Below are 57,671 nucleotides of genomic sequence, written 5' to 3' on the forward strand. Positions count from 1 at the left end.
TACCGCCATTCTATGGTAGGTATGCCTTACTCCGCGGATGGCTACTGAATATGCCATAATATTTTCCGGCACAGCCATTCCCGGATATCCGGCATCTCCGATATGATGAATATCCGTTCCCGTCATCTTGCACATCAGAGCAATCTGCTTAATCGTCTCTACATCTGCTCCTTCTTGTGACGTTCCTATCGCAGTAATAGTCAGCACTCCTTTGCTATGAGCGAAGGAAACCAATTCTCTAATATATTCCGTCGTAATTCCGGGAACAGTCGCCGGTGCAGGAAGTAGGATGATATCCGCTCCTGCTTCTACAAACTCTGCAATATCTTCCTTCGTAATGATATTCTCCCCGCCTTCTCCGATAATACCGGAAGCATGCATTTTACCAGCCGCCAAGATCAACTTATCGCCTAACTCTTTCGACATCGCTTTCAAGGAATCACTTATCGCCTTATTACTTACACCATTGCCTGGATTTCCTGTGAGAAGAACCATATCTACACCCATTTCGCTTGCTTTTCTCGCATTATCCACCGTCGCCCTGCGTCCTTCGGACATCTCCCACAAGGAACCTTTATTTCCCTCCGCGATCGAGTCTTCCACCGGCTCCAAATTAATCCCTATCATCCTCCCTGTAAGGCGCTTCAACTCCCTCACCGTTTCCTCCGGATCTACCTTGGGAAGCCCTTGTATAACAGGCTTTACTACATCGAACATATTAAGAAGCAACACATCTGCCCCCATAGATGCCGCAAACTCCGCATTAGTCACATCAGAAAGAATCGGCATCGTGATTCCGATGCATTCACACGCTACTACCCGTCCTTCACTTCCTGCGATAGAACTCAAATAATCTTCCTTCGTAAATCCCGCAAAATCCGAAGAAACACAATCCAACATCCTCTTAGCCATAACCTTCTCCTTTTCCTCTCTTAAAAAGTTAATAATTGAATCCTTCGATAAAAAACTTCTACCATTTCTAAAACTTCCATTACTTCCTATATCTTACAGTCTTTCACTATTCCTATATACAATTACAACTTTTCCTTAACTTCGATACTCCTTGGACTTCACTCAAATTTACATATTCTAGAACTTCATTATCTTATATATTCATTCATACCACTATTATCCCAGCCTATCATTTCGCAACCTTCCGCAGGATTTTACTTGGCGGTTTGATTTTACTTCCTGCAACATGCAATTAGGATTTTCTTAATGGAATAACAAATAACCCAGGGCAAATGTTGCAAGGATGCAACATTTAGGAATCACGGTACAAGGATGTACCTTGATTCCGACCCGTCCGCCTTCGAAACTTATCCATTCCATTTAGAAAATACAACTGCATGTGCCGGAAGATAAATCAAAGCCGCCGAGCAAAATCCCTTCGTAAACCAAGCAAATAATATACAAAACATATAAAACCCCACACAGAAAAACATATGAAGCTTTTACAACTTATCTATATTATAACAAAGGAGACTGCCAAAGCAATCTCCTTTTATCATTTATTCCTATGAACTTATACTAATTCGAGAACAACTTCCATAGCTGCATCGCCCTTACGTTGTCCAATCTTAATGATTCTCGTGTAACCACCGTTACGGCTTGCATATTTCGGACCATACTCATCGAAAAGCTTTCCAACAAGGTCAGCTTCCTTTGTTGCTTTCTTTTTGCCTGCGTTAGTAGAAGGAACTTCTGTTACAGGATATAATACCTTTAACATCTGTCTTCTTGCATGCAATCTGGAAGGAAGATCTTTTTTGATTTCTTTTTCTACTTCATCGTAAACAGTTACTGTCACACCATTTTCGATTCTTAAGATTTTGCCGTCTTTATCGCGGTGTGTCTCAGAAAGAACCTTTTTGGTATCTTTGTCAACGATTTGTTTTACTCTATTACCGTCTTTATCCTTACGAGCTACTTTCGCTGTAACTTTTACGGTTTCGAAGTTGTCTTTTTCTTTAGCAGCAAGTGCAATAAGACCTTCAGCAATTTTCTGAACTTCTTTTGCTTTTGCCTGTGTGGTAATAATTTTACCATGGTACAATAAATTAGTTACCTGATTTCTAAGTAATGCTTTTCTTTGGTCAGATGTTCTGCCAAGTTTTCTGTATTTTGCCATTTTTACGGCTCCTTTCTCTCAAACAGGGAATTCCCCTTATGGTACATCCGGCCATGCTCTTTGGACTTATTTACCGAATGCTGATTCCATATCATGAGCCCGCACGCATACGCTCTTTGGACTTATTACACATGCGTTTTCACGAATCTATAAACACAGTTTACTTTTATTCCTCGCTGGGATTAAGCTGTAAACCGAGTTCCTTTAATTTAGCCAAAACTTCCTCCAAGGACTTGCGTCCTAAGTTACGAACCTTCATCATATCTTCAGGCGTTTTGTTTGTTAATTCTTCCACCGTATTGATTCCGGCTCTCTTCAAACAGTTATAGGAACGAACAGAGAGTTCAAGCTCATCAATGCTCATTTCTAATACCTTTTCTTTTTCATCATCCTCTTTTTCTACCATAACTTCTGCCGTTTTGGCATTTTCAGATAGATCGATGAAAAGACTTAAATGTTCGCTGAGTACTTTTGCAGCCAAACTAACCGCTTCGTCGGGAACTAAAGTTCCGTTCGTATACACATCGAGTGTCAGTTTGTCATAGTCCGTAATCTGACCTACACGAGTGTTCTCAATCGTCACATTTACTCTTTCAACAGGTGTATAAATGGAATCGATTGCAATCACACCGATTGGCAAATCTTCCAATTTGTTCTTATCGGCGCCTACATAACCTCTGCCTTTTGAAATGGTAAGCTCCATATACAATTTTGTATCTTTTCCGCTTAAGGTAGCGATTACTAAATCGGGATTTAAGATTTCAATATCCTGATCCACCTGAATATCGGATGCCTTTACAACACCTTCGCCGTCAAATTCAACATATGCCGTCTTAGGTTCATTTGTATCGCTGTTATTTCTAATAGCGAGACCTTTAATATTCATAATGATTTCGGTAACATCTTCCTTTACGCCCGGAATGGAACTGAATTCGTGTAAAACTCCTTCAATCTTCACCTGACTTACCGCAGCACCAGGTAAAGAAGAAAGCATAATTCTTCTTAATGAGTTGCCCAGCGTAATGCCATAGCCTCTTTCTAAAGGTTCTACTACAAATTTGCCATACTTTTTATCTTCAGAGATTTCTGCAACCTCAATATTGGGTCTTTCAAAATCAAACACTGCAAATACCCTCCTTTACGAACAATTATATCTAAGTCGTTAAGCAGATAAGAAGAATTCTCCTTATCTGCCTAATTTTTCTGTTATAATGAAATCTTATCTTACTTAGAATATAACTCGACTATAAGCATTTCATTAACGGGAACATCGATCATCTCTCTTGTAGGGAGCTGCTTAATTGTTCCTTTCATAGCTTCCTGGTCAACATCCATCCATTCAGGAGTAAGTCTTCCACCGGTAACCTCGAGGATTTCTTTATATCTCTGTAAGGATTTGGATTTTTCTCTTACTTCAACTACATCTCCAGCTTTTACCAAGTAAGAAGGAATATTTACAGCCTTGCCATTTACAAGGAAGTGCTTATGTCCAACTACCTGTCTTGCTTCTCTTCTTGTTCTCGCAAGTCCCATTCTAAACACTACATTATCAAGTCTGCTCTCGAGCATAGTCATAAGGTTTTCACCTGTAAGACCTGCCATCATTCTATCAGCTCTTTCATAGTAGTTTCTAAAGGGTTTCTCAAGAACACCGTAGATAAATTTTGCTTTCTGTTTTTCTCTTAATTGAAGACCATACTCGCTTATTTTCTTGCCTGATCTTACCGCTCTGTTTGATTTCTTATCATATCCTAAAAAAGAAGGCTCAAGTCCTAAAGCTCTGCATCTTTTTAAAACTGGTACTCTGTTTACTGCCATTTCGGGCTCCTTTCTGAATAAAGGCCTATAAGCCTTTCACTATTGTTTACAACGTAAGTTCTTAAGAACATTACGCATTCTTCCAACATGCTGCATATCCGCCTGGTAGACGGAATGTTTGTTACTATTCAGCCTACGGCTTCCTAGCAACAATTCATGCACAGAAATACTGCTATGCAGTATTGCGCGCTTGCCACACTCAGGTTTTCTGTGACCTTCGTTCACAAAAAACGCCTCGCGGTGTTGATGACGGAACTGTAACGAATATTTCGCAATTATACGCGGCGGCGTTTGGGAGGACGGCATCCATTGTGAGGAACGGGTGTTACGTCTCTGATACTCGTTACTTCAACTCCACAAGCCTGAAGTGCACGGATTGCTGCCTCACGTCCTGAACCTGGTCCTTTAACCATAACATCAACTGTTTTCAAACCATGTACAAGTGCAGCTTTTGTAGCAGTTTCTGCCGCCATCTGTGCTGCGTACGGAGTAGATTTCCTTGAACCTCTAAAACCAAGACCACCAGCACTTGCCCAGCTGAGAGCATTTCCTTCGTTGTCTGTCAATGTAACAATTGTATTGTTAAAAGAAGACTGGATATGTGCCTGTCCGTGTTCAACGTTTTTCTTGACACGTTTCTTTGTTACTTTTTTTGCAACTTTCTTTGCCATTTTAAACTAACCTACTTTCTCGACTTTTCATTTCCTGTTACATTTATTGTAACTGTTACTTTCGTTCTTAATTATTTCTTCTTATTAGCCACTGTACGTTTCGGGCCTTTTCTTGTTCTTGCATTCGTCTTAGTCTTCTGACCACGAACAGGAAGACCTTTTCTGTGACGAATACCTCTGTAGCATCCGATTTCCTGAAGTCTCTTGATGTTCATAGCGATTTCTCTACGAAGATCACCCTCTACCGTGAAATCGGTATCGATTACTTCGCTGAGTCTCTTTACTTCTTCATCTGTTAATTCTCTTACGCGTGTATCAGGATTAACCTGTGCCGCCTCAAGAATCTTGTTTGAACTTACTCTTCCTATACCATAGATATATGTGAGTCCTATCTCTACACGTTTTTCTCTAGGTAAGTCAACACCTGCAATACGAGCCATTTACATTTCCTCCATTTTTTGTTTCATGAAAAATTCATGATGTTACTAAGTTGATTGAGATGGCCTCCGGCACACCCAACCGGAATCAAATCCGACCTTTCCAAAGCACTACATTGGACTATCGTTCTTGTCTTTTATCGATAGTTCCTTTGCCCGCCCTGGTATCAACAAGTAATCTCCATAGGCTCCTGTGTCGTTATAATCTATATTTATCAGTGCAGTCTTCCATATGGGGCTGCACAGCAATCTTACACTATAACCGGACAAGGATCCTTTGCTGTTTATCACTAATCAGCGTAGGGATTATCCTTGTCTTTGTTTGTGCTTCGGATTCTCACAGATTACTCTGATTCTTCCTTTTCTTTTAATGATTTTGCATTTTTCGCAAATCGGTTTTACTGATGATCTAACCTTCATGTTAAACCCTCCTTTCAAAAAGACCGTCTTACATTATATCATGGGAAATTGTCAAATGCAAGAGCATTTTATGTGATTCGTCAAGTAACTGTTCGTATCCTTACAATTACTTATCTCTCCAGATAATACGACCCTTCGACAAATCATATGGTGACAACTCCAGAGTTACTCTATCTCCCGGTAAGATACGAATAAAATTCTGGCGCAGCTTACCGCTTATGTGAGCAAGCACCTTGTGTCCATTTTCAAGTTCTACCTGGAACATGGTGTTTGGTAACTTTTCAATTACTGTTCCTTCAATTTCAATTACATCTGCTTTAGACATATGATACCTCCTATGGCTTTCCTTATTTCTTCATTATATATCGGTTGCTTCTTTATCAGTTTCTCTTTTAGAATATCATCGGATTTTTTCTTGATAATCTGAATATGCCTTTTGTTTTTCTTCTTCGGATTTTCCCTTGTTTTATATTTACCATCCGCTAAATATACATATTCATTATCTTCTTCTACTATGATATATATCGTGTCCTTATCGTGGCCTGCTTTCGATATCGCAAACATTCCAAGACGAGTGTCTTCTACTCGTTCCATATCACTAACCTAGCCTTTCTTCTTCCAACCCTCTGCCCTAAAGCAACGTTAGAATCTCCGGCTCACCATCATCGGTGATGAGAATGGTATTCTCATAGTGAGCTGATAACGAACCATCTGCCGTGACCACCGTCCAATCGTCATCCAGCCAATCCACTTCCCAATCCCCCATATTAATCATAGGTTCTATCGCCAAGGTCATACCTGCACGAAGCTTAATTCCCTTGCGGCGCTGTGTGAAGTTCGGAATCTGCGGCTCCTCGTGAAGCTTCGTCCCAATACCATGGCCCACCAAATCCTTAACGATGCCATAGCCAAAGGAAGATACATATTGGTCTATCGCACTTGATATATCATATAGATGATTGCCTGATTTTGCCATTTTAATTCCTTCGAAAAAGCTTTGCTTCGTTACTTCAATCAACTTCTTCGCTTCTTCGCTGATCGTACCGACGGCATGTGTCCTTGCCGCGTCCGAATGATATCCTTTATATATCAAACCTGCATCCAGGCTTACAATATCTCCGTCCTGCAATATGTGTTCGGCATGTGGAATGCCGTGTACTACTTCATCATTGACGGATACGCATATGGATGCAGGGTAACCGTTATAATTTAAGAAATTAGGAACACAACCGTAGCTTCGAATCAGCTTTTCCCCCAGTTTGTCAATATCCAGTGTTGACATTCCCGGTCTAATTGCTTCTCCGAGGCGGGCATGCACTTCTGCAAGCATTTTACCCGCTTTACGCATCAGTTCTATCTCTCTCTCAGATTTAATCGATACTGCCATATTTTAAGCTCCTAAAATCTTTACGATGGACCTGAATACATCCTCCATAGGCTGCGTTCCGTCCACTGTTCTAAGTACGCCTTTTTCACTATAGAAGTCGATCAAAGGCTGTGTCTGATCATGATAAACCTTAAGGCGGTTCAAAACGGTCTCCGGCTTGTCGTCATCGCGAAGAACCAATTCTTTTCCGCATCTATCACAAGTTCCTTCCATTTTCGGAGGAACATGTTCCATATGATATGTAGCTCCGCATGCGAGACATGCACGTCTACCGGACATTCTTTTTACAATATTTTCATCGGGTACATCCACATCGATCGCATAATCGATCGTTTCATTCAACTGAGCGAGTGCCTTATCGAGCACCTGCGCCTGAGGAATCGTTCTTGGAAAACCATCCAGCACGTAACCATCTTTACAGTCTTGATCCGCTACTCTGTCAAGAAGAATCTTCACCGTAAGTTCATCAGGTACAAGAAGACCCTGATCCATATATTTCTTAGCTTCCGTGCCAAGTTCTGTACCATTCTTAATATTCGCTCTAAAAATATCACCTGTAGAAATATGAGGAACACCATATTTATCAGCTATCATTTTAGCCTGTGTTCCCTTTCCGGCTCCCGGAGCACCTAACATAATAATTTTCATCGTTATATCGTCCTTTCACAGCAAATGTCCCTATTGCAACAAACGGACACACGCTGTAAGGCGGGTGCCCATCATAAAATCGGCTACTTGGTGCGCGTAGCTGCGCACCCTGCCCGGAGGGCTTTTCTATCATAGGAACAAAGTTCCTATTTGGAACAAGGTTTCCTATGATAGAAACAAAGGGGACTCTCAGCCACTCCTTCGTCCTCCTAATATAATGCCGAAAGAATTTTCCCATAGTCGAACTGACTAATCATTTAAAAATCCTTTATAATTACGAACTAACATCTTCGATTCAATCTGCTTCATCGTCTCAAGCACAACGCTTACGATAATGATTAAGCTTGTTCCTCCGAATGATACACTGGCATTGAAAAGACCATTGAATACAAAAGGAAGAATGCCTACGATTGTCAGCCCAAGGGCGCCTATAAAAATGATATAGTTAAGTATCCTTGTCAGATAATCGCTGGTAGGCTTACCTGGTCTGATACCAGGAATAAATCCACCTTGTTTTTTCATCCTGTCCGCTATCTCCAAAGGATTAAATGTAATTGATGTATAGAAATATGCGAAGAAGATAACGAGCAATACATAGATAAGTAATCCTATCGAATAAATAGGTTCACTCGGCTTACACCAATATGCGGAGTTAAGCCCTTTTAATATTTCTCCCCATATGCCGGTTCCCTGATAGCTGAAGAAAGAAGCTAATACAACCGGTAACTGCATAAGCGAAGAAGCGAAGATAATCGGGATAACGCCCGATGTATTCACTTTCAAGGGAATGCTTGACGTTTGACCGCCGACCATTTTTCTTCCCTGTACTTTTTTGGCATATTGCACAGGAATCTTGCGCATACCGCCATTTAAAAGAACTACTAAAACTACCATGCCTACGATAACGCCGACAATAATAAGCGCCGCCACCACTGCAAGGGCTGTAGATTTGCCGAACACGAACTGTTCGAACAACTGGTTAATATCCTGAGGCAAACGTGAAATGATATTGATAACGAGTACAATAGAAATACCATTGCCGATACCATTCTCTGTAATTCTCTCACCAATCCACATAAGGAATGCACTACCTGCAGTAAGAGCTGCTACTACGGTAACTATATTTATCGCATTATATGTTTCCAGCAATCCCTGTCTTCCGAAACCAATTGCCATTGCGGCGGACTCGAACAGTGCAAGACCTACTGTTACATAACGTGTAATCGATGCTATTTTCTTTCTTCCATCTTCTCCATCACGTTGCATTTCTTCCAATTTAGGGATTGCAATTGTTAAAAGCTGCATAATAATGGAAGATGTAATATATGGAGTAATGTTTAATGCCAAGATGGACATATTAAGGAATGAACCACCTGTAAAGGCATCCAAGAAATTAAATGCATCTCCTGTCTGTGCTGCAAACCAATTGGAAAAATAATGTCTGTTTACCCCTGGTGCGGGAAGCTGTGATCCAAGACGGATCACAACCAGCATCAGTAAGGTGAAAAATACTCTATCTCTAATTTCCTTGATTTTAAATGCATTCTTTAAGGTTGTAAACATTACATCACCTCTGCTGTTCCACCAAGAGCCTCAATCTTTTCTTTTGCTGACGCGCTGAAAGCATTAGCTTTTACCGTGAGCTTCTTGGTAAATTCTCCGTTTCCGAGGATCTTAACGCCATCTTTAGGGTTTTTAATAATTCCTCTTTCGATTAACGTTTCCACATCCACCGTTGCACCGTTATCAAATACTTCCAAAGCACTCAAGTTAATACCTACGATATCCTTAGAGTTGATATTAGTGAAACCTCTCTTAGGGATACGTCTATATAACGGCATCTGACCACCTTCAAAACCCGTTCTCGGAGCTCCTGAACGAGCTTTTTGACCTTTATGTCCTTTTCCGGCTGTCTTTCCGTTACCTGAACCGTGTCCGCGGCCTCTTCTAAAATTATCACTGTGTTTAGAACCTTCTGCTGGTCTTAAATTTGATAATTCCATTCCTGTGACACCTCCTTATCTTTTTATACTTCTTCTACCTTTACCAAATGTGCTATCTGTCTGATCTGCCCTCTCGTAGCACCATTATCGGGCAATATAATCGATTTATTCAGCTTGCGAAGTCCCATTGCCTCAACCGTTGCCTTATGCTTAGGCACCGCTCCGATAGGAGATTTCACCAATGTTACTTTCAAAGACTTTTCTGCCATTTCCTAATTCTCCTTTCCATACTACATAAAGCGCAAATGCGTTTTATGCTGCGGTTACGCCATAATCTCTTCCACAGACTTACCACGTTTTCTAGCAACCTCTTCAGGAGTTTTCAACTGGCTCAAACCTGCGATTGTAGCAAGAACAACGTTTTGTTTGTTATTCGAGCCAAGTGATTTCGTACGGATATTTTTAAGGCCTGCAAGTTCGCATACGTTACGTACCGGACCTCCTGCAATAACACCGGTACCATCCGGAGCCTTCTTTAAAAGAACGGTCGCGGAACCGAATTTTCCGAGGAAATCGTGTGTAATACTGTTATTTTCATCCATTGCAACTGAAACTAAATTCTTCGTTGCATCTTCTTTTCCTTTACGAATAGCGTCAGGAATTTCTGTTGCTTTCCCAAGTCCTGCGCCAACGTGTCCGTTGCCGTCACCAACAACAACCAAAGCTGTGAATCGGAAGTTACGACCACCTTTTACAACCTTAGTTACTCTCTTGATGGAAACTACTTTTTCAGTTAATTCTAACTGACTAGCATCAATGATTGTACGTCTCATGTGATTTTCTCTCCCTTCCTAGAATTCTAAGCCAGCTTCTCTGGCTGCATCAGCTAATGCTGCTACTTTTCCCTGGTATATAAAGCCGCCTCTATCAAAGACTACTGTAGTGATACCTTTTTCCAGTGCTCTTTTAGCAATTATGGTTCCTAAATATGCTGCTGCATCAACGTTATTGGTCTTCTCGAGTTCAGTCTTCACTTCTTTCTCAAGAGTGGAAGCCGCTACTAAAGTGTTTCCAACCGTATCGTCGATAATTTGAGCATACATATGATTATTACTTCTGAAAACAGCCAACCGCGGTCTCTGAGCTGTACCGCTGAAACGGTTACGAATTTTCATGTGTTTTTTAACACGAACTTTTTGTCTTGATTCTTTACTAACCATTATCATACTCTCCTTATCTATTTCTTACCAGTCTTACCAACTTTACGTCTGATAACTTCATCAGCATACTTAATACCCTTGCCCTTGTAAGGCTCCGGTCTTCTCTTATCTCTGATTTCAGCTGCGAATTGGCCAACTTTTTCTTTATCAATTCCTTTTACGATAATGACGTTCTGTCCTTCCACCACTGCTTCAATGCCTTCAGGATCTTCCATCTCTACCGGATGAGAATATCCTAAGGACAGAGTTAATTTATTACCGTTTTTCGCTACCTTATAACCAACACCGTTTACTTCCAGCTTCTTTGCATAGCCATCAGTAACACCTACTACCATATTGTTGATTAAAGTTCTTGTAAGGCCGTGAAGAGATTTCATCTTCTTCAAATCATTGGGTCTTGTTACAACGATTTCAGCGCCTTCCATCTTGATTTTCATTTCTGCAGGAAGCACTCTTTCAAGTGTTCCCTTAGGACCTTTTACAGTCACTTTGTTATTTTCTGCGATATCCACAGTTACACCTGCCGGAACCGCGATTGGCATTCTTCCTATACGTGACATGCCCGTACCTCCTATTGTTTTGTTATTTCAACGTCTTTGGAAGAACGCTTGCGTTCTTCCCGTGTGAAACATAGAAATTCTTAATCAGCGTTCTATGCTGATTTAGCATTTCTTTTCACACTATTACCAAACGAAAGCTAAAACTTCTCCGCCTACTTTAAGCTCTCTTGCTTTTTTATCAGTAATAACGCCTTGGTTTGTGGAAATGATAGCGATACCAAGTCCTCCAAGAACTCTGGGAAGTTCCTGTGCATTCGCATACACACGCAGGCCCGGCTTAGAGATTCTCTTAAGGCCATCGATGATTTTTTCACTCTTATCTGCGCCGTATTTTAAAGTAATACGAATTGTTTTGAAACTTCCATCTTCAATTATATCAAATTTCTTAATGTATCCTTCTTCTAAAAGAATCTGCGCAATCGCTAATTTCATCTTAGAAGACGGAACATCTACTGTATCATGTTTTGCAGTATTCGCATTACGAATTCTTGTAAGCATATCTGCAATCGGATCACTCATCGTCATTTCGTTTGCCTCCTTTTTACCAGCTTGCTTTTTTCACGCCCGGGATTTGTCCCTTGTATGCTAATTCACGGAAGCAAATTCTGCAAATTCCGTATTTTCTCAAATAAGCATGTGGACGACCACAAATTTTGCAGCGATTGTATTCTCTTGTAGAGAATTTCGGCTTGCGCTGCTGTTTAATCTTCATTGCTGTCTTAGCCATGAATTTACCTCCTCTATTTTGCGAATGGCATGTTGAATAATGTTAACAATTCACGAGCTTCTTCGTCTGTCTTTGCTGTTGTAACAAAGATAACATCCATACCTCTTACTTTATCAACTTTATCATATTCGATTTCAGGGAAAATAAGCTGTTCCTTAATACCGAGTGAATAGTTGCCTCTTCCATCAAATGCGTTAGGATTAACGCCTCTGAAGTCACGAACACGAGGTAATGCAAGATTTACTAAACGATCGAGGAATTCATACATTTTCTCGCCGCGAAGTGTCACTTTACATCCGATAGGCATGCCTTCTCTGAGTTTAAAGTTAGCAATAGAATTCTTTGCTTTTGTAAGCACTGCTTTCTGGCCTGTGATTGTCTCCATATCTTTTACTGCAGATTCGAGAACTTTTGCATTTTCTTTTGCTTCACCAACGCCCATGTTGATAACGATCTTATCGAGCTTCGGCACTTCCATAACGTTTTTATATCCAAACTTTTTGACCATAGAATCTACGATCTCATTTTTATACATTTCTTTAAGTCTGCTCACGCGCCTAGACCTCCTTCCTTAGAATTAATCAATAACTTCGCCTGTGGACTTTGCCACACGAAGAGCTTTGGTTTTACCCGGACGCTTGTCATCTGCTACTCTCTGGAAACCGATTCTTGTAGGTTTGCCTTTGTGAACATACATTACGTTGGATAAATCAATTGCCGCTTCCTTCTGAACAATTCCGCCATTCTGGTTAGCTGCTGAAGGTTTCATATGCTTTGTGATCATATTCACTCCCTCAATCAACACCTTGCCATTTTTCACGTCTACGGAAACAACTTTTCCTTCTTTACCATTATCTTTACCGGCGATTACTTTTACTGTATCGCCCTTTTTAATTTTCATTGTTGACATACCGGCACCTCCTTATAATACTTCCGGAGCCAGGGAAACAATTTTCATAAAATGTTTCTCACGAAGCTCTCTTGCCACTGGTCCAAAAATACGGGTTCCTCTCGGAGTCTTGTCATCTTTGATAATAACAGCGGCATTCTCGTCAAATTTGATATAAGATCCGTCTCTACGACGAGCGCCCTTTACAGTACGAACAACTACTGCTTTCACTACATCGCCTTTTTTAACAACGCCGCCTGGTGTTGCATCTTTAACGGTAGCAACGATGATATCGCCGATGTTCGCATATCTTCTTGTAGAGCCACCCATAACTCTGATGCAGAGAAGTTCTTTTGCACCGGTATTATCAGCAACCCTAAGTCTGCTTTCTTGCTGAATCATGCTAATTCTCCTTCCAAAACTATTACCACACTTCGCCGCAGCGAAATTTTATTATTTTGCTCTTTCGGTAATCTCCACAAGTCTCCATCTTTTGTCTTTTGACAACGGTCTTGTTTCCATTACTTTCACTGTATCGCCGATGTTGCATTCGTTATTCTCATCGTGCGCCTTTAATTTATAGGTTCTCTTCACAATCTTGTTGTAAAGAGGATGTTTTACATGATCTTCAATGGCAACAACAATTGTTTTGTCCATTTTATTACTGGTAACTTTACCTGTACGCGTTTTTCTTAAATTTCTTTCCACGAGCGATTCTCCTTTCTAATCCGTTAGTCAATCTGATTTATTGCGCTGCTTTTTCCTTCTGTGTAATCACAGTCTGGATTCTTGCAATATTCTTTCTTACATCTTTAATTCTAGCTGTATTGTCTAACTGATTTGTTGCGTTCTGGAATCTCAAATTGAAAAGTTCTTTTTTAGCAGCTACTAATTCCTGTGCTAATTCTGCAGCTGATTTTGTCTTTAAATCGTCCACATACTTATTGGTTTTCATTTGATACACCGCCTTCCAAGTCTGCTTTAGAAACAATTTTACATCTACATGGAAGCTTATGTGTTGCAAGACGTAATGCTTCTTTCGCGATTTCTTCGGAAACTCCGGAGATTTCAAACATTACACGTCCAGGCTTAACAACTGCTACCCAGTATTCCAAGGAACCTTTACCGGAACCCATTCGTGTTTCTGCTGGTTTTGCTGTTACTGGTTTATCGGGGAAAATCTTAATCCAAACTTTACCGCCACGTTTGATATAACGAGTCATAGCGATACGGGCTGCTTCGATCTGGTTAGATTTAATCCAACATGGCTCTAATGCTACGATACCGTATTCACCGTAAGTAATCGTATTACCACGGGTTGCTTTTCCTGCCATCGAACCACGGAATTGCTTACGACGTTTTACTCTTTTAGGCATTAACATTATTTATCGCTCCCTTCCTCCGAAGATACCTTTTCTTCGTTTTTGTTCTTAGTAGGAAGTACTTCACCTTTGTAAATCCATACTTTAACACCAACTTTACCGTAAGTTGTATCTGCTTCTGCGAAGCCATAATCAATATCTGCTCTCAGTGTCTGAAGCGGAATCGTTCCTTCGCTATAGAATTCTGTACGAGCCATATCTGCGCCGCCAAGACGTCCCGAGCAGGATGTTTTGATTCCGAGCGCTCCTGATTTCATGGTTCTGCCCATGCAGGATTTCATAGCACGTCTAAAGGATACACGGCCTTCCAACTGCTGTGCGATATTCTCAGCAACGAGCTGCGCATCTTTGTCAGGTCTTTTGATTTCCTTAATATCTACTAAAACTTTCTTATTCGTTAACTTGGAAAGTTCTTTCTTTGTTACTTCGATTTCTGAACCACCCTTACCGATAACAACACCCGGTTTTGCAGTATAGATAATAACCTTTATTCTCTCGGATGCTCTCTCGATTTCAATCTTAGAGATTCCGGCACTGTATAATTTCTTTTTAAGGAATTTTCTGATATTGTAATCTTCCACAAGAAAATCGGAAAATTCAGCATCAGCATACCATCTGGAATCCCATTCTTTTATAATGCCGACTCTTAAGCCGTGAGGATTAACTTTCTGTCCCATGTTTACTCCTTTCTACTTTGCATCAAGCACAACAGTGAGGTGGCTCATTCTCTTCTCGATTCTATAAGCCCTTCCCTGCGCTCTTGGTTTTACTCTTTTCATTGTAGGTCCTTTATTAGCAAAGCATTCCGCTACATAAAGATTCTCCGGATTCGGGTATTTAGTCGGATCCTGACTGTACTTATATTCAGCATTTGCAATTGCTGATTCCAATAATTTCTTAATTACGCTCGATGCATATCTGGGGTTATATTCCAGAACAGCAAGCGCTGTATTCACATCTTTGCCTCTGATGGCATCGAGTACGAAGCATGCTTTCTGTACAGAAATTCTAGCATAAGATAACTTAGCCGAAGGTCTGATATCTTTCTGCGCATTTCGCTCTCTTTTTATTTGGGATCTATGTCCTTTTGCCATGGATATTACCTCCTTCTTATCTTACTCTTGATTTCTTATCGTCCTTGCCGTGTCCTCTATAGGTTCTGGTAGCTACAAACTCGCCGAGCTTGTGTCCAACCATATCTTCCGTTACATATACGGGAACATGTTTTCTTCCATCATGAACTGCAATTGTATGTCCCACAAATGAAGGGAAAATTGTAGAACGACGAGACCAAGTTTTAACAACTTGTTTCTGTCCTGCAGCATTCATAGCATCTACTTTTTTCAGTAAGCTGTCATCTGCAAATGGTCCCTTTTTCAGTGATCTAGCCATTATTCTTCCTCCTTATTCTAAAGCTTTACTTTATGCTTCTGCCGTCTCTTCTTCTTACAATCAGCTTATTGGATGCTTTTTTCTTCTTACGCGTCTTTAAGCCGAGTGCAGGTTTGCCCCAAGGTGTAGACGGGCCTGGACGTCCGATACCAGTCTTACCTTCACCACCACCGTGAGGATGGTCGTTAGGGTTCATAACAGAACCACGAACTGTAGGGCGGATACCCATGTTACGCTTACGTCCTGCTTTACCGATATTAATAAGGCTGTGATCAACATTTCCTACTGTACCGATTGTCGCTCTGCAGTTAATCGGCACCATTCTCATTTCGCCTGAAGGAAGACGCAGTGTTGCATACTTACCTTCTTTTGCCATTAACTGTGCGCTGTTTCCGGCTGAACGAACGAGCTGTCCGCCTTTGCCCGGATATAATTCAATGTTATGAATCTCTGTACCTACAGGAATCTCAGATAAGGGCAGGCAGTTACCAACTCTGATTTCAGCCTGTGCTCCGTTCATTACGGTCATGCCGTCTGTTAATCCCTGAGGAGCAAGGATATATGCCTTTTCTCCATCCGCATAGCAAATGAGTGCAATATTTGCTGTTCTGTTAGGATCGTATTCGATACCTATAACTGTTGCCGGAATACCATCTTTTCTTCTTTTAAAATCGATAAGTCTATATTTTCTTCTGGAACCACCGCCGTGATGTCTTACTGTGATTTTACCCTGATTGTTACGACCTGCGTTCTTCTTGAGAGAAACACAAAGAGACTTTTCAGGAGTTGTCTTTGTAATCTCAGCAAAATCGGAGCTGGTCATATTTCTTCTGGAAGGTGTATATGGGTTATAAGTCCTAATTCCCATGATCTTTTCTCCTTTACAATGTTTTGCGCGATAAGCAGAGCAGATTTGACGCATTGTGGACGTTGGAATGCTCGCATTCCGAACGGACACTATGAGACAAAGGTGCGAGCAACGCGATGAGGGAATTTATTCCCGAATGCTTATCGGGTTCCGATGCTTATCGGGTTCCGAATGCTTATCGAATCCCGATTTTCAGAGTTCCGAATATCTTTCGGATTCCCGAGCGCTTATCGCATACTTGTTTACAACTTCTTACATGCGTTACTCATGTGTTATTTTTCAAATTATCTCAAAACCGCTTCTTACAGTCCTGAGAAAATTTCGATATCTTTGCTGTCCTGTGTTAACTGAACGATAGCTTTTTTAGTTTTAGCAGTTTTACCATAGGTGTTACCGCGTCTTTTTGTCTTGCCATCCATATTCATCGTGTTAACTTTTTTTACTTTTGTTCCTTCGAACATTTTTTCAACAGCTTCTTTAATCTGCGTTTTGTTCGCTTCTGTATGAACCAAAAACGTGTATTTCTTTTCGCTCATACCAGCCATACTCTTTTCCGTTATAACCGGTTTGAGGATAACATCATAATATTGAATTGCTGCCATTATGCGTACACCTCCTCAATGTTAGCTACCGCTTCTTTTGTTAAAACTACGGTGCCATATTTCATAATGTCATAAACATTAATTGTGCTTTTAATTTCCTTAGCTTCACCAGCCGCTTCGATTGCTACATAAGATGTTGCAACAGTCGGAAGGTTTCTTGCAGAGCTGATTACATTGTTATCGATTGTTCCTGTAACAACTAAAGCCTTGTTTACATTCAGGTTGTCGAGAACTTTCTTGAAATCCTTTGTCTTGATCGCATCAAATTTCAACTCGTCAACAACGATTAATTTATTGCCCTGTACTCTGCTTGAAAGAGCAGATTTAAGAGCCGCCTGTTTTTCCTTCTTATTCATTTTGAAAGAATAGTCTCTGGGAACTGGAGCGAATACTACACCGCCTCCCGTCCACTGAGGAGATCTTGTGGAACCCTGTCTTGCATGACCCGTTCCCTTCTGTCTCCAAGGTTTTCTTCCGCCACCGGAAACTTCTGCACGAGTTTTTGCTTTCTGTGTTCCCTGACGATTATTTGCAAGCTGCTGTACGACTGCCATGTGTACCAAGTGTTCATTCACCTGAACGCCAAATACCGCATCGTTTAAGTCGATTTTACCAACTTCTTTGCCTTCCATATTATAAACAGATACGTTTGCCATCTGAATGGTCCTCCTTTCACCCGCCTAAGGCTTATGCTTCTACCTTAACGGTTTCTTTTATTGTAACTAGAGCTTTCTTAGGTCCCGGAACTGCACCTTTTACTAAAAGCAGATTCTTTTCCACATCTACTCTTACTATTTCAAGATTCTGAACCGTAACTTTCACGCAACCCATATGTCCAGGCATTTTCTTTCCTTTGAACACGCGGCTCGGATTGGAAGCTGCACCGTTGGAACCATGGTGACGGTGGAACTTGGAACCATGTGTCATAGGTCCTCTGTGGTGTCCGTGTCTCTTGATCGCGCCCTGGAAGCCTTTACCTTTAGAGATTGCAGAAGTATCTACTTTATCTCCTACCGCAAAAATATCTGCTTTGATTTCGCCGCCAAGTGTGTATTCTTCAGAATTCTCAAATCTGAATTCTCTCACATATCTTTTACCGGAAACTCCAGCCTTATCAAAGTGGCCTTTTAATGCCTTGTTCACGCCATGTCTGTGAACCACTTCTTTTTTACCGCCTTTGTCTTTGTTGATGATTTTATCTTTCTTATCAACAAATCCAACCTGTACTGCTTTGTAACCATCATTTTCCTGCGTTTTAACCTGTGTTATAACACAAGGTCCTGCCTGAAGCACTGTTACAGGAATCAGGGAACCATTTTCATCGAAGATTTGAGTCATTCCGACTTTCGTAGCTAAAATAGCTTTTTTCATTTCCTACCTCCTCTTTATTCTACAGCGGCCTAGTCTCTTATCGAAACTTTGCATACTAGTAGGGGTCTTATTTGTTCTGTCTGATGAAAAAATCATTTGAATTATTTATTTTTCATCTTGATGTCGATGTAAACACCAGCCGGCATCTCGAGTCTCTGCAAAGCATCAACTGTCTTCGGTGTCGGTGTAATGATATCGATCAGTCTCTTATGAGTTCTCTGCTCGAACTGCTCTCTGGAATCTTTGTACTTGTGAACCGCTCTAAGAATAGTAACTACTTCCTTTTTTGTAGGAAGGGGTACCGGTCCGCTCACCTGTGATCCGTTCTTCTTAACTGTTTCGATGATTTTTTTGGCAGATGCATCAACAAGGTGATGATCATAAGCTTTTAGTGTAATTCTCATTACTTGACTTGCCATAAAAAAAGTCGCCTCCTTTTCGCACTTTTTAATTCTTAAGTACGACAAGCGGTGACTGTACACTCTCCCGTGTGTGTCCAGAAGTATTTCATACTCCGAATCTTTCACACTTCGTTTCTACGTTGCTGTTGGAAGAATTCTTCCTCGTAGACCATATTGTTTGTACAGTGACTTGTCGTCAGTTTCCTTAAGCCGTATCTTTCGGCTTCTTGACATTCGCTCCACGGAAAACCTGCCCGAAAGCAGCAACCTCACGCTTCACAGCTATCATGCCACAGCAATAAGTAGTATACACGATGTTTTCTTATGTTTCAAGTGTTTTTTTATATTTTTTAAAATTTTTTTCAAATATTTAAAAATCGCCATTTTATCCTATTTTTCACAAGAAAATATCTTTTCTGTATTATAGAATGTTATATAATAAAAGTAAACTATTAAAACTGTTCATGGAGGTATTGTCTTGATTATACGAAAAATAAAACCGGAAGAAGTAAAACGTACGGAGCAATTGTTCTCCATTTCTTTTGATTCTTCTTATCACAAGGAAGAAACTCCCTTGGAACTGTATAATAATTATATAGGAAATCCCAAAAGCAGAGAGGAAGAATACTGCCTGGAGCGATTTGCAGCTTTCGAAGATGATGATAAGACTATGATGGGGTGTTTTATTGTACAGCCTTTTGAAATACGTTTTGATTCCCACACGGAAAAAATGGCCGGTATCGGTGGTGTCGCTACCCTTCCTCAATACAGAAAACGAGGAGGCATACGTGCATGCTTTGAAGCCGCACTTCCTTATATGTATGAGCAAGGCATAGCATTCTCCTTTTTGTATCCCTTCTCCACCGCATATTACCGGAAGTTCGGCTATGAGATGTTCTGTAAAAGCCACAAGTACCGCATTGCACTGCCTCATATTCCTTCTTTCCCCATTACAGGCTCTTGTTATCTCCTGGATGAGACTACAAAAGATAGAGCCGGAGCAGATATTCCTTCTATCTACAGAACATGGCTGGAAAAATATAATATGATGGTAGAAGAAACCTCTTATGATTATGACTTCATTCGTTCCGCGAATCCTTATAAAGATCAGACGTTTACCTATATATATCGATCCGAAGAAGGCCAGCCTCTGTCGTATGTTACCTTTAAATGTCATACCGCCCCCGAACAACGCTGGATTGAATGTTCACGTTTCTTCTATATTAATAAGGAAGGACTGCAAGGGCTTCTCACACTAGTTAAGGGATTCGCAACCGATTACCGACATATTACCTTCACACTTCCTTCCGATTTAGGCTTGGAACAAATGATGCCGGAATGGTCTATGGGTGCTGTCGGCTGCGAGCGACTGCCTCTTGGAATGGTTCGTGTCGTTGACGTGAACAGGGTACTTAAAGACGCCAGTTATATCGGCGATGGGGAACTATCAATTGCGATTACAGATCCTTTTATTCAACAAAATAACGGTATATTTACCGTTACCTTCCAGAATGGAAGATGCACCGATATCTCTCAAATCCAAGATGTGGATAAAGAGGCACATATTTCACTCCCTATATCTGCTTTCTCCGCGTTGATTGCAGGAGGATATGATACCTCTTCCATCCCCTTCTGGGAAAATATAAAATTAAGTGATAACTGTCCTATGGATATACTTTCTAAAATCTTTTATCAAAAACCGGTATTTATCGCTCATTATTTCTAAGTTGAAAATTACTAAAGCCAAGAGATGGATTTCCTATCTCCTGGCTTTAATATTTATATTTTATTTATTGTTTAATTAAAGAAACCGCAGCATAACCAATATCGTTATGCTGCGGTAATTTTATTTCTGGTTATACACTACACTTTACAAGAATTACTGAGCGTTTGCAAAGTAAGCTTCCAACTGTGCGTTTGCTTCATCTAATACTGTGTTGATTCCAGCTGCATCTAATTTCTCAAGGAATTCAGGAAGTGCTGTAGCAGGATCAATAGCTCCAACGCTAAGTGCCAATGCATATTCTTCACCTACGTTTGCAAGAGTCGCAAGCTCTGTCTCTACACTTGCAGAATCAAACTGATAACCGAATGCAGGAATTGCTTTTGCGCTTTCATAATAAGGAATGAATACGTTAGTAAAGAAGTCTTTTCCTTCACCTTCCTGAGGAGGAAGCAGGGTGATGTTACCCATACCGTTTCTCCAAGGCTGATAGTTGTCGCGTTCTGCTGTGTTGAATACTACAAGACCGTCTGCGTTCAAGTCATAGTGAATTCCTTCTACACCATACTCTAATAATGTCATTAAGTACGGATCTGTGTTTAACAGGTTAAGGAATGCCATTGCTCTTTCAGGATTCTTAGATGCTGTGGAGATAGCCATTAAAGCGCCCTGTGTAGATGTTTTATCTACGTAAGGAGGTGTGCAAGGAACGAATGCAACTTCGATTCCACGTGCTGCACTTGCCTCTATTTCATATCCTAATGCATAAGACTGTGTACCGATTAAGTAAGAACCTGATAACTGTTTGGAAGTACGAAGATCATTTGCTGTCTGTTTGATTGCACAGCCGGGATCAATGTATCCTGCTTCATAGTATTCACGAGTTTTTTCTACGAATTTCTTATATTCATCTGTAGCAAATTTGTTTACAATCTTGCTTCCGAGATCTTTGGAAACGTCCGTAGGATCGATGTAATAAGATAATACGTTAAGGCTTCCCGCATCACCGTTTACGATAATGGAGTTATTTACCATTCTTTCAAGTACAGCACCTTCAACAAGAAGAGGATAGAAATCAGGACCTTCTCCTTCTTTTACAGTCTTTAAGATTTCACCAAATCCATAATAGTCTGTATTCTTGATATCGTCTAAGGTATAGCCATATTTTTCAAGTAAGGTTACGTTAATATCCCATGTGTTCTGTGTTCCGAAATCTTTGAAGCCCGGAAGACCATATACGCCATATCCGTCAGAACCATCGATTGCAGCACCTGTCTTCAATACTTCAGGAAGTCCATTCCAGATGTCACTGCCATATTTTTCAAGCAGGTTGTTTTCAGGATCATCAAGACGTACCCATGCACCTTTTTTAGCAAAGGAGTTGTACTCATTTGTGGTCCATGAACATGTGAAGTAAATATCCACATCATCGCCGCCGTTGATCGCAAGCGTAGCGCCTTCATCGAAATCGCCCCATGTTCCCCAGATAGGCTGAAGAGTAACATTCAGCTTCTCGCCGAGATATTCGTTTACTTTTTCCATAACTGCTTTGTCATCATTCACGGTACTTCCGTGAAGATACCATTTCAATGTAACCGGTTCAGAGATATCTAACTCTGCTGCGGCAGTATCTTCTGCCGGTGCCTCTGCTGCGTCTTCCGTAGCGGGTGCTTCTTCTGTTGTTTCTGTAACATCTGTTGTTGTTTCTGTGCTTCCTGCGCCGCCGCATCCAACTAACATTGTAGCTGTCATCGCGATGCAAAGCATGATGGATAATACTCTTTTCTTCATGTTTACCTCCCTATAATAATTAATAGTTTTTATGTAAGCGGCAATCTGCCGAACCTACCTGATTAATGTATCAGCCTTTTACGGATCCTATCGTAAGGCCTGCAATAATATATCTTTGAAAGAACGGGTATGCAAAAGCGATGGGAACTACGACCAATACAACCAGTGCCATTCTAAGACTCTGTGATGGCAGTTTACTCGCTGCCGCTACCGCATCCGAACCCATATTGGCGCTATTCTTGGCCAAATATTCCACATTACGCTGCATTTGCATAAGCAAATATTGAAGCGGAATCTTTGCTCTCTCTCTAACATACAAGAGAGCTATGAACCATTCGTTCCAAAAAGCGAGAGCATTCAGCAAAGCAATGGTCGCAATACCCGGCTTGGCAATCGGTACAATAATCTTGAATAAGGTATTATACTCACCGCTGCCATCGATGGCTGCAGCTTCGATCAATTCCTCCGGAACGGAACTCTGGAAGAATGTCCTCATAACGATTATATTGAATGGATTGACCAAAAGCGGTACGATTAAGGCCGCATAGTTATCGCTTAATCCAAGCATTTGCTTACATACCATATAAGTAGGAACCAAACCGCCGCCGAATAACATGGTGAAGAAGCTGAAGAAAGAAAAGAAGCTTCTGTATTTGAAATCCCTGCGGAACAACGCATAAGAATAAAGAATACAAATCAATACACTAAGCACCGTACCCACTATAGTAATGAAAAAACTGTTAAAATAAGATATCCACAACTGATCGCCCAGCTTCATGACATATTTATAAGCTTCCAATCCCCAGGAAATCGGTACAAAGGAATATCCTATCTGCCTGATACTCTCCTCTGTCGTGAAGGAAATAATCACAACGAAAATAAATGGAATAACACAGGCCGCGCAAAACAAGAACATAATAATGTTGATTATAATTTCTGCCGGAATGCCTACCGCATTAAAAGGTCGTTTCTTCCGGCGTAAAGCCATTTGCATACTTTTCACTTTTATTCCCTCCATTTAGAACAAGCTGCTGTCCTTGTCAAATTTGTTAACAATGCCGTTCGCAACCATAATACATACGAAACCTACAATATTCTGTACAAGTCCTGCCGCCGTAGTCATGCTGTAATTCTGAGTTGCCATCATCGCCCGGTATACATAGGTATCGATTACCTGTGTTACCGACATCAGAGGACCGGAATTCATCGGCAGTTGATAGAACAGGCCGAAGTCAGCATTGAAAATTTTACCTACAGCTAGTATGAAGAGTATAATGATCATCGTTTTTAAATGAGGTAATGTTACATAAAGTACCTGTTGTAATTTCGATGCGCCGTCGATGCTTGCCGCTTCATATTGCGACCCATCAATACCTGTAATGGCTGCCAGATATAAGACAACCGAATAACCGGTGTTTTTCCAAATGTGAGCAACAACCAATATGTAAGGCCATGGGGAAGTAGTATTATAAAAATCTATCGGCTTCATCCCCCACCCTACCATCGCGCGGGTCAAAAGACCGTTGGTCGGATCTATGAATGCCTGTAAAAAATAACTTGCAACTACCCAGCTTAAGAAATAGGGAAAAAACATTAATGTCTGATAGGTTTTTGCAACAAACTTTTTGGTTACCTCATTGAGTAAAATTGCAAAAGTTACGGAAATAATTAAACCCAGAATAATAAAAATAATATTGTATCCAAGGGTGTTCTTAATCATGATCCAGGAATCTTTCGTAGTAAAGAGGAATTTAAAATTCTTCAACCCCACAAGCTTACTATGCATAATATTATTTACTAACGATGGCGCTTTCGTATAAATCTTATAATCTTGAAATGCCATTATGATGCCGAACATTGGCAAATATCGAATCAGAATCAACCAAATAGCTCCGGGTGCCACCATAGTAAGTAGCATGAATGTCTTTTTTCTTCTTGCCGAAACCGTTGTATGTGTCCTCCTCTTCGCAGCAGATACCTCTGACATCTTATCTCTCCTCTCGTTTGTCTTATCTTCAAGTCTGAAATTGCTTTGTACATTGTGCATATACAACTGTTTCTCTATCAATTTCTTAAGTAAATCATACACAATAACGAGCTTTCTTACCATTTCTTATGTTGCCCTTTTTTGTATATTATTGTTCACCTGAAACCTTCCTTGAATAAAACATTGTTTATTACTGTTCACACCTATAGTGTTCACAGCAACAATATCACACAAATTGCATAAAGAACATGCAATTTGGCGCCCGAAGCACTCGCAAAATCGCATAGAAAGCGATTCAGACTTCGCGGAATAATACCTGTGAACAGTAACCATTGCTTACTCCCCCCAAAGAGGGTGATTTCAAAGCAGTTGCCAAAGAATTCCCGTTGGTGTATATTTAAAAGAAAAGATTTTAGGAGTTAACGATATGTGGATTGCAGACCAATGGAACGATTATGAAGTGCTGGATACCTCCCTCGGCGAAAAGCTGGAACGGTGGGGTGATTACCTGCTTATTCGCCCGGATCCTCAAGTAATATGGAATACAGAAAAGAAACACACCGGCTGGAAAAAGAAAAACGGACATTATCACCGCAGTGCAAAAGGCGGGGGAGAATGGGAATTTTTCAATCTTCCTAATGAATGGAGTATAGAATACCGGGATCTTACCTTCCACTTAAAGCCATTTAGCTTCAAACATACCGGTATCTTCCCGGAGCAAGCCACCAATTGGGACTGGTTCTCTAACCTTATTAAACAGGCCAAGCGTCCGGTACGCGTATTGAATCTATTCGCCTATACCGGGGGTGCAACACTTTCTGCTGCCAAAGCCGGTGCTCAGGTCACCCACGTGGATGCATCCAAGGGAATGGTGAATTGGGCAAAAGAAAACGCTGCTGCTTCCGGCCTTGCCGATGCACCTATTCGCTGGCTTGTGGATGACTGTGTCAAATTCGTAGAGCGGGAAATACGCCGGGGCAACACTTATGATGCTATTATTATGGATCCTCCTTCTTATGGACGCGGTCCCAAAGGCGAAATATGGAAAATAGAAGAGAGTATTTTCCCATTTGTCGAATTGACAACGAAAATACTCTCTGAGGATCCTTTATTTTATTTAATTAACTCCTATACGACCGGACTTCAGCCTGCGGTATTATCTTATATGATAAATCTTACGGTTTCTTCCAAATTCGGTGGATATGTAACAGCCGAAGAAATCGGTCTTCCTGTCACAAAAAGCAATCTCGTTCTTCCCTGCGGCGCTTCCGGAAGATGGCAAAAGACTCTCTGATTGTGAAATAATAGTAACTTATTAATAGTAGTAAGGGACTTCTCCCATTGCGAATAACATAACTGCAAACAGCGCAATTATGATATAAAGCACAAGCATCACACCGGATATAATAAGCTGTGCCTTGAAGAAATTGGACTTGCTCTTCTTCTCTTTCTTGCTGAAAGCCCATACGAACATCAATACAATGTTAACACAGGGAACAAACGTAATGAGTAACAAAGCGATCAACCATTCTCCCAGACTCACCGGCTCTTCTAATTCCGGCTGATAACCTCCCTGCTGTGGATATTGATATCCCTGCCCTTCATACGGATGGCCACCCGGCTGTCCGTATTCATATCCGTATTCCGGACTCTGTCCTTCATATTTCTCCCGTCTTTCATACCCTTCCTGGAAACCCGGCTCCGGTTCCATGCCGGTGAAGGTTCCATTTTGCTGCTGTCCTTCCCCGTTTTCGTACATGTTATTATCCAATTTCTTTTCCTCCCTCATTTTCTTAAGCTCATTCTTTTATTATATGATGTTGGGGGCAAAAGATATTTACCCCTATGATACCTACGGATTACTACGCACTTTGTGCTCTCGTAATCCCAACCCTAACTTAAGTTAGGGTACAATATTCGAAATCCGCCCTATTCGGGCTGCTTTCTCATATTTTGCGGGCCCCAAAGTCATGTCTTTTCATGCGAGCATGAAACACATGACTTTTTGACCCTGGTATCATTATATTATCATATCCCTAATAACCTGCGCAAGAATTCCCTGTAATAAGGTATGTGGCTTTCGAGAAAATTCCCCCTCGTATAAACATACGGCGGTCTGTTAGGAAATATCGTATACATTCGGTAAACATAGACAATTAACAGTGCCGCTACCAGAACGATCATCCCAATATAAAAACCTTTTATCTTCCTTCCAAGTACATACCGGTAAACACCGCAATACAGAAGAAAGGAAAGAACAGGAAAAGCCATTGGGCTCAGCCGAAAGGAACGGGCGAATTGACCTGTAAGCAAAAAGAAAATTGCCCGTGTCATTCCACAGCCCGCACAAGGAAAACCTGTCGTAAGTACAAGCGGACAAAATGCATGAAATACTACATGCATGAAAATATAATATGCAAGAAAGATGAGTATTACTACTTTGTAATCCCATAAATCGGAAGCAATACGCCTCCCAATATCTTCTAATCTATTTTTCATACTTTCCCACGACACCTATTGGCCGTCTATTCTCCCCTTCAACTCTTCCAGATACATCCATCGTTCCATCTTCTCTTCCAGAGCATGTTCCGTTTCCTCTTTTTCCTTCGTCAGTTCATTCAATTTAATGAAGTCTGTGGATGCACGAATAATCTCTTTGTCCAAATGCTCCAAATGTTCCTCCAGATGCGCGATCTCACCTTCAATCGTTTCATAATCCTTTTGTTCCTTATAAGTGAACTTAAGCTTAGCAGAGGGGGACTTCCAATTTCGTTTTTCTTCTTTTTCCCCTGATTTCATAGGCGAAGCTGATTGTCTTCTCCCTTGGCTTTCCCCCAGCCCATCTTCTCCATCTCCGATAGCCCTTAGCGCTTCTTTCTTTCCGGCATAATCGGTATATCCCCCTTCGTATTGACGCAGCTTCCCACCTTCTTCGAAGGCAAAAATCCTCCGTATTGTACGATCTAAAAAGTAACGATCATGGGAAACGGTAATTACGATTCCGGGGAAACGATCCAGATAATCTTCCAGCACGGTGAGCGTAGTAATATCCAAATCGTTCGTAGGCTCATCCAGAATCAATACATTGGGAGCCCCCATTAATACTTTTAACAGATTCAGCCTGCGCTTCTCCCCACCTGAGAGCTTGCCTATCAAGGTATACTGCTCACTGCCAAAAAATAAAAATCGTTCCAGCATCTGGGATGCCGTAATCGTTCCGTCCGCAGTCGATATATATTCCGCAACATCCCTAATATAATCAATAACCCTTCTTTCCGGCGACATCTCTGAAATACTCAGTTCTTGCGCATAATAACCGACCTTAACAGTCTGTCCGACCTCAAGGCTGCCGGTGTCAGGTTCCACACTTCCGGTAAGGATTTTCATAAGAGTTGTTTTCCCGCAGCCGTTGGCTCCGATAAAACCAATTCTGTCTTCTTTCAAAAACACATAGGAAAAGTCATCAATTAACACTTTCTCTCCGTATCGCTTGGAGATATTCTTAATCTCCACCGTTGTTTTCCCCAGTCTTGAAGCTGCCGAGCTCATCTCTACCTTTCCGTCAGCTATTGGCGCTTCTGCCTGTTTCAGTTCCTCATAGCGTTCCAGCCTCGCCTTTTGCTTGGTAGAGCGCGCTCTTGCCCCGCGCTTTACCCACTCCAACTCCGTACGCAGAATCGATTGCCTTTTCCGCTCACTGGCAAGTAGTTCCTCTTCCCGCATCGCCTTTAACTCGAGAAAACCGGAGTAATTCGCCTGATAGGAATAAATCTGCCCTTTATCTATTTCCACGATCCGATTCGATACGCTGTCAAGAAAATACCGGTCATGAGTTACCATAATAATGGCACCGCTTCGTTTCTTGAGCATCTCCTCCAACCAATCCGACATCTCATTATCCAAATGGTTCGTCGGTTCATCCAGAATAAGAATATCCGCAGGAGAGAGCAACGCCGCTGCTAATGCAAGCCTTTTTCTCTGTCCGCCTGAAAGGGTGTTGCATCTTGCGGCGAAATCGCTAACTCCTATTTGTGTTAACATCGCCTTAGCATCGCTTTCCCTGTTCCACATTTCATCATGGGCGCTTCGATCCTCCGATATTTTATCATATCCACTTAATACCGCTTGTAAGACGGTCTCCTCTCCTCCAAAATCAGGATGCTGAGGAAGATAAGTACAAATTACATGGTTGGCCCTTATCACTTTTCCCTCATCGGGTTCCTCAAGGCCTGCCATCATCTTCAATAAGGTAGACTTACCCGTTCCATTGATTCCAATAACACCTACCTTTTCCCCCTCCTGCAAATAAAATGAGGCCTGATCGAAAAGTTTCCGTTCACCGAACGACTTTACTATATTTTCAACTGTTAATATATTCATAAACCTTAAGGCTCCTAACATCTCTCATATGGTATTTCTCCTCCCCTTTAAAAGTGCCATATAAAACAGGGCGTGCTTTCGCGTTCCTTTTTCATATGGCACCATTGCTTCTATTCTTTGTAATTAACAAGCTCGTCCAGAAGCTTCGGAAGCTTTTCTGCCACTTCCTCTTCTTTAAACTGACAAGTTCCTACCGCCTTATGGCCCCCTCCGCCATACTTCAACATAAGACTTCCTACGTTAACTTTGGATGTCTTGTTAAGAATGCTGTAACCGACTGCTACCGAACAACCTTGGTTCCCTTTTCCTTTAACGATCCAAGCGGAAATATTTTGCTCAGGATACATACTGTATATCATAAATCGATTCCCGGAGTAAATAGGATCTACATCTCTTAAATCTGAAATAATAACATCCTTTTCCACTCTCGTATGTTTTTTTACCATTTCTTCGAACTTCTCAGCCTGTTCGAAATAAGTATCGACTCTTTCTTGTACATCACAAAGATCCAAAATCTGTTCCGTAGTCATCGTACGGCAAGCATCGATCAGTTTCTCCATCAACTGATAGTTGGAAATAGTAAAGTTCCTCCATCTTCCGAGCCCTGTTCTGGGATCCATAAGAAAACCAATTAGAATCCAACCCTTCGGATTCTGTATTTCATCAATAGTCAGGTTGCCTGAGTCCACTTTGTCCACAGCTTCCATCATCTCATCAAATTGAGGGAATCTCTCCTTGCCTCCATAGTATTCGTAAATAATGCGGGCACAGGAAGGTGCCATACGGCTCTCTCCTTTATATTTTCCCTCTAACTGATTTCTTTCAAATTCACTAGAGTGATGATCGAACCATAATCCGCATCCTTCTACAAAAGGTACATTCGCCAGACAGTCATCCTCCGTAATGTCCACCAGGCCATCCTGCAAATCCTTCGGATGTGCAAACGACCAGTGATCGATAATCCCTGCTTCTTTTAGTAATGCTCCGCATGCCAGTCCATCAAAATCAGAACGTGTCACTAATCTCATAAACAATCCCTCTCTTTCTTACATATCCTCTATATCGAATACTTATAATATCTGTAACTGTTCAGTACCTTCACTTGCCTTTTCTATATTATAATGCCATACCCGTACTTCTTCGTCAACATTCTTCCCCTATTTTTCATGAATGCAGAAAATCTTAGATTCATTCATATTGATAATCCATATATATCTTTTTTCCCATAAAGGAAATCACTCCGCTAATAAGCAAATATATTACGGGGACAACTTGCCATGATACGCAGATTTTTCCAAATACCGATACAGCTTGCGGATTAAAAATACTCCATACCGCAATAAATTCACCGGGAAGATAACTCCATAGTTGTGATATCACACGGTATTGCACCGGTATGTTGAGGAACATGGACAATATAATCATACCCATTACCAATGCAAGTGTACCAATACTGTTGCGCAACAGTTCGGACAGAACCATGACGAACACACCTGTTATAATACAGGCCGCCACCATCATACCATAAGAAATAAAGATTGCTTCTCCCACACTAATCGGGTAAGAATAATCCGCCCACATTAACTGAAATGCTGATGAAAAACCTTCCATCCCGTACAGCGCAAAGGATATTCCGAATGATACCATCGTAAATAGAAGCGATATCATAAGTGTAAAGCTTATTCCGGCAAGCAATTTTATCCAATAAATATCCTTCTTTCCAAATCTGCTGCTTAGAATCAACTGATCCGTTTTTCTTGTATGTTCTTCCGGGAATACACCGGAAAGGCTGATTGTAATTGCAAAAAGAGACATCAATCCTATTGTACTTAAGCAATCAAAAAGCTGCCAATATCCTTCCTTATATCGGAACTTCAATGGCCATTCAATTTTCATTTCCTGCTCTTTCCAAAAGTCTTTTTCTCTTTGCGATAACAAATAGCTATCCCATTTTCTTTCCATCATGGCTTGCCGCTTTGCATACATATCCTGCTCGTCTGCAGTCCATTGCATTGTTTCAGAGACATCCATACCCGTTGTGCTTCTGACAAAATTAAATATGGCGCTATACGGGCGGGCATATATTTGGTACTCTTTCATTAAAGTATATTTTTCCGTGCCAGAAGGTATTTTGTCATATCCTGCTTTCATCTCTTCGAGCAAAGCCTGATCTATCACTCTGCCATCCAGGCTTTGCTGATACTCTTTATCTACATGAAACATGTGATAGTTCGTATCTATTTCCACTCCATCTGCATAGCAAGTTCCCAAAAGAGAGGCTGCAATCGTAAAAGCAATAATAATAAGTATAATTGCAGTAGACACCCACACAATTTTTCGCCGCAATATCTTTTTTAATTCATATTTGTACAACATCGTAAAGTTAGTCATGATTCCCCTCCTCAAACTGCTTTAAATAGAACTGCTCCAAACCTCCTTGCTGTTCCTCCCTTTTTCCCTGATAGATAAGCTCTCCGTCTTTCATTATTAAAATAGTATCCGCAATATGCTCAATATCCGATACCACATGTGTGGACAAAAAAACAATATTATCTTTCCCCAGTTCTGCAATCAAATTCCTGAATCTTGCCCGTTCCTTGGGATCGAGCCCCGTGGTTGGCTCATCTAAAATCAATAACCTCGGATTCCCCAGCAACGCCTGTGCTATTCCCAACCGTTGTTTCATACCTCCTGAATAAGTTTTTATCTTCTTTTTACCCACATCTTGTAATGCAACTACTTTTAGTAATTCCGCCGTCCTTCTCTTTGCCTGCAACTTATTCAGTCCTTTCAAAGCCGCCATATATAACAGGAAATCTTCTCCTGTAAAATTGGGATAATATCCAAAATCCTGCGGAAGATATCCTAGCTTAGATCGGTATTCCTCGGTGGAAACATCAGATCCGTCCATTGAAATACTTCCGCTAGTGGGTTTTAAAATACCACACAGCAGCCGCATCAATGTGGTTTTTCCGGCGCCATTTGCACCGAGTAATCCATATACCCCCGCTTTTAATCCAAGTGAGATCCTGTCTACTGCAATCTTACTTCCATATTGCTTTGATAATCTGTCTATGATAAGTTCCATGTAAGTTCCTCCGTTCTTTCTATCATTTTTTGAAATTCAGATATAGCTATAAATAAAAGCACAATAAATGCAAAAATCCACCATCCAAATAATCTTTGCTGATAAAAAAAAGCTTCCATATATCTGTTAATCATAGGGAGCAAGCTAATAATGACTGCAAATCCCATGCTCAAATAGGCAGATTCTTTTCCGTGAATTTTACGAACAATATATAAGCCTCCCGCAGCAGTCAGAAGATATGATACCGACAGATACACCCCTGTCTGAAATATCGTATGGATTTCATCCATATGTCCCAACGCTGCAAGTAAGCATAATAGTCCCAAATTGGACACTCCCAGAATTCCCATACGGGCCAATACTACACTTTTTAATGAAAATCTTGAAGCCATTTCTAATTCTGCCATACCATGAATTTCTGAGCGGATACTTTCTCCAATGAAAGATACTGCCAAATACGGTACCATTGCCGATAACAGCCACATTACATTTATTTTCATAAAGCTGCCGCCGACTAAAGCTACTGTAAATATCACAAATGATAATCCCCATACCCATTTCCTTATATAGGAGGCCTGAACTAATACAAACCGAGAATAACTCATCTCCGGCTGCTTTATATTCCTCATAAATGCCTGCTTATTCTGCGGCTTTGGGACTTCAAACGCATCTTTTAATGCTTTCTTCATTTTAGTTTTCATAAAAAGTCCTCCTTCCTGAGTTTATTTCGAAGTACTTTCAAAACCTCCCTTGTCCTACGATAAACTGCAAATCTCGATATTCCCAATAATTTACTGATAATAGACACCGGGACCTCATTTACATATCTTAAGAGTACCAATTCCCGTTCCTCCTCCTTTAATTCAGCCAGTGCCGCCTTTACTGCTATCGAAGTGACCAATTTTTCTTCCTCACCATGTTCTTCAATTTCTTCAGGCAAACACTCCCAAACCATCTTCCTATATTCGTCGATACAAAGATTTCGGGCTATTGTATACAGATACTGCAATTCCTGTCCTGTATTCCTATATGTATCGCTTTCAATAAAAAGCAAGAAGGTTTGTTGCGTAATATCTTCCGCTACATTTTGCTCCCGTAATTTGAAGTAGCAATATCGATAAATTTTGTCATATTGTTCCTCTATGTCCATGAACTCGCTTAAAACCTCCTTTCATAATGTTTAACGTTAGAATCATATCAAATGTGCGCACTTTATTTATTTTTTAATATTACTTTGAATTCTGCGGCATTAACACCGGGGTTTTCCACGAAAAAGGAGCTTCCCGAAAATCTCGGAAAGCTCCATAAAATCTAATTTTATTATTGATTACTCAATGATTGTAGCAACACGGCCTGAACCAACCGTACGTCCACCTTCACGGATAGCGAAAGTAAGACCCTGCTCCATAGCGATAGGATGAATCAATTCGATTGTCATCTCAATGTTATCACCAGGCATGCACATTTCTGTACCTTCCGGTAAATCACATACGCCAGTTACATCAGTTGTTCTGAAATAGAACTGAGGTCTGTAGTTGTTGAAGAAAGGAGTATGACGTCCACCTTCGTCTTTTGTCAAAACGTAAACCTGAGCTGTAAATTTCTTATGGCATTTTACAGAACCGGGTTTGGAGAGAACCTGACCTCTTTCGATATCTGTTCTCTGAATACCACGAAGAAGCGCACCGATGTTATCACCAGCATAAGCTTCGTCAAGCATCTTACGGAACATTTCGATACCTGTACAAACAGTTTTTCTTGTCTCTTCTTTAATACCAACAACTTCAACTTCTTCGTTGATGTGAAGTGTACCACGCTCAACACGTCCTGTAGCAACTGTACCACGTCCTGTGATTGTGAATACGTCTTCGACAGGCATAAGGAAAGGCTTATCTGTGTCACGTACCGGGTCCGGAACATATTCGTCAACAGATTTCATAAGCTCAAGAATCTTGTCGCCCCATTCGCTGTTAGGATCTTCTAATGCTTTCAGAGCAGAACCCTGAATAACTGGTGTGTCATCGCCCGGGAATTCATACTCGGACAATAATTCTCTGATTTCCATTTCTACTAATTCAAGAAGCTCAGCGTCATCAACCATATCGCATTTGTTCATGAATACTACGATATAAGGAACGCCTACCTGACGGGAAAGTAAGATATGCTCTTTTGTCTGAGCCATAACACCGTCAGTAGCAGCAACAACGAGGATAGCACCATCCATCTGAGCAGCACCTGTGATCATGTTCTTTACATAATCGGCATGGCCAGGGCAGTCAACGTGTGCGTAGTGTCTTTTTTCAGATTCATACTCAACGTGAGAAGTAGAAATCGTGATACCACGTTCTCTTTCTTCCGGAGCCTTATCGATCATGTCGAATGCAACAGCCTGACCTGTACCTAATCTTGTATTCAGTGTCTTTGTGATCGCTGCTGTTAAAGTTGTTTTACCATGGTCAACGTGACCGATGGTTCCAATATTACAATGGGGTTTGTTTCTTTCAAATTTAGCTTTAGCCATTTCTAAAGTCCTCCTTTAATTTGTTATGAAGATCATTTTATATTTTTCGATTAACTCGGTTATCTTTGATTATATTAAATAACACCGAGTTTTTCAAGCACAATTTGTGTAACAGTTCGGTTACCTTTATTTTGCCTTAGCTGCCAAGACTTTTTCCTGTACACTCTTCGGTACTTGCTCATATTTCTCGAAGAACATAGAGTAGTTACCGCGTCCCTGTGTCTTGGAACGTAAGTCAGTAGCATAGCCGAACATTTCAGCAAGGGGAACATAACCTCTTACGAGCTTACCTCCACCGATGTCATCCATACCTTCAATACGTCCACGACGAGAGTTGATATCACCAATAACATCTCCCATGTAGTCTTCAGGCATAGTAACTTCTACCTTCATAATAGGCTCTAACAATACCGGGTTCGCTTTCTTCATAGCTTCCTTGAATGCCATGGAACCTGCAATATGGAAAGCCATTTCAGAGGAGTCAACTTCATGATAGGAACCGTCATAAACATTAGCGTGTACACCGAGTACAGGGAATCCGCCAAGGATACCGGCCTTAGAAGCTTCTTCAATACCCGCGCCAACAGCAGGAATGTATTCCTTCGGAATAGCACCGCCGACAACTGTAGACTCGAACTTGAAGATTTCTTCACCGTTAGGATCCATAGGAGCAAATTTAACCTTACAATGTCCGTACTGTCCACGTCCACCAGACTGTTTTGCATATTTGTAATCCTGTTCCACAGCATTTGTAAACGTCTCTTTGTAGGAAACCTGAGGAGCACCTACATTCGCTTCTACCTTGAACTCACGAAGAAGTCTGTCTACGATGATTTCAAGATGGAGCTCTCCCATACCTGCGATAATCGTCTGTCCGGTTTCTCCATTGGTGTGTGCACGGAAGGTAGGATCTTCTTCTGCAAGTTTTGCCAAAGCTTCACCCATTTTACCCTGTCCTGCTTTCGTCTTAGGCTCGATTGCGAGCTCGATAACCGGTTCAGGGAATTCCATGGACTCAAGAATTACAGGATGCTGTTCATCACAGATAGTATCACCTGTCGTTGTTACTTTAAATCCTACTGCTGCAGCGATATCACCGGAGTAAACTTTATCGAGTTCCGCTCTTTTATTCGCATGCATCTGCAAGATACGTCCAACGCGTTCTTTTTTATCTTTTGTCGCATTCAGTACGTAAGAACCGGAGTTCATTGTACCGGAGTAAACTCTGAAGAATGCAAGCTTACCTACAAACGGGTCAGCCATAATCTTAAATGCGAGTGCCGAGAAAGGTTCTTCATCAGAAGAGTGTCTTTCCACTTCATTGCCATCAAGGTCCGTACCTTTAATCGCCGGAATATCTATCGGTGAAGGCATAAACTCAAGTACGGCGTTAAGAAGCTTCTGAACACCTTTATTTCTGTAAGCAGTACCACAGCATACAGGGATTGCTGTACATTCACAGGTTCCCTTTCTGAGAGCTGCTTTTAACTGCTCATTGGAAGGTTCTTCTCCTTCCAGATACATCATTGTCAAGTCATCATCTAATTCGCAGATTTTTTCTACTAACTCTGCACGATAGAGCTCTGCGTCATCTTTCATGTCGTCCGGAATATCTCCGACAGAAATGTCCTCGCCCTTATCATCGTTATAGATATATGCTTTCATTTCAAACAAATCAATGATTCCTTTGAAATCATCTTCTTTACCGATTGGTAATTGGATACAGATAGTGTTCTTACCAAGTCTTGTTTTGATTTGGTCTACTGCTCCGTAGAAGTTTGCACCTAAAATGTCCATCTTATTAATAAATGCCATTCTCGGTACGTTATAGGTATCAGCCTGACGCCATACGTTTTCAGATTGAGGCTCTACGCCGCCTTTTGCACAGAATACGCCGACAGCGCCATCGAGTACACGAAGCGAACGTTCAACTTCTACTGTAAAGTCAACGTGTCCTGGCGTATCGATAATGTTGATACGATGTTCCGGAGCGCCTGGTTTTGCTTTCCCGGCTTCCTGCAACGTCCAGTGACAAGTTGTAGCGGCTGATGTGATCGTAATACCTCTTTCCTGCTCCTGTTCCATCCAGTCCATGGTAGCAGTACCTTCATGAGTATCACCAAGCTTATAATTAACACCGGTATAGAATAAGATACGTTCAGTCAAAGTTGTCTTACCCGCATCAATATGAGCCATAATACCGATATTTCTGGTTCTCTCTAATGGATATTCTCTTCCAGCCAAGGGTTATTCCTCCTTTAGAATCTATAATGAGCAAATGCTTTGTTAGCCTCTGCCATTTTGTGCATATCTTCTTTTTTCTTAACGGATGCACCTGTGCTATTAGAAGCATCAAGGATTTCATTTGCTAATCTTTCCTGCATCGTCTTCTCGCCTCTTTTACGAGAATACAATGTTAACCAACGAAGTGCTAACGCCTGACGTCTCTCCGCTCTTACCTCAATCGGAACCTGGTAAGTAGCACCACCGATACGTCTTGCTTTTACTTCGAGTACAGGCATAATATTGTTCATAGCTTCCTCGAAAACTTCAATAGCCGGCTTACCTGCTTTTTGTTCTACTGTCGCAAACGCTCCATATACGATTTTCTGAGCAACACCTCTCTTACCATCCAACATAATGTTGTTGATAAGCTTTGTTACTACCTTATTTTCGTATAAAGGGTCTGCTAATACATCTCTTTTTTGAATATGTCCTTTACGCGGCACGATTCTTCCCTCCTTATTAGTCTCCATTTATTAAAATTTTAATAAATGAATTGATAATTCAACGGTACTCACCTACAAATGTGTTCGTGCGGTTTTCTATAGGCCTGAATAATAGGCATTTTTAACGCAGTGAAGCGCAATAACACGAATAAATCATGCTTCTTACAGAATTCCAACACAAATTAGTTCTGTTGTGGTACAAAAATCCTAATTATTTACCAGCCTTAGGTCTCTTAGCTCCGTATTTGGAACGAGCCTGTCTTCTGTTAGCGACTCCCGCAGTATCAAGTGTACCTCTGATAACATGATATCTTGTACCCGGTAAGTCCTTTACTCTACCGCCTCTTATAAGAACAACACTATGCTCCTGTAAGTTGTGGCCTTCTCCCGGAATATAGCTTGTTACTTCAATTCCGTTAGAAAGACGTACTCTGGCGATTTTTCTAAGGGCTGAGTTAGGTTTCTTAGGAGTTGCTGTCTTAACAGCTGTACAAACACCTCTTTTCTGAGGAGAAGAAGTCTCGATTGCTTTCTTATGAAGAGAGTTATAGCTCTTCTGAAGAGCAGGTGCTGTTGACTTCTTTTCTGATGTCTGACGTCCTTTTCTTACTAACTGGTTAAATGTTGGCATTCTGTTTCACCTCCTGTGGTATAAACTGATAAGTTTCTTCTGTGGCAAGGCTTTCTTTCTTTTGTAAAATGACAAAAAAAGAAAATGCACCTACATGCACACTTTGTTAGTATAAGTGCTTGCAGATGCATTGTCAATATATTTTTTTTAACTTATTTTAAATTCTTTGAATTTATTCGAAGTGATCGAGTTATCGCTCTATACGCTTAACTTTCTATCTCCTGCAGACTGTCTTCTTCTATATATAATTCACCTAAAGACATTCCGTCATCGAACATTCCATCTTCATCAAAGGAAATGGTATCGAGCAGATTATTATCCGTATCGAGAGACGTACTACGATATCTCTTCATACCGGTTCCTGCCGGAATCAGCTTACCGATAATAACGTTTTCTTTCAGGCCGATGAGAGGATCGACTTTTCCTTTGATTGCCGCCTCGGTAAGAACCTTAGTCGTCTCCTGGAAAGATGCCGCCGATAAGAAAGAATTGGTAGCAAGCGCTGCTTTGGTAATACCTAACATTACCTGCTTGCCATCCGCCGGCTCCTTGCCTTGCTCGATCAGCTTATCGTTGATATCCTCGTATTCGAGAATATCAACTAGCGTTCCCGGCAAGAAATCTGCATCTCCGTTATTTTCAATGCGAATCTTCTTAAGCATCTGACGTACAATGACTTCAATATGCTTATCACTGATATCAACACCTTGTAAACGGTATACGCGCTGTACTTCGCGCAGCATATAATCCTGAACGGCACGAACACCCTTAATCTTCAATAAGTCATGGGGGTTAACGCTACCTTCTGTCAACTCGTCGCCGGCTTCCAATACCGTTCCGTCAAGAATCTTAATTCTGGATCCGTAAGGAATAAGGTAAGTCTTCGTTTCCCCTGTTTCTTCATTCGTAATAACGATTTCTCTCTTCTTCTTCGTATCTTTAATTGTCGCGATGCCGCCGAATTCCGCAATAATTGCAAGACCCTTAGGCTTTCTCGCCTCGAAAAGTTCCTCGACACGGGGAAGACCCTGAGTAATATCGTCACCCGCAACACCACCGGTATGGAAGGTACGCATCGTAAGCTGTGTACCCGGCTCACCGATAGACTGTGCCGCAATAATACCTACCGCTTCGCCTACCTGTACCGCTTCACCGGTAGCCATATTAGCACCGTAACACTTCGCACAAATACCGTTATGGGAACGACAGGTAAGAATCGTACGGATTTTCACCGCTTCTATCGGTTCTCCCTTTTCATCCACACCGATATCGAGAATTCTCGATGCACGGCTAGGTGTAATCATATGGTTTTTCTTTACAATGAAATTACCATCTCTATCTTTTACATCTTCGCAAGCATATCTGCCGTTGATTCTGTCTTTCAAGCCTTCAATCGTCTCTTTACCATCCATGAACGCCTTAACGACCATTCCCGGAATCTCTTCTTTGCCTTCGCAACAATCCACTTCGCGGATAATGAGTTCCTGTGAAACGTCAACCATACGTCTTGTAAGGTAACCGGAGTCAGCCGTACGAAGCGCCGTATCCGACAGACCTTTTCTGGCACCGTGAGCCGACATGAAATACTCCAAAACGTCCAATCCCTCACGGAAATTCGATTTGATAGGAAGCTCGATCGTTCTACCTGTCGTATCAGCCATAAGTCCACGCATACCAGCAAGCTGTTTGATCTGCTGATTGGAACCACGGGCACCGGAATCGGCCATCATGAAGATATTGTTATACTTATCAAGTCCTGATAACAGAACTTCTGTCAACTCTTTATCGGTCTCATTCCAAGTTTCGACAACTGCACGATATCTTTCTTCTTCCGTAATCAAACCACGTCTGTAGTTCTGGGAAATCTTATCTACCGTCCTTTGTGCCTCATTTAACATTTCCTGCTTCTGCTCCGGTACTGTCATATCGGAAACGGAAACTGTCATCGCTGCCTTCGTGGAATATTTATATCCGGTAGACTTAATTAAGTCGAGCACCTCTGCTGTCTTGGATGCACCATGTGTATTGATAACTTTTTCAAGGATCTGCTTTAACTGCTTTTTGCCTACATGGAAGTCTATCTCCGGCTTTAAAAAGTTCTCCGCTAACGTTCTATCTACGAATCCAAGATCCTGAGGAAGGATTTCGTTAAACAGAAAGCGTCCTAAGGTGGACTCTACGTAGCCGCTTACTTCTTCACCATTTTCATTTCTCTTGGATACTTTTACATGAATTCTTGAATGTAAGGTACAGAATCCATTTTCATATGCGAGAATCGCTTCGTTTACACTCTTATAAAACTTGCCCTCTCCTGTGACACCCGCTCTCTCCTGCGTCAAGTAGTAAATACCGAGCACCATATCCTGAGAAGGAACGGCAACAGGTCCGCCATCGGAAGGTTTCAAGAGGTTGTTAGGCGAAAGCAGAAGGAAACGACATTCCGCCTGTGCTTCTACAGAAAGAGGAAGATGTACCGCCATCTGGTCACCGTCGAAGTCCGCGTTAAACGCAGTACATACAAGAGGATGAAGCTTAATTGCCTTACCTTCTACGAGGATAGGCTCAAATGCCTGAATACCCAGTCTGTGAAGAGTAGGAGCACGGTTTAACATAACCGGATGCTCTTTGATTACTTCTTCCAGAACGTCCCAAACCTGACCATCCAATCTTTCCACAAGTTTCTTCGCATTCTTGATGTTCTGAGAAATGCCTCTTCCCACCAATTCCTTCATAACAAAAGGCTTAAACAGCTCGATTGCCATCTCTTTCGGAAGACCGCACTGATAAATCTTAAGTTCAGGTCCTACGACGATAACGGACCGTCCTGAGTAGTCAACACGTTTTCCGAGCAAGTTCTGACGGAAGCGTCCCGATTTACCCTTTAACATATCGGACAAGGATTTCAAAGCTCTGTTACCGGGGCCTGTTACCGGACGTCCGCGTCTGCCATTGTCAATCAGAGCATCTACCGCCTCCTGAAGCATTCTCTTCTCATTACGCACGATAATATCGGGAGCTCCGAGTTCAAGAAGTCTCTTAAGACGATTGTTTCTATTAATAATTCTTCTATATAAGTCATTTAAGTCAGAGGTTGCGAAACGTCCGCCGTCAAGCTGAACCATAGGACGTAAATCCGGAGGAATTACCGGAACCGCATCCATAATCATCCACTCCGGTCTGTTGCCGGACTCTCTGAACGCTTCCACTACTTCCAATCTTTTAATAATTCTTGCTCTTTTCTGTCCGGTAGATTCCTTTAAGCCAGCTTTTAACTCTGTAGCTTCTGTCTCGAGCTCAATGGCCTGAAGCAATTCTTTAATCGCCTCAGCTCCCATTCCTACACGAAATCTACTGCCCCAAGTCTCTCTCGCATCCTGATATTCCCTTTCGGACAACACTTGTTTGTATTCCAAATCAGTGTCCCCGCTATCGATTACAATATAAGAAGCGAAATACAATACTTTTTCAAGAACTCTGGGGGATAAATCGAGGATTAAACCCATACGACTGGGAATTCCTTTAAAATACCAGATATGGGATACCGGCGCTGCCAGTTCGATATGTCCCATGCGTTCTCTTCGCACGCTGGCTTTTGTCACTTCTACGCCACAACGATCGCAGACAACACCCTTATATCTGATTTTCTTATATTTACCGCAGTGACATTCCCAATCTTTGCTGGGTCCGAAAATCTTCTCACAGAACAAACCTTCTTTTTCAGGTTTCAAGGTTCTATAGTTAATGGTCTCCGGCTTCGTCACTTCTCCTCTTGACCATTCTCTGATTTTATCCGGTGATGCCAAACCAATCTTAATCGCATCAAACGTCATCGGCTGATACATTTCCTGTTTTGCTTCTGCCATTCTTGGTACTCCTTCCAGATATTATATTATTAACGGGCATTCCTCACTCGCGAGCGCTTCCTACCCATTAGTAATAATTGATGTCATTCGGCAATGAATCTACTCACCAAAAGACTCTGCAAACTCCGCTTCTTCCACTTCTTCTATCTCAAGGTCTTCTTCTATCTCTTCTTCATCGGAACTTACGAGCTCTCCGCTATTTTCATCGAACTCCTGCTTCTGATATCCCATAACGCCGAAGGATTCCTTTTCATAATCGTAATTTCTGGAATCTCCTTCTATCTCATAACGGTAATCTGTGTCACCAAAGTCGATGGTCTCCATAATCTCCACTTCACTCTGATCTTCGCGAAGTACACGGACATCGAGTCCAAGGGACTGTAACTCCTTCAAAAGTACCTTGAAGGATTCCGGGATACCCGGCTCAGGAATGTTATCACCTTTAATAATCGCTTCGTAAGTCTTTACACGTCCTACAACGTCGTCAGATTTTACAGTTAAGATTTCCTGAAGCGTATAAGAAGCACCATATGCCTCCAACGCCCATACTTCCATCTCTCCGAATCTCTGTCCACCGAACTGTGCTTTACCGCCGAGAGGCTGTTGCGTTACTAATGAGTAAGGGCCTGTGGAGCGGGCGTGAATCTTATCATCTACCAAGTGGTGAAGCTTCAGATAATGCATGTGTCCAATTGTTACTGAACTGTCAAAATATTCTCCTGTACGTCCATCACGTAGCCTTACCTTACCATCTCTGGAAATAGGCACGCCCTTCCAAAGAGCTCTGTGATCTCTATTTTCGGATAAATATTCCACCACTTCCGGAAGCAATTCATCGTGATATTTCTTCTCAAAATCTTCCCATTCCAGGTTAACATAGTCGTTAGCCAAGTCGAGAGTATCCATAATATCAATTTCGTTTGCCCCGTCGAATACCGGCGTAGCAACGTTGAAGCCAAGAGCCTTCGCTGCCAAAGACAAGTGAATCTCAAGTACCTGTCCGATGTTCATACGAGAAGGCACACCGAGAGGATTCAGTACGATATCGAGAGGACGCCCATTAGGCAGATAAGGCATATCTTCCACCGGAAGCACACGAGAAACGACACCCTTATTACCGTGACGTCCTGCCATCTTATCACCTACGGAAATCTTTCTTTTCTGCGCAATATAAATGCGTACCGCCTGATTAACACCAGGGGATAACTCATCGCCATTTTCCCTTGTAAATACTTTCGCATCCACAACAATACCATACTCGCCGTGAGGTACCTTCAATGAAGTATCCCTTACTTCTCTCGCCTTTTCACCGAAAATTGCACGAAGCAGTCTTTCTTCCGCTGTAAGCTCTGTCTCTCCCTTAGGAGTTACTTTACCGACGAGAATATCTCCGGCACGAACTTCTGCACCTATTCTAATAATTCCTCTGTCATCTAAATCTTTTAACGCATCGTCACCCACACCCGGAACGTCTCTTGTGATTTCTTCCGGTCCTAACTTGGTATCGCGGGCTTCCGCTTCGTATTCTTCTATATGAACAGAAGTGTAAACATCTTCCTGTACGAGTCTTTCGCTCAAAAGAACCGCATCCTCGTAATTATAGCCTTCCCATGTCATAAATCCGATCAACGGATTCTTACCAAGAGCAAGCTCACCATCTGCTGTGGACGGTCCGTCTGCAATTACCTGACCCTTTTCCACATGATTACCTTTCAATACGATAGGCTTCTGGTTATAACAGTTCGACTGGTTACTTCTTGAGAACTTCGTCAGACGATATTCATCTCTTTCCCCATCATCATAAGTCATCTTAATGAGTCTCGAAGATACATAATCAATCGTACCCGACTTCCTCGCCACCACACATACGCCGGAGTCAACTGCAGCCTTCGGTTCCATACCTGTACCTACGGCAGGAGCTTCTGTCGTCAAAAGAGGAACGGCCTGACGCTGCATGTTGGAACCCATCAGCGCACGGTTCGCATCGTCATTTTCCAAGAAAGGAATGAGTGCTGTCGCCACGGAAAATACCATCTTAGGCGATACGTCCATATATTCGTACATTTCCTTAGGGTACTCGGATGTTTCATCTTTATAACGTCCGGATACCGTCTTCCTTACGAAATAGCCTTTTTCATCCAGCGCTTCGTTAGCCTGCGCCACATGATAGTTGTCTTCCTCATCTGCCGTCATGTAAATAACGTCTTCCGTTACGCGAGGATTCTCCACATCCGTTTTATCAATAATACGGTACGGGGATTCAATAAAACCATATTCATTAATTCTTGCATAAGTAGCAAGAGAGTTGATCAATCCAATGTTAGGACCTTCCGGTGTCTCGATCGGGCACATTCTGCCATAATGAGAATAGTGAACGTCACGAACCTCGAATCCGGCACGATCTCTGGATAAACCACCCGGACCTAATGCAGAAAGACGCCTCTTATGTGTAAGTTCACCGAGAGGGTTATTCTGATCCATGAACTGGGACAACTGTGAAGAACCAAAGAATTCTTTCACCGCTGCCTGTACCGGTTTAATATTAATGAGCACCTGAGGAGAAATCTCCTCTGCATCATGGGTTGTCATTCTCTCACGAACAACTCTTTCAAGCCTTGACAGACCAATTCTATATTGATTCTGTAAAAGCTCTCCCACCGCTCTGATACGTCTATTACCTAAATGGTCGATATCGTCATCGTTACCGATGCCATATTCCAAATGAATGTTATAGTTAATAGAAGCAATGATATCTTCCTTAGTGATGTGCTTCGGCATCAATTCATGTACATTCTTCTTAATAGCATCCGCAAGAGCTTCCGGATCATCGCTGTACTCTTCCAGAATCTGCTGTAACACAGGATAGTATACGAGCTCTGGGATACCGAATTCCCTGGGATCACAATCCACGAAATTCGTAAGCTCTACCATCATATTGGAGAGAACCTTAACATTTCTCTCTTCTGTCTGAATATATACATAAGGAACTGCTGCATTCTGAATTACATCTGCAAGTTCCGCGCTTACGCTCACTCCGGCTTCCGCTAAAATCTCACCAGTCGTCACATCCACAACATCTTCTGCCAGAACGTGATGTCTGATCCTATTCTTCAATGCTAACTTCTTATTAAATTTATATCTTCCAACTTTGGCCAAATCATATCTTCTGGGGTCAAAAAACATTGCGGTAATTAAACTCTCCGCACTCTCTACGCTCAGGGGTTCACCCGGGCGTATTTTTTTGTATAATTCTAACAGACCCTCCTGATAGTTCTCAGAAGTGTCCTTTCCAAAGCTCGCTTCAATCTTGGGTTCATCTCCAAAAAGCTCCCTGATTTCATCGTTCGTACCAACACCTAAGGCTCTGATAAGTACAGTAATCGGTACCTTTCTCGTTCTATCTACACGTACATAAAAAACATCATTGGAATCCGTCTCATATTCCAGCCATGCACCTCTATTAGGAATTACAGTAGAGGAGAACAATCTCTTACCGATCTTGTCATGTCCGATCGCATAATAGATTCCCGGAGAACGAACTAACTGGCTAACGATAACACGCTCCGCTCCATTGATTACGAAGGTTCCCGTCTCAGTCATAATAGGAAGATCGCCCATGAAAATTTCATGCTCGCTGATTTCTTCTTTTTCCTTATTATAAAGGCGAACTTTAACCTTCAACGGTGCCGCATAAGTCGCATCTCTTTCCTTGCATTTCTCAATAGAATATTTAACATCATCTTCACACAATTCGAAGCTGACGAATTCCAGACTTAGGTGCCCGCTATAATCCGCAATTGGAGATATATCATCGAAAACTTCTTTTAAGCCTTCCGTGAGAAACCAATTATAGGAGTCCTTCTGAACCTCTATAAGATTGGGCATCTCCAAAACCTCTTTTTGCCGTGAATAACTCATACGTATGTTCTTGCCTGAAGCAATAGGACGTATTCTGTTCTTTTCCATTGACATTTCACCCCGTTCTTTATGATTTTAAAACTGCTGATTGGTGATTTCCTAACTGATTCCTTAATTTTCACTTGCTTTTCCGCGTATTCGTACGGTCAGCATAGTAAATGCGCAGACTTACTGAATAATTACCTTCGTTCAAATTAAAGTATCCACACCTTAACACAATAGTGCATCATCCATTGTACTACACCTATTTTCTAACGTCAAGGATTTTTTTATAAACTTTTTCGCGTGCGAGTGATGCCGTTCACTGCAAATTTCATTTTCGCGAGCGGTGCCGTTTACGGCAACCTTCATTTCCGCGAGCTGCGCATCCTGCACGGAGTGCTTTATATATTGAATGAACAAGGAATTCCTAGTAAAGTAAAGAATCGGCTTGCTGATTCTTCGCGCGCGAGCGGTGCCGTTTACGGCAACCTTCATTTCCGCGAGCTGCGCATCCTGCACGGAGTGCTTTATATATTAGGAATGCTGAAGGAATTCCTAATATATAAAAACAACGGCATCCCTTTCGGGATACCGCCGTATCTTACTAACAGTATACACTTATCAAGTCGTAACAATTATTTAATTGTAACTTTAGCGCCTTCTGCTTCAAGTTTAGCTTTGATATCTTCAGCGTCCTGCTTGGAAGCTGCTTCTTTTACCATCTTAGGTGCGGAATCAACAAGGTCTTTTGCTTCTTTCAAGCCAAGTCCTGTAGCTTCACGTACTACTTTGATAACTTTAACTTTGTTAGGGCCTACTTCTGTAAGCTCAACATCGAACTCTGTCTTTTCTTCTTCTGCTGCTGCACCATCGCCAGCGCCTGCTGCTGCAACTACAACACCTGCTGCTGCGGATACACCGAATTCTTCTTCGCAAGCTTTTACCAAATCATTTAATTCTAAAACTGTTAACTCTTTAATAGCATCAATAAGTTCCTGAGCTGTTAATTTTGCCATTTTTATTTACCTCCATTATAATTTTGTAAGTTTGATTTTAAATTTTGTTAGAACTTCGTTTCATTCGCTTTGTCTTAATTCTGTTAGAATTTATTCCTAAGAATTTATTCAGCAGGAGCTTCTTCAACCGGAGCTGCTACTTCTTCAGCGGGTGCCGCTGTCTCTTCTACTGCCTCTGCAGCAGGAGCTTCACATGCGGATGCGCCACCTTTTTCTGCCAACTGATTCATGACACGAGCGAAGTTGGTGATCGGAGACTGAATGCTTCCAAGTAATTTGGAAAGTAATTCTTCTCTGGAAGGAACCTTTGCAACTTCTGCAATACCGTTTGCATCATATGCAGCACCTTCAACTACACCGCCTTTGATTTCGAGTTTGCTTGCTTCCTTCGCAAATTTGCATAATATTCTCGCAGGAGCCGTAGCATCTTCTGTAGAGATAGCAACTGCACTGGGACCTTCGAGATACGGAGCGAGAGCTTCGAAATCTGTTCCTTTAAACGCGAAATTCATCATCGTGTTCTTGTAAACCTTGTAAGTAATTCCTGCTTCACGAAGCTGCTTACGAAGTCTTGTATCCTGTTCTACCGTAAGTCCGCGGTAGTCAACGAGAACAACTGACTGCGCATCTTTAATGTTTGCAGAAATCTCTTCTACGATGGGTTGTTTCAATTCAACTTTTGCCACTTCTTTTACCTCCTTATAGATTTGTAAGGGCGATAGCCCTCCTTCTTGCCGATGGGAGTTTATATAGAACAAAAGTGTGCTTCACACACTCTCGCGGTTAAAACCTTGATAGCACAGCTTTTGTTCCGCGCGCGTAGCTGCGCATTCTATTTTCTGTAATAGGCACACTTTCCTATTACAAAAAAAACCTCTCTGAAGACAGAAAGGTTTAAAGTCATAGTTCATACATCAACTCTTCTCCTCGGTAGGCGATATACTTACGCCGCACAGAAATTTTACATTTCCGCTTAGCACCTACTGTCTCCGGCATGGTCAAAACGACCTTTATTACTATAATATATCTCCTGGCAGATTGTCAAGCATATTTCTGCAATTTGATTATATTTTTAACTGACTTTTCAATTAATATATCCATCCGAATCAAAGTTCACCCCCGGAGAAATTGCACGCATATAGGAAAGCACTCTCTCTTTTTCCCCACCTTCTAACAGCACTGTCTTGCTATCCTTTTGTAGAGCCGGGATAAACTGAAGACTTTTCAGACCATTTTCATCAATAGCCGCCTTCACCAGGCATGTATCCACTTGCTTAGAATTAAACCAGAAGTTGCCCAGGCTATAGACTACCGGTACTCCATCGATATATTGGATGGGTTGCAGGCAATGCGGATGACCTCCAATGATTAAGTCAGCCCCCGCCTCTACGATCTTAGGTGCCTGATCGAGTTGCAGCCAATCGGGTTGTTCCACGTTTTCCGTTCCCCAATGGATATAGACTATTACAAAATCACTATTTTCTTTTGTCTCTCGTATCACCTCTAGAAGTTTATCAGGATGCAAACACCGGAAAACTCCCGCTGACACGTCTGTTGCTCCTTTGGTATCAGGATTGTCCAGCCGCTCGATTTGTGTTGCCGATACGATTGCTATTTTAATATCATTGGCAATGAAGTAAACAGGCTTTGCCGCTTCTTCCAGATTGCGCCCGGCTCCCACATATGGCATTCCCGCCTCTGTTAGAATATCCAATGTATCAAGAAGAGCCGCTTCTCCATAATCATAAGCATGATTATTTGCCAGGGATACGATATCCACCCCCATATCCCCAAGAAGGCTTACCGATTCCGGCTTCGCCCGGAAAGTAAACTGCTTCTCAGGAATTGGTGTACCTTTATCGGAATAGGGGAATTCATTATTCAGCATTAGAATATCCGCACTTTTCATTTCCTCCAAAAGCTCCGCTCCAATGCTGTCATAGATTCCGTTTCCTCTCTGCAAAAGCTTCGCCATCACGCTGTAATTAGGGTCAAAAAGAATATCGCCGCCAAAGGATATGGTCACTTCCTCCTCCGATGCCGTTTGCTTCGCATAGATATTATGGTCCTTCATATATTCCTCATCTGACAAAACTTCACCATATCTTCCGCCACCCGAACCGCTTTCACCCAATGCCTCCGCCTCTTTTTCCTCGGGTATCTTCTCTGTAAAAATATGAGAAACTACTTCTGTAAACTTAAGAGGGGAGAATTCTTCCGCATCCTCCTGCCCCACAACGACACGATATACCAGGATTCCTGCGGTGCCGACAAGAATTACTCCCGCCAACGTCAACCAGAAGGTCAGCATAATATTCAAAATATGTCTTTTTCTCCTACGGATCTTCTTCATCCACTACCAGCTCCTATTGACAAAAAGGCTGTCGCACTTAATGTGCGGCAGCCTCATGTAAACTTTAATGAAACTGTTCCACAGTTCCAAAAGCAAAGATTGCTTTGTGAAAATCCATTAAAATCACCTTCGGTGATGGGATTTTCAGTTGCTATTCCATGTTTTCTTACGGTCAGCGCAGTAAATGCGCAGACCTACTGAATCGTTACACTTTACTCATGATGTATCTTAGAATTTAGCAACGCTTACTTTTACACCAGGCCCCATTGTGGAAGAAAGTGTAATACTTCTCAAATACTGACCTTTCAGCGCTGATGGTTTTGCTTTTATAATCGCTTCCATCAATGCATTGAAGTTCTGAGATAACTGTTCTTCCGTAAAGGAAGCTTTACCTACAGGCACGTGAATAATATTAGATTTATCCAATCTGTATTCAATCTTACCTGCTTTAATATCGCTAATAGCTTTGGTCACATCCATAGTTACTGTTCCGGCCTTCGGGTTAGGCATTAAACCTTTCGGTCCGAGAACCTTGCCGAGACGACCTACAACACCCATCATATCAGGAGTTGCAACAACAACGTCGAATTCTAACCAACCTTCGTTCTGAATTCTGGGAATCAGCTCTTCGCCGCCCACGAAATCTGCTCCGGCCGCTTCTGCCTCTGCTACTTTATCGCCTTTTGCAAATACTAAAACTTTTACTTCTTTACCTGTACCGTTCGGTAATACAACGGCACCACGAATCTGCTGATCAGCATGACGTCCGTCACAGCCTGTTCTGATGTGAACTTCAACTGTCTCATCAAATTTTGCAGTAGCGGTTTTCTTTGCAAGAGCAATCGCATCTGCAGGCTCATACTGAACGTTACGGTCTATCTGTTTTGCAGCCTCATTATATTTTTTTCCATGTTTCATTGTCAATTCCTCCTATGGTTCAATCGGCAATTTCCATTGCCTCCCACTTTTGCTTGTTATTAATCTTCTACTGCTATACCCATACTTCTTGCAGTACCGGCAATCATGCTCATTGCCGATTCAAGAGTTGCCGCATTCAAGTCAGGCATCTTAAGCTCTGCGATTTCTTTAACCTTGTCCTTAGAAATCGTAGCTACCTTTGTCTTGTTCGGTACTGCCGAACCTGACTTCAAGTTGCATGCCTTCTTAAGAAGAACTGCTGCCGGCGGAGTCTTTGTCACAAAGCTGAAACTTCTATCTGCATATACTGTAATAACAACCGGAATAATGACATCGCCCTTATCCGCTGTTCTTGCGTTGAACTGTTTCGTAAATTCAACGATATTAACACCATGCTGTCCAAGTGCAGGACCAACCGGTGGTGCCGGTGTTGCCTTGCCGGCCGGAATCTGTAACTTAATATATCCTTCTACTTTCTTTGCCATTTTGGCTACCTCCTAAAATATTGTGGTATGGCGCTCCATCCTTGCTAAAATACGCCGGACGTTGCTCCCACTGCTCCGAAGAATTCTTCAGAACGTTCCTGTTGCTGTTTATATTTAGTATCGAAAGAAACCTTCGATTATAAATATCATTGTAACTGTTCAATACTCTCACATTTACATTTTTCTCACTTCTGCAAAACCGATTTCGACCGGTGTTTCCCTGCCGAAAAGTTCCACATTAATTGTCGCTGTCTGCTTGCCGTAATCAATTCTTTGTACGACACCGATGGTATCTTTCCAAACACCGGCTACAACAGCGATCGTATCTCCCTCTGAGAAATCGACTGAGATATTTTCCATTTTAATACCAAGAGGTTTCATTTCCGCCTCGCTAAGGGGTACCGGTTTACTTCCCGGACCTACGAAACCTGTTACACCTCTCGTATTCCTGACTACATACCATGTGTCATCATTCATCACCATATTGATGAGGACATAACCCGGGAACATTTTCTTCTGAACGTTCTTCTTGGCGCCGTTCTTCATTTCCACAACATCTTGCATGGGAACGCGAACTTCAAGAATCTCTTCCTCCAGATGTCTGTTCTCGATTGTCTTCTCAATATTGGCTTTGACCTTATTCTCATACCCGGAATAGGTATGTACTACATACCAATTTGCCTCTGCCATTTATTCACCCTCACTCTACAACGTCGTCAAGAAATCGATTCCATACTGTAATATAAAATCGATGATAGCAATAATCGTGCCCGCTATAACGGAAATGCACACAACCGCCACCGACTGTTTGAGAAGTGAATCTTTATCGGGCCAGGTAATTTTCTTAAATTCAGTTTTTACACCTTTGAAAAAATCTGTCTTCGGTGCTTTATCTGTCTTTGCGGAATCTCCCATGTTGTACTCCTTTCAAAAATTACGGGCCAATTATTTAGTTTCTTTGTGTGCAGTATGTGTTTTGCAGAATCTACAATACTTTTTTGTCTCCATTCTATCCGGATGTGTTTTCTTATCTTTTGTTGTATTGTAGTTACGCTGCTTGCATTCTGTACATGCTAATGTAATTCTCGTACGCATATATTTTTCCTCCAATTTTTGAGCATAAAAAAAAGACCTAAAACTAATCTCGTTTGAATACTATAACATAAGAAATCCGCACCGTCAACTGCTTTGAACGGTTTTTGCACGATTTTTTCACTTTTTTATTTTATTTATTATGATGTCTTTCTTCTCTTCCTTTTTGAACCGATATATGTTTCATAATATAATAATTTTATTTTTTATTATAATGCTTTTTTTACAAAATGGATATGGCATTTATGAGTGAATTGTGAGACAATATTTGTATAATCTGTACATTGCTATGTTACAGGCTTTTTACTATAATTTACTATGATTAGGTATCAATTACTTTATTATAGAAGAAAGGAGGGGATATTATGGCATATAACGGCGCCATTCTTAACAGCATACATAATAATTATTTAACTACATATAGCCCGAAGAAGTCTTCTAGCTTCGATACGCATAAGAAGAGCGAACTTCGCAATATCTATAATTCAATCGTTAAGCTGAATAAAGAATCCCCTCTGTATAAGTTCGATACCAATAAGGAAATCAAGACATTTGCAGTGAACATGAAAGAGGACGCCAGACAACTTCGCAATACAATTGTCTCCCTGGGCGGTCTCGATGAGGAACAGATTCTCAATAAGAAGGTGGCTTATTCCAGTAATCCGGATATGGTTTCCGTCTCTTATATTGGTGACCTTTCCGAACATGCGGATACTCAGGAGATTCCTTCTTATCAAATAGGAGTAGTTTCTTTGGCTTCGGGACAGGTTAATATCGGGACATTTCTCCCCGATTCCAAGGTAAAACTTCCATCCGATACTTATTCCTTCGATATTAGCATTCAAGATTTAAATTATGAATTTCAATATAATATAAAAGAGAGTGAAACAAACCGCGATATTCACGGAAGACTTGCAAGGCTGATTAGCAATGCCGATATTGGAATTCGTGCGGATGTTGTTGAGGACGGAAAAGGAAATAGTGCACTACGTCTCACTTCTGTTTCTCAGGGACTTAAAGAGGATGAAACTTCTATCTTTACTATTTCCGATGATCACACGAGCAAAACCTCCGGTTCCGTTTCTTACTTTGGGTTAGATTATTTGGCACGCCCTGCCTCCAATGCAGAATTCTTATTGAATGGGATGCCTCATACTGCCAAGTCAAATAATTTTATTATCAACAATCTTTATGAAGTTACATTAAATGGCGTTACCGGTTTAGAAGAGCCTAACGCTACTATTGGTCTTAAAACAGATGTGGAATCTTTAACCGAGAATATAAACAACCTTTTATCCAGTTATAATTCTTTTATCGATAATATGTCCAACTATTCGAATCATTATATCGGTACGAAACGGTTACTCGGTGAAATGCAAAAAATTACTGCCCACTACCAGAGCAGCTTCGATGTTATCGGACTAAAGCTTCAGGATAACGGAACCATCCGGGCAGACAAAGACGAATTAGAGACAGCAGTTTTATCCGAATATGCGAAAGAAGATTTTTCTTCCATTAAGAATTTCGCCAACTCTCTTCTTAGAAAGACGAACCAAATATCTCTCAATCCTATGGATTATGCGGATAAGACTATTGTCGCATATAAGAATCCGGGGAAGAACTTCGCTACTCCTTACATTACGAGCGCTTATAGCGGAATGTTGTTCAATTATTACTGCTAGTATTTGATGGGTGCTATACCAGATAACCAGATATTAAAATTATAAATATTTACATATTAAAAATGCCGGAGACTCCGGCATTTTTGTTATTAGGAAATATCTTCCCCCGGTAAATCATCGTGGTATTTCCTTCCCTCTTTTTTATTATAGCGGTATATTTCCATGCTTTTTGTATGGGCTCTCTACCGATTTATTTCTAAGTGCCTTTAAAGCCTTAAGGATCTTCTCCCTTGTCTCTTCCGGCTTGATCACTTCATTCACAAAACCTCTGGACGCTGCCACGTAAGGATTCAAGAAACGATCTTCATACTCCTGCTTACACTGTGCACGCATTGCCTGGGAATCTTCCGCTTCTTTAATCTTTCTCTTAAACGCAATATTTACCGCTCCGTCACCACCCATAACAGCTATTTCTGCAATTGGCCATGCAAATACCATATCTGCGCCCATCTCCTTGGAGTTCATCGCTATGTACGCTCCACCATAAGCTTTTCTCATAATGAGTGAAATCTTCGGAACTGTCGCTTCCGAATAAGCGTACAACACCTTCGCTCCATGCCTTATAATCCCATTATGCTCTTGTGCCGTTCCCGGTAAGAAGGCAGGAACATCTACAAGGGTTACGATCGGAATATTGAAACAGTCACAGAAGCGGATAAAACGTGCTAATTTATCAGAAGCATGATAGTCCAGGGAACCTCCCATTACATTCGGTTGATTTCCTACAAGGCCTACTACTTCACCGTCCATACGAGCCCAGCCAACCACAACATTTGGCGCGAACTCCTTTTGTACCTCGAAGAAGCTTCCCTCATCAATGATACACTCCATCACTTCCTTCACATCATAGGCACGTCTGGAATTATCCGGTACAATATTTCTTATGCGACAGGGTTCTTCTTTCCCTTTCTGGGATAAGAACTTGCTCAGACCTCCTACTTTCTCCATTACCTTATTTACACTCAGCAGAACTGAAGGCTTCTCTTTAATGTTTTTTACCATTGGAGCCTTTTCCTTATTATTGGCCGGAAGGTAGGAAAGAAGCTTTCTCACTCCCATAAGGCACTCTGCCTCTGAGGAATAAGTAAAATGGGATACACCGCTCTTCTTCGCATGTACTTCCGCACCACCGAGCTCCTCCACGGATACTTCTTCATTGATTACTGTCTTTACCACGTTAGGCCCGGTAATAAACATCTTAGAGATATCTTTTACCATGAAAATAAAGTCACAGATTGCAGGTGCATAGCATGCTCCGCCTGAACAGGGTCCTAAAATAACAGAAATCTGAGGAATTACTCCGGACGCTTTCGTATGGCGCAAGAACATGCCGCTATATCCGCTCAAGGAATCAATCCCTTCCTCAATTCTCGCACCGCCGCTATCGTTGATGCAGATAAGAGGTGCCTTCATATCCATCGCCATATCCTGAATACGGCAAATCTTATAGGAATGATACTCTCCCAAAGTTCCTCCGATTACTGTGAAATCTTCGCTGGCAACAAATACAAGACGGCCGCCAATTTCTCCATAGCCTGTTACCACGCCATCGCCCGGGACACGTTTTTTGTCCAGGTCGAAATCATCGATTCTCGATTCCACGAAACCATCTACCTCTACGAAGGTCTCTGGGTCCATCAGTACTTCTATTCTTTCCCTCGCTGTCATCTTGCCGCCTTGGTGTTGCTTTTCAATTTTAGCCAATCCACCGCCCAGCGCGGCCTTTTCTCTGCGTCCATCTAGATCTTTTATCGCTTCATCCCAAGTTTTATTTGCCATTTAAACAATACTCCTTTTTGGTTGCTTTTCTACGTCTTCTTACGGCCCACGCAGTAAATGCTCAGGCCTACTGAATAGTTATCTTTGACTTTCATTTGATTTTATAATATTTTGAATATCAAAGTATTTAAAGTTATTATAGCATTGTTTTTTATTTTTTCAAGAACTTTTTTGTTTGATTTTCAAAGTTTTTATTTTCAGCTTTATTTAAATACCTCCTTAACAACTTATTTTAAAGATTGAGATAGTATAATATCTTAACGGTATTATACTGCGCCGAGCAAAGCGAGTGTGCAAAAAGCATACCGTGGCCGCTTGCGGCTAAGGTATAAACATATTATTTGAGCGTACTAAAATAGTAAAAGGATAATTATCAGAAATTTACACTTCCAATAATTATCCTCTTATAATCAGCAACTCACTCTTCGCTGCCTTCTCTCTGTTCCTTAACCATAATAAGCGCCTGAGCAATCACTTTATCCATATCATAGTATTTATATTGTCCCAGACGGCCGCCGAATAAGATATTCTTCTCTTGTCTGGCCAGCTCTTCATATCTTTTGAATAATGCATCATTACGCTCATCATTCACCGGATAATATGGTTCATCCCCCGGCTGCCATTCGGCAGGATACTCCTTAGTAATAACCGTTCCCGGCTGAGATCCGAACTCAAAATGTTTGTGTTCAATAATTCTCGTATAAGGAACTTCACGCTCTGTATAATTCACCACCGCATTGCCCTGATAATTATCACACTCTGGTAGCTGCTCTTCTTCAAAACGAAGGGAACGGTATTCTAAGGTTCCCAGCTTATAATCGAAATACTCATCAATCATTCCCGTGTATAGCACCTTATTGAAGGTAATTTCCTTCGTCTCTTCATTCGCCTTTATAAATTCCCTATATTCTGTGCCGGTGCGAGTATCAACTCCTTCTAGAAGCTTTTCCACAATCGATGTATAACCGTCTATCGGTATTCCCTGATATAAATCATTGAAATAATTATTATCAAAGGTAAATCTGAGCGGAAGACGCTTAATAATAAACGCCGGAAGTTCAGTACACGGTTTGCCCCATTGCTTCTCGGTATAGCCTTTAATCAACTTCTCATATACATCGGTTCCCACTAAAGACAGCGCTTGTTCTTCCAGATTCTTAGGATCTGTAATGTGCAGATCAGCAATCTGAGATGCGATCTTCCCCTTCGCCTCTGCAGGAGTCTTCACGTTCCACATCCGGCTAAACGTATTCATGTTGAAAGGGAGATTATAAAGTTCCTCCTTGTACACGGCAACCGGCGAATTCACGAATCTATTGAACGTGGCATATTGATTGATATAATTCCATATCTCCTGATTAGAAGTATGGAAAATATGTGCTCCATATTTATGGATATTAATTCCTAACACTTCCTCAGTATAGATGTTACCCGCAATATGCTCTCTTTTATCGATAACCAGACATTTTTTCCCTTGCTTATTCATCTCACAGGCAAACACTGCGCCAAATAATCCCGCGCCTACTACCAAATAATCATAGTGCATGAATATATCTCCTCTTTTGTCACTATTCAGCCTACGGCTTCCTAGCAACAATTTATTCGTAACTGTTCAATACCTTCACAGTTACATTTATTCTTTTATCTGATATTTTTCCAACTGTACATAGTCTTCCATCAAATCGAGAACTTTCTTTCTTCCTGTTTTATTCAATTTTACATAATACTGCATTACGCGATTCTCCAGAATCTTCTCGCCGAGAACAGCGCCTCTTTCCAGTGAAGAAAAATCGACCGGATTCAGATTCAGCTTATCGCACATCTTAATAACGGTTCCATATGCCATTCCTTCAATTCCCCTGTCCAATGCTGTTACTAATGTACTGTATGGAATCTGCATTTCAATTGCAAACTGACGTACACTTTTGTATTGTGATAAAATTTCCTTCTTCAAAATTTCTGCCTTTACCATAATCTCTTCACCCTCCTGTCCGCTACTAAAATATAAGCAGCACTCATTAACTTGTTCTCCATTTCTGTCTCTTTCGAGCGCATACATGTATACACTCTGTTTAGATTTTCTATATTATAACATATATACGTTTTTTTGCCATCGGTTTTCAAAATATATTATAAAAATTTAATAATTGATGGCCATCCACTCAGATCAACTCCCAGAGAACGCCTTCTTACATTTCCAGAAGTAATCAGCCTTCCCTAGGAGTCCATAGAAGTGAAATATTGATGTGTGAAACGTACAAACACATAGAAATGTTTGTGATTTTGTAATTATATATATCTTATAAAATATTGGTCTAAGCGTCAAGCGTTTATACTTAATTGGAATAAAATTCATGAAAAATATTCCGTACGGAATATTTTTACTATATTAAATATATCCATATGCTGTATATGGTTATATTTTCTCTTTTAGACTATTTTATGCAATTTAAAAATATCTTTTAAAATTCTGTACGGATAATTCGAAAAGATGTTTTTACGATTTTTAAACTTTATTATTCTTCTTATATTCGGAAAATTCGTCCCTGATTTATTAAGGACGAACTTTTTAGCTAGCAGGATATGCGGTATCGAAGTATCAGATTCGTAAAACGAAACAGTTATATGTACTTTTTTCAATGGGGTAAATTAGAATGTTATCAGAGCGATTGATTGTTGTACAGAATACCGGCTATTGATTTGCAGCCAGAGTATACATACAAACGTAAGTTTCCGGATAACGTATAATTAATTTCGCACTTTTAATTTCATAAAAATAGACATGGTCTATAGCCGTTTGGTAGAATTAAGTTACCACACAAAAATCTCACAAAGGAGGCTATTACCATGTCTGATAACATTATAC

The 57,671-nt window shown here is 41.3% G+C and carries 65 protein-coding genes and 1 other annotated feature (2 of these 66 running past the window's edge); of the genes, 4 read left to right on the forward strand and 61 right to left on the reverse strand.

All coding sequences use genetic code 11. The features are described 5' to 3' along the window. The 33 genes from RBB56_RS05920 to rpsJ form a co-directional block, all read right to left on the reverse strand. A protein-coding gene (locus RBB56_RS05920; RefSeq protein WP_306721460.1) for a DUF7916 family protein crosses the window boundary here: on the reverse strand, positions 1-912 show its 5' portion. Its footprint begins 15 nt before the window's first position; only the first 912 of its 927 coding nucleotides appear in the window; the start codon lies at positions 910-912; the stop codon falls past the left edge of the window. Between the two features lie 613 nt (positions 913-1,525). Then, entirely contained in the window at positions 1,526-2,131 is a 606-nt protein-coding gene (locus tag RBB56_RS05925) for a bL17 family ribosomal protein (RefSeq protein ID WP_306721461.1), read from the reverse strand. 166 nt (positions 2,132-2,297) lie between these two features. Next, entirely contained in the window at positions 2,298-3,254 is a 957-nt protein-coding gene (locus tag RBB56_RS05930) for a DNA-directed RNA polymerase subunit alpha (protein WP_306721462.1), read from the reverse strand. Between the two features lie 101 nt (positions 3,255-3,355). Continuing rightward, the gene (gene rpsD, locus RBB56_RS05935) at positions 3,356-3,949 is read right to left on the reverse strand and encodes a 30S ribosomal protein S4 (RefSeq protein ID WP_306721463.1); all 594 of its coding nucleotides are present in this window, start codon (positions 3,947-3,949) and stop codon (positions 3,356-3,358) included. Between the two features lie 275 nt (positions 3,950-4,224). Then, positions 4,225-4,620 (reverse strand): 30S ribosomal protein S11, encoded by a 396-nt coding sequence (gene rpsK / locus RBB56_RS05940; RefSeq protein ID WP_306721464.1) that lies wholly within the window; start codon positions 4,618-4,620, stop codon positions 4,225-4,227. Positions 4,621-4,691: 71 nt separating this feature from the next. Continuing rightward, positions 4,692-5,060 (reverse strand): 30S ribosomal protein S13, encoded by a 369-nt coding sequence (rpsM, locus tag RBB56_RS05945; RefSeq protein ID WP_306721465.1) that lies wholly within the window; start codon positions 5,058-5,060, stop codon positions 4,692-4,694. A gap of 303 nt (positions 5,061-5,363) precedes the next feature. Next, positions 5,364-5,477 (reverse strand): 50S ribosomal protein L36, encoded by a 114-nt coding sequence (rpmJ, locus tag RBB56_RS05950; RefSeq protein ID WP_031271335.1) that lies wholly within the window; start codon positions 5,475-5,477, stop codon positions 5,364-5,366. A 106-nt stretch (positions 5,478-5,583) separates the two neighbouring features. Further along, positions 5,584-5,802, reverse strand: coding sequence for a translation initiation factor IF-1 (gene infA, locus RBB56_RS05955; RefSeq protein ID WP_306721466.1), 219 nt, complete (start codon positions 5,800-5,802; stop codon positions 5,584-5,586). After that, positions 5,784-6,071 carry a KOW domain-containing RNA-binding protein gene (locus RBB56_RS05960; RefSeq protein WP_306721467.1) on the reverse strand — a complete coding sequence of 96 codons (288 nt, stop codon included), beginning with the start codon at positions 6,069-6,071 and terminating at the stop codon, positions 5,784-5,786. The genes infA and RBB56_RS05960 overlap by 19 nt, the downstream gene beginning before the upstream one ends. 37 nt (positions 6,072-6,108) lie before the next feature. Beyond that, positions 6,109-6,864, reverse strand: a complete 756-nt coding sequence (gene map, locus RBB56_RS05965) for a type I methionyl aminopeptidase (protein ID WP_306721468.1) — start codon at positions 6,862-6,864, stop codon at positions 6,109-6,111. Positions 6,865-6,867: 3 nt separating this feature from the next. Beyond that, a complete protein-coding gene (locus tag RBB56_RS05970) occupies positions 6,868-7,512 on the reverse strand; it encodes an adenylate kinase (protein WP_306721469.1) in 645 nt (214 codons plus the stop codon). 249 nt (positions 7,513-7,761) lie between these two features. Beyond that, a complete protein-coding gene (secY, locus tag RBB56_RS05975; RefSeq protein ID WP_306721470.1) occupies positions 7,762-9,075 on the reverse strand; it encodes a preprotein translocase subunit SecY in 1,314 nt (437 codons plus the stop codon). Beyond that, positions 9,075-9,515: a 50S ribosomal protein L15 gene (rplO, locus tag RBB56_RS05980; RefSeq protein WP_306721471.1), complete on the reverse strand. Its 441-nt coding sequence runs from the start codon at positions 9,513-9,515 to the stop codon at positions 9,075-9,077. Before rplO ends, secY begins: the two co-directional genes overlap by 1 nt. A gap of 23 nt (positions 9,516-9,538) precedes the next feature. After that, the gene (gene rpmD, locus RBB56_RS05985) at positions 9,539-9,724 is read right to left on the reverse strand and encodes a 50S ribosomal protein L30 (protein WP_306721472.1); all 186 of its coding nucleotides are present in this window, start codon (positions 9,722-9,724) and stop codon (positions 9,539-9,541) included. 54 nt (positions 9,725-9,778) lie between these two features. Beyond that, positions 9,779-10,288: a 30S ribosomal protein S5 gene (gene rpsE / locus RBB56_RS05990; RefSeq protein WP_306721473.1), complete on the reverse strand. Its 510-nt coding sequence runs from the start codon at positions 10,286-10,288 to the stop codon at positions 9,779-9,781. An 18-nt stretch (positions 10,289-10,306) separates the two neighbouring features. Continuing rightward, positions 10,307-10,675: a 50S ribosomal protein L18 gene (gene rplR, locus RBB56_RS05995; protein WP_306721474.1), complete on the reverse strand. Its 369-nt coding sequence runs from the start codon at positions 10,673-10,675 to the stop codon at positions 10,307-10,309. Positions 10,676-10,692: 17 nt separating this feature from the next. After that, positions 10,693-11,235: a 50S ribosomal protein L6 gene (gene rplF / locus RBB56_RS06000; RefSeq protein ID WP_306721475.1), complete on the reverse strand. Its 543-nt coding sequence runs from the start codon at positions 11,233-11,235 to the stop codon at positions 10,693-10,695. Positions 11,236-11,358: 123 nt separating this feature from the next. Continuing rightward, complete coding sequence (gene rpsH / locus RBB56_RS06005; protein ID WP_306721476.1) at positions 11,359-11,760, reverse strand: 30S ribosomal protein S8; 402 nt, start codon at positions 11,758-11,760, stop codon at positions 11,359-11,361. A gap of 16 nt (positions 11,761-11,776) precedes the next feature. Then, a complete protein-coding gene (locus RBB56_RS06010; RefSeq protein WP_031390941.1) occupies positions 11,777-11,962 on the reverse strand; it encodes a type Z 30S ribosomal protein S14 in 186 nt (61 codons plus the stop codon). 13 nt (positions 11,963-11,975) lie between these two features. Then, a complete protein-coding gene (gene rplE, locus RBB56_RS06015; RefSeq protein WP_306721477.1) occupies positions 11,976-12,515 on the reverse strand; it encodes a 50S ribosomal protein L5 in 540 nt (179 codons plus the stop codon). A 24-nt stretch (positions 12,516-12,539) separates the two neighbouring features. Next, positions 12,540-12,872, reverse strand: coding sequence for a 50S ribosomal protein L24 (rplX, locus tag RBB56_RS06020; protein ID WP_306721478.1), 333 nt, complete (start codon positions 12,870-12,872; stop codon positions 12,540-12,542). 12 nt (positions 12,873-12,884) lie between these two features. Beyond that, positions 12,885-13,253 (reverse strand): 50S ribosomal protein L14, encoded by a 369-nt coding sequence (rplN, locus tag RBB56_RS06025; RefSeq protein WP_306721479.1) that lies wholly within the window; start codon positions 13,251-13,253, stop codon positions 12,885-12,887. A 51-nt stretch (positions 13,254-13,304) separates the two neighbouring features. Next, positions 13,305-13,559, reverse strand: coding sequence for a 30S ribosomal protein S17 (gene rpsQ, locus RBB56_RS06030; RefSeq protein ID WP_331526637.1), 255 nt, complete (start codon positions 13,557-13,559; stop codon positions 13,305-13,307). A gap of 37 nt (positions 13,560-13,596) precedes the next feature. Further along, positions 13,597-13,806: a 50S ribosomal protein L29 gene (gene rpmC, locus RBB56_RS06035; protein ID WP_306721481.1), complete on the reverse strand. Its 210-nt coding sequence runs from the start codon at positions 13,804-13,806 to the stop codon at positions 13,597-13,599. Then, a complete protein-coding gene (gene rplP, locus RBB56_RS06040) occupies positions 13,793-14,233 on the reverse strand; it encodes a 50S ribosomal protein L16 (protein ID WP_306721482.1) in 441 nt (146 codons plus the stop codon). Before rplP ends, rpmC begins: the two co-directional genes overlap by 14 nt. Next, positions 14,233-14,910: a 30S ribosomal protein S3 gene (rpsC, locus tag RBB56_RS06045; protein WP_306721483.1), complete on the reverse strand. Its 678-nt coding sequence runs from the start codon at positions 14,908-14,910 to the stop codon at positions 14,233-14,235. Before rpsC ends, rplP begins: the two co-directional genes overlap by 1 nt. Positions 14,911-14,922: 12 nt before the next feature. After that, positions 14,923-15,327 carry a 50S ribosomal protein L22 gene (gene rplV / locus RBB56_RS06050; RefSeq protein ID WP_306721484.1) on the reverse strand — a complete coding sequence of 135 codons (405 nt, stop codon included), beginning with the start codon at positions 15,325-15,327 and terminating at the stop codon, positions 14,923-14,925. A gap of 16 nt (positions 15,328-15,343) precedes the next feature. Next, the gene (gene rpsS, locus RBB56_RS06055; protein ID WP_306721485.1) at positions 15,344-15,625 is read right to left on the reverse strand and encodes a 30S ribosomal protein S19; all 282 of its coding nucleotides are present in this window, start codon (positions 15,623-15,625) and stop codon (positions 15,344-15,346) included. 25 nt (positions 15,626-15,650) lie between these two features. Further along, positions 15,651-16,493: a 50S ribosomal protein L2 gene (gene rplB / locus RBB56_RS06060; protein WP_306721486.1), complete on the reverse strand. Its 843-nt coding sequence runs from the start codon at positions 16,491-16,493 to the stop codon at positions 15,651-15,653. Between the two features lie 302 nt (positions 16,494-16,795). Further along, positions 16,796-17,095: a 50S ribosomal protein L23 gene (rplW, locus tag RBB56_RS06065; protein ID WP_306721487.1), complete on the reverse strand. Its 300-nt coding sequence runs from the start codon at positions 17,093-17,095 to the stop codon at positions 16,796-16,798. Continuing rightward, entirely contained in the window at positions 17,095-17,751 is a 657-nt protein-coding gene (rplD, locus tag RBB56_RS06070; protein ID WP_306721488.1) for a 50S ribosomal protein L4, read from the reverse strand. Before rplD ends, rplW begins: the two co-directional genes overlap by 1 nt. Positions 17,752-17,782: 31 nt before the next feature. After that, entirely contained in the window at positions 17,783-18,466 is a 684-nt protein-coding gene (gene rplC / locus RBB56_RS06075; RefSeq protein ID WP_306721489.1) for a 50S ribosomal protein L3, read from the reverse strand. Positions 18,467-18,567: 101 nt separating this feature from the next. Continuing rightward, on the reverse strand, positions 18,568-18,885 hold the full coding sequence (gene rpsJ / locus RBB56_RS06080; RefSeq protein ID WP_016293508.1) for a 30S ribosomal protein S10: 318 nt from the start codon (positions 18,883-18,885) through the stop codon (positions 18,568-18,570). Between the two features lie 460 nt (positions 18,886-19,345). On the opposite strand from rpsJ, the gene RBB56_RS06085 reads away from it, so the two are divergent. Beyond that, positions 19,346-20,593, forward strand: coding sequence for a GNAT family N-acetyltransferase (locus RBB56_RS06085; RefSeq protein WP_306721490.1), 1,248 nt, complete (start codon positions 19,346-19,348; stop codon positions 20,591-20,593). 153 nt (positions 20,594-20,746) lie between these two features. On the opposite strand, the gene RBB56_RS06090 is transcribed toward RBB56_RS06085, so the two are convergent. The 3 genes from RBB56_RS06090 to RBB56_RS06100 form a co-directional block, all read right to left on the reverse strand. Continuing rightward, on the reverse strand, positions 20,747-22,381 hold the full coding sequence (locus RBB56_RS06090) for an ABC transporter substrate-binding protein (RefSeq protein WP_306721491.1): 1,635 nt from the start codon (positions 22,379-22,381) through the stop codon (positions 20,747-20,749). A 70-nt stretch (positions 22,382-22,451) separates the two neighbouring features. Then, positions 22,452-23,375, reverse strand: a complete 924-nt coding sequence (locus RBB56_RS06095; RefSeq protein WP_306722102.1) for a carbohydrate ABC transporter permease — start codon at positions 23,373-23,375, stop codon at positions 22,452-22,454. Positions 23,376-23,399: 24 nt separating this feature from the next. Continuing rightward, a complete protein-coding gene (locus RBB56_RS06100; protein ID WP_306721492.1) occupies positions 23,400-24,491 on the reverse strand; it encodes an ABC transporter permease in 1,092 nt (363 codons plus the stop codon). Between the two features lie 304 nt (positions 24,492-24,795). Here RBB56_RS06100 and RBB56_RS06105 point away from each other — a divergent pair, with 304 nt between their 5' ends. Beyond that, positions 24,796-25,662, forward strand: coding sequence for a class I SAM-dependent methyltransferase (locus tag RBB56_RS06105; RefSeq protein WP_306721493.1), 867 nt, complete (start codon positions 24,796-24,798; stop codon positions 25,660-25,662). A gap of 21 nt (positions 25,663-25,683) precedes the next feature. Here RBB56_RS06105 and RBB56_RS06110 read toward each other — a convergent pair whose 3' ends face one another. From RBB56_RS06110 to rpmG, 22 genes are all read right to left on the reverse strand, one after another. Continuing rightward, positions 25,684-26,139: a hypothetical protein gene (locus tag RBB56_RS06110; RefSeq protein WP_306721494.1), complete on the reverse strand. Its 456-nt coding sequence runs from the start codon at positions 26,137-26,139 to the stop codon at positions 25,684-25,686. Between the two features lie 257 nt (positions 26,140-26,396). Then, positions 26,397-26,867 carry a DUF2752 domain-containing protein gene (locus tag RBB56_RS06115; protein WP_306721495.1) on the reverse strand — a complete coding sequence of 157 codons (471 nt, stop codon included), beginning with the start codon at positions 26,865-26,867 and terminating at the stop codon, positions 26,397-26,399. Positions 26,868-26,882: 15 nt separating this feature from the next. After that, complete coding sequence (locus RBB56_RS06120) at positions 26,883-28,748, reverse strand: ABC-F family ATP-binding cassette domain-containing protein (RefSeq protein ID WP_306721496.1); 1,866 nt, start codon at positions 28,746-28,748, stop codon at positions 26,883-26,885. Positions 28,749-28,858: 110 nt separating this feature from the next. Continuing rightward, positions 28,859-29,776, reverse strand: a complete 918-nt coding sequence (locus RBB56_RS06125) for an exopolyphosphatase (protein ID WP_306721497.1) — start codon at positions 29,774-29,776, stop codon at positions 28,859-28,861. A gap of 160 nt (positions 29,777-29,936) precedes the next feature. Beyond that, on the reverse strand, positions 29,937-31,139 hold the full coding sequence (locus tag RBB56_RS06130; RefSeq protein ID WP_306721498.1) for an ABC transporter permease subunit: 1,203 nt from the start codon (positions 31,137-31,139) through the stop codon (positions 29,937-29,939). Beyond that, positions 31,132-31,836: an ABC transporter ATP-binding protein gene (locus RBB56_RS06135; RefSeq protein ID WP_306721499.1), complete on the reverse strand. Its 705-nt coding sequence runs from the start codon at positions 31,834-31,836 to the stop codon at positions 31,132-31,134. The genes RBB56_RS06130 and RBB56_RS06135 overlap by 8 nt, the downstream gene beginning before the upstream one ends. Continuing rightward, on the reverse strand, positions 31,821-32,537 hold the full coding sequence (locus tag RBB56_RS06140) for a hypothetical protein (RefSeq protein ID WP_306721500.1): 717 nt from the start codon (positions 32,535-32,537) through the stop codon (positions 31,821-31,823). Before RBB56_RS06140 ends, RBB56_RS06135 begins: the two co-directional genes overlap by 16 nt. Next, the gene (locus RBB56_RS06145; RefSeq protein WP_306721501.1) at positions 32,534-32,986 is read right to left on the reverse strand and encodes an RNA polymerase sigma factor; all 453 of its coding nucleotides are present in this window, start codon (positions 32,984-32,986) and stop codon (positions 32,534-32,536) included. Before RBB56_RS06145 ends, RBB56_RS06140 begins: the two co-directional genes overlap by 4 nt. Positions 32,987-33,163: 177 nt before the next feature. Continuing rightward, positions 33,164-34,357 (reverse strand): elongation factor Tu, encoded by a 1,194-nt coding sequence (tuf, locus tag RBB56_RS06150; protein ID WP_306721502.1) that lies wholly within the window; start codon positions 34,355-34,357, stop codon positions 33,164-33,166. A gap of 126 nt (positions 34,358-34,483) precedes the next feature. Continuing rightward, positions 34,484-36,601, reverse strand: coding sequence for an elongation factor G (fusA, locus tag RBB56_RS06155; protein ID WP_306721503.1), 2,118 nt, complete (start codon positions 36,599-36,601; stop codon positions 34,484-34,486). 14 nt (positions 36,602-36,615) lie between these two features. After that, on the reverse strand, positions 36,616-37,086 hold the full coding sequence (gene rpsG, locus RBB56_RS06160; protein ID WP_306721504.1) for a 30S ribosomal protein S7: 471 nt from the start codon (positions 37,084-37,086) through the stop codon (positions 36,616-36,618). A 211-nt stretch (positions 37,087-37,297) separates the two neighbouring features. Continuing rightward, complete coding sequence (gene rpsL / locus RBB56_RS06165) at positions 37,298-37,717, reverse strand: 30S ribosomal protein S12 (protein ID WP_306721505.1); 420 nt, start codon at positions 37,715-37,717, stop codon at positions 37,298-37,300. Between the two features lie 206 nt (positions 37,718-37,923). Further along, positions 37,924-41,580, reverse strand: coding sequence for a DNA-directed RNA polymerase subunit beta' (gene rpoC, locus RBB56_RS06170; RefSeq protein ID WP_306721506.1), 3,657 nt, complete (start codon positions 41,578-41,580; stop codon positions 37,924-37,926). A gap of 99 nt (positions 41,581-41,679) precedes the next feature. After that, a complete protein-coding gene (rpoB, locus tag RBB56_RS06175; protein ID WP_306721507.1) occupies positions 41,680-45,546 on the reverse strand; it encodes a DNA-directed RNA polymerase subunit beta in 3,867 nt (1,288 codons plus the stop codon). Positions 45,547-46,115: 569 nt separating this feature from the next. Further along, positions 46,116-46,496 carry a 50S ribosomal protein L7/L12 gene (gene rplL / locus RBB56_RS06180; RefSeq protein ID WP_306721508.1) on the reverse strand — a complete coding sequence of 127 codons (381 nt, stop codon included), beginning with the start codon at positions 46,494-46,496 and terminating at the stop codon, positions 46,116-46,118. Between the two features lie 104 nt (positions 46,497-46,600). After that, positions 46,601-47,182: a 50S ribosomal protein L10 gene (gene rplJ / locus RBB56_RS06185; RefSeq protein ID WP_306721509.1), complete on the reverse strand. Its 582-nt coding sequence runs from the start codon at positions 47,180-47,182 to the stop codon at positions 46,601-46,603. A 171-nt stretch (positions 47,183-47,353) separates the two neighbouring features. After that, positions 47,354-47,507 (reverse strand) — a sequence feature (ribosomal protein L10 leader region). A gap of 73 nt (positions 47,508-47,580) precedes the next feature. Beyond that, a complete protein-coding gene (locus RBB56_RS06190; RefSeq protein ID WP_306721510.1) occupies positions 47,581-48,849 on the reverse strand; it encodes a CapA family protein in 1,269 nt (422 codons plus the stop codon). A gap of 228 nt (positions 48,850-49,077) precedes the next feature. Next, positions 49,078-49,767 (reverse strand): 50S ribosomal protein L1, encoded by a 690-nt coding sequence (rplA, locus tag RBB56_RS06195; RefSeq protein WP_306721511.1) that lies wholly within the window; start codon positions 49,765-49,767, stop codon positions 49,078-49,080. A 59-nt stretch (positions 49,768-49,826) separates the two neighbouring features. Further along, positions 49,827-50,252: a 50S ribosomal protein L11 gene (rplK, locus tag RBB56_RS06200; RefSeq protein ID WP_306721512.1), complete on the reverse strand. Its 426-nt coding sequence runs from the start codon at positions 50,250-50,252 to the stop codon at positions 49,827-49,829. 174 nt (positions 50,253-50,426) lie between these two features. Continuing rightward, complete coding sequence (gene nusG / locus RBB56_RS06205; protein WP_306721513.1) at positions 50,427-50,942, reverse strand: transcription termination/antitermination protein NusG; 516 nt, start codon at positions 50,940-50,942, stop codon at positions 50,427-50,429. A 15-nt stretch (positions 50,943-50,957) separates the two neighbouring features. Further along, positions 50,958-51,167 carry a preprotein translocase subunit SecE gene (secE, locus tag RBB56_RS06210; protein ID WP_306721514.1) on the reverse strand — a complete coding sequence of 70 codons (210 nt, stop codon included), beginning with the start codon at positions 51,165-51,167 and terminating at the stop codon, positions 50,958-50,960. Positions 51,168-51,197: 30 nt separating this feature from the next. Beyond that, positions 51,198-51,347: a 50S ribosomal protein L33 gene (gene rpmG, locus RBB56_RS06215; RefSeq protein ID WP_306721515.1), complete on the reverse strand. Its 150-nt coding sequence runs from the start codon at positions 51,345-51,347 to the stop codon at positions 51,198-51,200. Between the two features lie 362 nt (positions 51,348-51,709). On the opposite strand from rpmG, the gene fliD reads away from it, so the two are divergent. Further along, positions 51,710-53,026, forward strand: a complete 1,317-nt coding sequence (fliD, locus tag RBB56_RS06220; protein ID WP_306721516.1) for a flagellar filament capping protein FliD — start codon at positions 51,710-51,712, stop codon at positions 53,024-53,026. Between the two features lie 144 nt (positions 53,027-53,170). Here the strand turns inward: fliD and RBB56_RS06225 are convergent, their stop codons facing one another. The 3 genes from RBB56_RS06225 to RBB56_RS06235 all read right to left on the reverse strand — a co-directional run bounded on the left by RBB56_RS06225 (position 53,171) and on the right by RBB56_RS06235 (position 56,777). Continuing rightward, a complete protein-coding gene (locus RBB56_RS06225) occupies positions 53,171-54,805 on the reverse strand; it encodes an acyl-CoA carboxylase subunit beta (RefSeq protein ID WP_306721517.1) in 1,635 nt (544 codons plus the stop codon). Between the two features lie 418 nt (positions 54,806-55,223). Beyond that, positions 55,224-56,351 carry a UDP-galactopyranose mutase gene (glf, locus tag RBB56_RS06230; RefSeq protein WP_306721518.1) on the reverse strand — a complete coding sequence of 376 codons (1,128 nt, stop codon included), beginning with the start codon at positions 56,349-56,351 and terminating at the stop codon, positions 55,224-55,226. 87 nt (positions 56,352-56,438) lie between these two features. Continuing rightward, positions 56,439-56,777, reverse strand: a complete 339-nt coding sequence (locus RBB56_RS06235; RefSeq protein WP_306721519.1) for a transcriptional regulator — start codon at positions 56,775-56,777, stop codon at positions 56,439-56,441. A gap of 875 nt (positions 56,778-57,652) precedes the next feature. On the opposite strand from RBB56_RS06235, the gene RBB56_RS06240 reads away from it, so the two are divergent. Then, on the forward strand, positions 57,653-57,671 hold the start of the coding sequence (locus RBB56_RS06240; protein ID WP_306721520.1) for an IS256 family transposase. It continues 1,178 nt past the right edge of the window; the window shows 19 of its 1,197 coding nt (coding positions 1-19); its start codon is at positions 57,653-57,655; the stop codon falls past the right edge of the window.

Source organism: Kineothrix sp. MB12-C1 (assembly GCF_030863805.1).
In the GTDB taxonomy this organism is placed as follows: domain Bacteria; phylum Bacillota; class Clostridia; order Lachnospirales; family Lachnospiraceae; genus Kineothrix.

Bases quoted from the DNA above. Each gene is read 5' to 3' on its own strand.
- RBB56_RS05925 (WP_306721461.1), bottom strand. From the start codon at position 2,131: ATGGCAAAATACAGAAAACTTGGCAGAACATCTGACCAAAGAAAAGCA.
- rpsD (WP_306721463.1), bottom strand. From the start codon at position 3,949: ATGGCAGTAAACAGAGTACCAGTTTTAAAAAGATGCAGAGCTTTAGGA.
- rpsK (WP_306721464.1), bottom strand. From the start codon at position 4,620: ATGGCAAAGAAAGTTGCAAAAAAAGTAACAAAGAAACGTGTCAAGAAA.
- rpsM (WP_306721465.1), bottom strand. From the start codon at position 5,060: ATGGCTCGTATTGCAGGTGTTGACTTACCTAGAGAAAAACGTGTAGAG.
- rpmJ (WP_031271335.1), bottom strand. From the start codon at position 5,477: ATGAAGGTTAGATCATCAGTAAAACCGATTTGCGAAAAATGCAAAATC.
- infA (WP_306721466.1), bottom strand. From the start codon at position 5,802: ATGTCTAAAGCAGATGTAATTGAAATTGAAGGAACAGTAATTGAAAAG.
- RBB56_RS05960 (WP_306721467.1), bottom strand. From the start codon at position 6,071: ATGGAACGAGTAGAAGACACTCGTCTTGGAATGTTTGCGATATCGAAA.
- map (WP_306721468.1), bottom strand. From the start codon at position 6,864: ATGGCAGTATCGATTAAATCTGAGAGAGAGATAGAACTGATGCGTAAA.
- RBB56_RS05970 (WP_306721469.1), bottom strand. From the start codon at position 7,512: ATGAAAATTATTATGTTAGGTGCTCCGGGAGCCGGAAAGGGAACACAG.
- secY (WP_306721470.1), bottom strand. From the start codon at position 9,075: ATGTTTACAACCTTAAAGAATGCATTTAAAATCAAGGAAATTAGAGAT.
- rplO (WP_306721471.1), bottom strand. From the start codon at position 9,515: ATGGAATTATCAAATTTAAGACCAGCAGAAGGTTCTAAACACAGTGAT.
- rpmD (WP_306721472.1), bottom strand. From the start codon at position 9,724: ATGGCAGAAAAGTCTTTGAAAGTAACATTGGTGAAATCTCCTATCGGA.
- rpsE (WP_306721473.1), bottom strand. From the start codon at position 10,288: ATGAGACGTACAATCATTGATGCTAGTCAGTTAGAATTAACTGAAAAA.
- rplR (WP_306721474.1), bottom strand. From the start codon at position 10,675: ATGGTTAGTAAAGAATCAAGACAAAAAGTTCGTGTTAAAAAACACATG.
- rplF (WP_306721475.1), bottom strand. From the start codon at position 11,235: ATGTCACGTATAGGAAGAATGCCAATCGCGGTTCCGGCAGGTGTAACT.
- rpsH (WP_306721476.1), bottom strand. From the start codon at position 11,760: ATGACGATGAGTGATCCGATTGCAGATATGCTTACAAGAATTCGTAAT.
- RBB56_RS06010 (WP_031390941.1), bottom strand. From the start codon at position 11,962: ATGGCTAAGACAGCAATGAAGATTAAACAGCAGCGCAAGCCGAAATTC.
- rplX (WP_306721478.1), bottom strand. From the start codon at position 12,872: ATGTCAACAATGAAAATTAAAAAGGGCGATACAGTAAAAGTAATCGCC.
- rplN (WP_306721479.1), bottom strand. From the start codon at position 13,253: ATGATTCAGCAAGAAAGCAGACTTAGGGTTGCTGATAATACCGGTGCA.
- rpmC (WP_306721481.1), bottom strand. From the start codon at position 13,806: ATGAAAACCAATAAGTATGTGGACGATTTAAAGACAAAATCAGCTGCA.
- rplP (WP_306721482.1), bottom strand. From the start codon at position 14,233: ATGTTAATGCCTAAAAGAGTAAAACGTCGTAAGCAATTCCGTGGTTCG.
- rpsC (WP_306721483.1), bottom strand. From the start codon at position 14,910: ATGGGACAGAAAGTTAATCCTCACGGCTTAAGAGTCGGCATTATAAAA.
- rplV (WP_306721484.1), bottom strand. From the start codon at position 15,327: ATGGCAAAAGGACATAGATCCCAAATAAAAAGAGAGCGAAATGCGCAG.
- rpsS (WP_306721485.1), bottom strand. From the start codon at position 15,625: ATGGCTAGATCACTGAAAAAGGGACCATTTGCAGATGACAGCTTACTG.
- rplB (WP_306721486.1), bottom strand. From the start codon at position 16,493: ATGGGAATTAGGACTTATAACCCATATACACCTTCCAGAAGAAATATG.
- rplW (WP_306721487.1), bottom strand. From the start codon at position 17,095: ATGGCAGCAATTCAATATTATGATGTTATCCTCAAACCGGTTATAACG.
- rplD (WP_306721488.1), bottom strand. From the start codon at position 17,751: ATGGCAAACGTATCTGTTTATAATATGGAAGGCAAAGAAGTTGGTAAA.
- rplC (WP_306721489.1), bottom strand. From the start codon at position 18,466: ATGAAAAAAGCTATTTTAGCTACGAAAGTCGGAATGACTCAAATCTTC.
- rpsJ (WP_016293508.1), bottom strand. From the start codon at position 18,885: ATGGCAAGTCAAGTAATGAGAATTACACTAAAAGCTTATGATCATCAC.
- RBB56_RS06090 (WP_306721491.1), bottom strand. From the start codon at position 22,381: ATGAAGAAAAGAGTATTATCCATCATGCTTTGCATCGCGATGACAGCT.
- RBB56_RS06095 (WP_306722102.1), bottom strand. From the start codon at position 23,375: ATGCAAATGGCTTTACGCCGGAAGAAACGACCTTTTAATGCGGTAGGC.
- RBB56_RS06100 (WP_306721492.1), bottom strand. From the start codon at position 24,491: ATGGTAAGAAAGCTCGTTATTGTGTATGATTTACTTAAGAAATTGATA.
- RBB56_RS06105 (WP_306721493.1), top strand. From the start codon at position 24,796: ATGTGGATTGCAGACCAATGGAACGATTATGAAGTGCTGGATACCTCC.
- RBB56_RS06115 (WP_306721495.1), bottom strand. From the start codon at position 26,867: ATGAAAAATAGATTAGAAGATATTGGGAGGCGTATTGCTTCCGATTTA.
- RBB56_RS06120 (WP_306721496.1), bottom strand. From the start codon at position 28,748: ATGAATATATTAACAGTTGAAAATATAGTAAAGTCGTTCGGTGAACGG.
- RBB56_RS06125 (WP_306721497.1), bottom strand. From the start codon at position 29,776: ATGAGATTAGTGACACGTTCTGATTTTGATGGACTGGCATGCGGAGCA.
- RBB56_RS06130 (WP_306721498.1), bottom strand. From the start codon at position 31,139: ATGACTAACTTTACGATGTTGTACAAATATGAATTAAAAAAGATATTG.
- RBB56_RS06135 (WP_306721499.1), bottom strand. From the start codon at position 31,836: ATGGAACTTATCATAGACAGATTATCAAAGCAATATGGAAGTAAGATT.
- RBB56_RS06140 (WP_306721500.1), bottom strand. From the start codon at position 32,537: ATGAAAACTAAAATGAAGAAAGCATTAAAAGATGCGTTTGAAGTCCCA.
- RBB56_RS06145 (WP_306721501.1), bottom strand. From the start codon at position 32,986: ATGGACATAGAGGAACAATATGACAAAATTTATCGATATTGCTACTTC.
- tuf (WP_306721502.1), bottom strand. From the start codon at position 34,357: ATGGCTAAAGCTAAATTTGAAAGAAACAAACCCCATTGTAATATTGGA.
- rpsL (WP_306721505.1), bottom strand. From the start codon at position 37,717: ATGCCAACATTTAACCAGTTAGTAAGAAAAGGACGTCAGACATCAGAA.
- rpoC (WP_306721506.1), bottom strand. From the start codon at position 41,580: ATGGCAGAAGCAAAACAGGAAATGTATCAGCCGATGACGTTTGATGCG.
- rpoB (WP_306721507.1), bottom strand. From the start codon at position 45,546: ATGGAAAAGAACAGAATACGTCCTATTGCTTCAGGCAAGAACATACGT.
- rplL (WP_306721508.1), bottom strand. From the start codon at position 46,496: ATGGCAAAATTAACAGCTCAGGAACTTATTGATGCTATTAAAGAGTTA.
- RBB56_RS06190 (WP_306721510.1), bottom strand. From the start codon at position 48,849: ATGAAGAAGATCCGTAGGAGAAAAAGACATATTTTGAATATTATGCTG.
- rplA (WP_306721511.1), bottom strand. From the start codon at position 49,767: ATGAAACATGGAAAAAAATATAATGAGGCTGCAAAACAGATAGACCGT.
- rplK (WP_306721512.1), bottom strand. From the start codon at position 50,252: ATGGCAAAGAAAGTAGAAGGATATATTAAGTTACAGATTCCGGCCGGC.
- nusG (WP_306721513.1), bottom strand. From the start codon at position 50,942: ATGGCAGAGGCAAATTGGTATGTAGTACATACCTATTCCGGGTATGAG.
- secE (WP_306721514.1), bottom strand. From the start codon at position 51,167: ATGGGAGATTCCGCAAAGACAGATAAAGCACCGAAGACAGATTTTTTC.
- rpmG (WP_306721515.1), bottom strand. From the start codon at position 51,347: ATGCGTACGAGAATTACATTAGCATGTACAGAATGCAAGCAGCGTAAC.
- fliD (WP_306721516.1), top strand. From the start codon at position 51,710: ATGGCATATAACGGCGCCATTCTTAACAGCATACATAATAATTATTTA.
- RBB56_RS06225 (WP_306721517.1), bottom strand. From the start codon at position 54,805: ATGGCAAATAAAACTTGGGATGAAGCGATAAAAGATCTAGATGGACGC.
- glf (WP_306721518.1), bottom strand. From the start codon at position 56,351: ATGCACTATGATTATTTGGTAGTAGGCGCGGGATTATTTGGCGCAGTG.
- RBB56_RS06235 (WP_306721519.1), bottom strand. From the start codon at position 56,777: ATGGTAAAGGCAGAAATTTTGAAGAAGGAAATTTTATCACAATACAAA.